The 56867-nt window shown below is 72.6% G+C and carries 50 protein-coding genes and 2 pseudogenes (2 of these 52 cut by a window edge); 39 read left to right on the top strand and 13 right to left on the bottom strand.

Features of this window, described 5'->3' with window-relative positions:
- On the bottom strand, positions 1-1171 hold the 5' portion of the coding sequence (locus tag AC1VM9_RS01990) for an MFS transporter (RefSeq protein WP_483120882.1). 362 nt of this gene lie to the left of the window's left edge; 1171 of the gene's 1533 nt are visible here — the first part of the coding sequence; its start codon is at positions 1169-1171; its stop codon lies beyond the left edge, outside the window.
- Positions 1172-1288: 117 nt separating this feature from the next.
- On the opposite strand from AC1VM9_RS01990, the gene AC1VM9_RS01985 reads away from it, so the two are divergent.
- Both AC1VM9_RS01985 and AC1VM9_RS01980 read left to right on the top strand, forming a co-directional pair.
- Positions 1289-2257 carry an alpha/beta hydrolase gene (locus tag AC1VM9_RS01985; RefSeq protein WP_483120880.1) on the top strand — a complete coding sequence of 323 codons (969 nt, stop codon included), beginning with the start codon at positions 1289-1291 and terminating at the stop codon, positions 2255-2257.
- Between the two features lie 664 nt (positions 2258-2921).
- On the top strand, positions 2922-4997 hold the full coding sequence (locus tag AC1VM9_RS01980) for a potassium transporter Kup (protein ID WP_483120879.1): 2076 nt from the start codon (positions 2922-2924) through the stop codon (positions 4995-4997).
- Between the two features lie 185 nt (positions 4998-5182).
- Here AC1VM9_RS01980 and AC1VM9_RS01975 read toward each other — a convergent pair whose 3' ends face one another.
- Both AC1VM9_RS01975 and AC1VM9_RS01970 read right to left on the bottom strand, forming a co-directional pair.
- Entirely contained in the window at positions 5183-5419 is a 237-nt protein-coding gene (locus tag AC1VM9_RS01975) for a hypothetical protein (RefSeq protein WP_483120877.1), read from the bottom strand.
- A 756-nt stretch (positions 5420-6175) separates the two neighbouring features.
- The gene (locus tag AC1VM9_RS01970; protein ID WP_483120875.1) at positions 6176-6538 is read right to left on the bottom strand and encodes an Asp23/Gls24 family envelope stress response protein; all 363 of its coding nucleotides are present in this window, start codon (positions 6536-6538) and stop codon (positions 6176-6178) included.
- Between the two features lie 383 nt (positions 6539-6921).
- Here AC1VM9_RS01970 and AC1VM9_RS01965 point away from each other — a divergent pair, with 383 nt between their 5' ends.
- The 3 genes from AC1VM9_RS01965 (at position 6922) to AC1VM9_RS01955 (ending at position 8573) form a co-directional block, all read left to right on the top strand.
- Positions 6922-7323 (top strand): DUF5994 family protein, encoded by a 402-nt coding sequence (locus AC1VM9_RS01965; protein ID WP_483123948.1) that lies wholly within the window; start codon positions 6922-6924, stop codon positions 7321-7323.
- A 189-nt stretch (positions 7324-7512) separates the two neighbouring features.
- Positions 7513-7779: a DUF5995 family protein gene (locus tag AC1VM9_RS01960; protein ID WP_483120873.1), complete on the top strand. Its 267-nt coding sequence runs from the start codon at positions 7513-7515 to the stop codon at positions 7777-7779.
- 197 nt (positions 7780-7976) lie between these two features.
- Positions 7977-8573 (top strand): site-specific integrase, encoded by a 597-nt coding sequence (locus tag AC1VM9_RS01955; RefSeq protein ID WP_483120871.1) that lies wholly within the window; start codon positions 7977-7979, stop codon positions 8571-8573.
- 27 nt (positions 8574-8600) lie between these two features.
- Here AC1VM9_RS01955 and AC1VM9_RS01950 read toward each other — a convergent pair whose 3' ends face one another.
- The gene (locus tag AC1VM9_RS01950) at positions 8601-9608 is read right to left on the bottom strand and encodes a 1,4-dihydroxy-2-naphthoyl-CoA synthase (protein ID WP_483120870.1); all 1008 of its coding nucleotides are present in this window, start codon (positions 9606-9608) and stop codon (positions 8601-8603) included.
- Between AC1VM9_RS01950 and AC1VM9_RS01945 the strand changes: the two genes are divergently transcribed.
- The 4 genes from AC1VM9_RS01945 (at position 9607) to AC1VM9_RS01930 (ending at position 12826) form a co-directional block, all read left to right on the top strand.
- Positions 9607-10197, top strand: a complete 591-nt coding sequence (locus AC1VM9_RS01945; RefSeq protein WP_481340806.1) for an NUDIX hydrolase — start codon at positions 9607-9609, stop codon at positions 10195-10197. The genes AC1VM9_RS01950 and AC1VM9_RS01945 overlap by 2 nt on opposite strands.
- A gap of 10 nt (positions 10198-10207) precedes the next feature.
- Positions 10208-11212 (top strand): o-succinylbenzoate synthase, encoded by a 1005-nt coding sequence (locus AC1VM9_RS01940; protein ID WP_481340805.1) that lies wholly within the window; start codon positions 10208-10210, stop codon positions 11210-11212.
- A 142-nt stretch (positions 11213-11354) separates the two neighbouring features.
- Entirely contained in the window at positions 11355-12455 is a 1101-nt protein-coding gene (locus AC1VM9_RS01935) for a WXG100 family type VII secretion target (RefSeq protein WP_483120869.1), read from the top strand.
- Entirely contained in the window at positions 12452-12826 is a 375-nt protein-coding gene (locus AC1VM9_RS01930; protein WP_481340803.1) for a DUF6188 family protein, read from the top strand. Before AC1VM9_RS01935 ends, AC1VM9_RS01930 begins: the two co-directional genes overlap by 4 nt.
- 30 nt (positions 12827-12856) lie before the next feature.
- Here the strand turns inward: AC1VM9_RS01930 and menD are convergent, their stop codons facing one another.
- On the bottom strand, positions 12857-14554 hold the full coding sequence (menD, locus tag AC1VM9_RS01925; protein ID WP_483120868.1) for a 2-succinyl-5-enolpyruvyl-6-hydroxy-3-cyclohexene-1-carboxylic-acid synthase: 1698 nt from the start codon (positions 14552-14554) through the stop codon (positions 12857-12859).
- Positions 14555-14571: 17 nt separating this feature from the next.
- Positions 14572-15867, bottom strand: a complete 1296-nt coding sequence (locus AC1VM9_RS01920) for an isochorismate synthase (RefSeq protein WP_483120866.1) — start codon at positions 15865-15867, stop codon at positions 14572-14574.
- Positions 15868-15954: 87 nt separating this feature from the next.
- On the opposite strand from AC1VM9_RS01920, the gene AC1VM9_RS01915 reads away from it, so the two are divergent.
- From AC1VM9_RS01915 to AC1VM9_RS01825, 19 genes and pseudogenes are all read left to right on the top strand, one after another.
- The gene (locus tag AC1VM9_RS01915; RefSeq protein WP_481340800.1) at positions 15955-16647 is read left to right on the top strand and encodes a demethylmenaquinone methyltransferase; all 693 of its coding nucleotides are present in this window, start codon (positions 15955-15957) and stop codon (positions 16645-16647) included.
- Positions 16648-16768: 121 nt separating this feature from the next.
- Positions 16769-18091: a geranylgeranyl reductase family protein gene (locus tag AC1VM9_RS01910; RefSeq protein WP_481340799.1), complete on the top strand. Its 1323-nt coding sequence runs from the start codon at positions 16769-16771 to the stop codon at positions 18089-18091.
- A 164-nt stretch (positions 18092-18255) separates the two neighbouring features.
- Positions 18256-18615 (top strand): NADH-quinone oxidoreductase subunit A, encoded by a 360-nt coding sequence (locus AC1VM9_RS01905; protein ID WP_481340798.1) that lies wholly within the window; start codon positions 18256-18258, stop codon positions 18613-18615.
- Positions 18616-18662: 47 nt separating this feature from the next.
- Positions 18663-19218: pseudogene (locus AC1VM9_RS01900) on the top strand (NuoB/complex I 20 kDa subunit family protein).
- Positions 19215-19991, top strand: a complete 777-nt coding sequence (locus AC1VM9_RS01895; protein ID WP_483120863.1) for an NADH-quinone oxidoreductase subunit C — start codon at positions 19215-19217, stop codon at positions 19989-19991. The pseudogene AC1VM9_RS01900 and the gene AC1VM9_RS01895 overlap by 4 nt, the downstream one beginning before the upstream one ends.
- Entirely contained in the window at positions 19991-21388 is a 1398-nt protein-coding gene (locus tag AC1VM9_RS01890; RefSeq protein ID WP_483120862.1) for an NADH-quinone oxidoreductase subunit D, read from the top strand. The genes AC1VM9_RS01895 and AC1VM9_RS01890 overlap by 1 nt, the downstream gene beginning before the upstream one ends.
- Positions 21385-22137: an NADH-quinone oxidoreductase subunit NuoE gene (nuoE, locus tag AC1VM9_RS01885; RefSeq protein WP_481340794.1), complete on the top strand. Its 753-nt coding sequence runs from the start codon at positions 21385-21387 to the stop codon at positions 22135-22137. The genes AC1VM9_RS01890 and nuoE overlap by 4 nt, the downstream gene beginning before the upstream one ends.
- Positions 22134-23480, top strand: coding sequence for an NADH-quinone oxidoreductase subunit NuoF (gene nuoF, locus AC1VM9_RS01880; protein WP_483120860.1), 1347 nt, complete (start codon positions 22134-22136; stop codon positions 23478-23480). Before nuoE ends, nuoF begins: the two co-directional genes overlap by 4 nt.
- Positions 23477-25987: an NADH-quinone oxidoreductase subunit G gene (locus AC1VM9_RS01875; RefSeq protein ID WP_483120858.1), complete on the top strand. Its 2511-nt coding sequence runs from the start codon at positions 23477-23479 to the stop codon at positions 25985-25987. The genes nuoF and AC1VM9_RS01875 overlap by 4 nt, the downstream gene beginning before the upstream one ends.
- Positions 25984-27390, top strand: coding sequence for an NADH-quinone oxidoreductase subunit NuoH (gene nuoH, locus AC1VM9_RS01870; RefSeq protein ID WP_483120856.1), 1407 nt, complete (start codon positions 25984-25986; stop codon positions 27388-27390). The genes AC1VM9_RS01875 and nuoH (AC1VM9_RS01870) overlap by 4 nt, the downstream gene beginning before the upstream one ends.
- Positions 27383-28201 (top strand): NADH-quinone oxidoreductase subunit NuoI, encoded by an 819-nt coding sequence (gene nuoI / locus AC1VM9_RS01865; protein WP_483120854.1) that lies wholly within the window; start codon positions 27383-27385, stop codon positions 28199-28201. The genes nuoH (AC1VM9_RS01870) and nuoI overlap by 8 nt, the downstream gene beginning before the upstream one ends.
- The gene (locus AC1VM9_RS01860; protein ID WP_481340789.1) at positions 28198-28986 is read left to right on the top strand and encodes an NADH-quinone oxidoreductase subunit J; all 789 of its coding nucleotides are present in this window, start codon (positions 28198-28200) and stop codon (positions 28984-28986) included. Before nuoI ends, AC1VM9_RS01860 begins: the two co-directional genes overlap by 4 nt.
- 5 nt (positions 28987-28991) lie before the next feature.
- Positions 28992-29282: an NADH-quinone oxidoreductase subunit NuoK gene (nuoK, locus tag AC1VM9_RS01855; protein ID WP_481340822.1), complete on the top strand. Its 291-nt coding sequence runs from the start codon at positions 28992-28994 to the stop codon at positions 29280-29282.
- Positions 29283-29297: 15 nt separating this feature from the next.
- Positions 29298-31280, top strand: coding sequence for an NADH-quinone oxidoreductase subunit L (gene nuoL, locus AC1VM9_RS01850; protein ID WP_483120852.1), 1983 nt, complete (start codon positions 29298-29300; stop codon positions 31278-31280).
- The gene (locus tag AC1VM9_RS01845) at positions 31280-32902 is read left to right on the top strand and encodes an NADH-quinone oxidoreductase subunit M (protein WP_483120850.1); all 1623 of its coding nucleotides are present in this window, start codon (positions 31280-31282) and stop codon (positions 32900-32902) included. Before nuoL ends, AC1VM9_RS01845 begins: the two co-directional genes overlap by 1 nt.
- Positions 32899-34512 (top strand): NADH-quinone oxidoreductase subunit NuoN, encoded by a 1614-nt coding sequence (gene nuoN, locus AC1VM9_RS01840; protein WP_481340786.1) that lies wholly within the window; start codon positions 32899-32901, stop codon positions 34510-34512. The genes AC1VM9_RS01845 and nuoN overlap by 4 nt, the downstream gene beginning before the upstream one ends.
- A gap of 77 nt (positions 34513-34589) precedes the next feature.
- Positions 34590-35543 carry a polyprenyl synthetase family protein gene (locus AC1VM9_RS01835; RefSeq protein WP_483123947.1) on the top strand — a complete coding sequence of 318 codons (954 nt, stop codon included), beginning with the start codon at positions 34590-34592 and terminating at the stop codon, positions 35541-35543.
- Positions 35544-35586: 43 nt separating this feature from the next.
- Positions 35587-36885, top strand: coding sequence for a type III PLP-dependent enzyme domain-containing protein (locus AC1VM9_RS01830; RefSeq protein WP_483120848.1), 1299 nt, complete (start codon positions 35587-35589; stop codon positions 36883-36885).
- Complete coding sequence (locus tag AC1VM9_RS01825; protein WP_483120846.1) at positions 36878-38209, top strand: D-arabinono-1,4-lactone oxidase; 1332 nt, start codon at positions 36878-36880, stop codon at positions 38207-38209. Before AC1VM9_RS01830 ends, AC1VM9_RS01825 begins: the two co-directional genes overlap by 8 nt.
- A 258-nt stretch (positions 38210-38467) precedes the next feature.
- Here AC1VM9_RS01825 and AC1VM9_RS01820 read toward each other — a convergent pair whose 3' ends face one another.
- The 5 genes from AC1VM9_RS01820 to AC1VM9_RS01800 form a co-directional block, all read right to left on the bottom strand.
- The gene (locus AC1VM9_RS01820; protein WP_483120844.1) at positions 38468-40078 is read right to left on the bottom strand and encodes an MFS transporter; all 1611 of its coding nucleotides are present in this window, start codon (positions 40076-40078) and stop codon (positions 38468-38470) included.
- Positions 40075-41484 (bottom strand): class II fumarate hydratase, encoded by a 1410-nt coding sequence (locus tag AC1VM9_RS01815; protein ID WP_483120842.1) that lies wholly within the window; start codon positions 41482-41484, stop codon positions 40075-40077. Before AC1VM9_RS01815 ends, AC1VM9_RS01820 begins: the two co-directional genes overlap by 4 nt.
- A gap of 52 nt (positions 41485-41536) precedes the next feature.
- The gene (gene rarD / locus AC1VM9_RS01810; RefSeq protein ID WP_483120840.1) at positions 41537-42607 is read right to left on the bottom strand and encodes an EamA family transporter RarD; all 1071 of its coding nucleotides are present in this window, start codon (positions 42605-42607) and stop codon (positions 41537-41539) included.
- A gap of 85 nt (positions 42608-42692) precedes the next feature.
- On the bottom strand, positions 42693-43769 hold the full coding sequence (locus AC1VM9_RS01805) for a 2-oxoacid:ferredoxin oxidoreductase subunit beta (RefSeq protein WP_483120838.1): 1077 nt from the start codon (positions 43767-43769) through the stop codon (positions 42693-42695).
- Positions 43766-45763, bottom strand: coding sequence for a 2-oxoacid:acceptor oxidoreductase subunit alpha (locus AC1VM9_RS01800; RefSeq protein ID WP_483120836.1), 1998 nt, complete (start codon positions 45761-45763; stop codon positions 43766-43768). The genes AC1VM9_RS01805 and AC1VM9_RS01800 overlap by 4 nt, the downstream gene beginning before the upstream one ends.
- A gap of 184 nt (positions 45764-45947) precedes the next feature.
- Between AC1VM9_RS01800 and AC1VM9_RS01795 the strand changes: the two genes are divergently transcribed.
- From AC1VM9_RS01795 to AC1VM9_RS01750, 10 genes and pseudogenes are all read left to right on the top strand, one after another.
- On the top strand, positions 45948-46307 hold the full coding sequence (locus tag AC1VM9_RS01795) for an NADH-quinone oxidoreductase subunit A (protein ID WP_481341866.1): 360 nt from the start codon (positions 45948-45950) through the stop codon (positions 46305-46307).
- Positions 46307-46921, top strand: a pseudogene (locus AC1VM9_RS01790) (NADH-quinone oxidoreductase subunit B); the annotation flags it as partial. The gene AC1VM9_RS01795 and the pseudogene AC1VM9_RS01790, both read left to right, overlap by 1 nt.
- Positions 46922-47067: 146 nt before the next feature.
- Positions 47068-47592 (top strand): NADH-quinone oxidoreductase subunit C, encoded by a 525-nt coding sequence (locus AC1VM9_RS01785; RefSeq protein WP_481341868.1) that lies wholly within the window; start codon positions 47068-47070, stop codon positions 47590-47592.
- Positions 47589-48554, top strand: coding sequence for an NADH-quinone oxidoreductase subunit NuoH (nuoH, locus tag AC1VM9_RS01780; protein WP_481341869.1), 966 nt, complete (start codon positions 47589-47591; stop codon positions 48552-48554). The genes AC1VM9_RS01785 and nuoH (AC1VM9_RS01780) overlap by 4 nt, the downstream gene beginning before the upstream one ends.
- Positions 48555-48587: 33 nt before the next feature.
- Positions 48588-49523: a NuoI/complex I 23 kDa subunit family protein gene (locus tag AC1VM9_RS01775; protein ID WP_483120834.1), complete on the top strand. Its 936-nt coding sequence runs from the start codon at positions 48588-48590 to the stop codon at positions 49521-49523.
- Positions 49520-50089, top strand: coding sequence for an NADH-quinone oxidoreductase subunit J family protein (locus AC1VM9_RS01770; RefSeq protein WP_483120833.1), 570 nt, complete (start codon positions 49520-49522; stop codon positions 50087-50089). Before AC1VM9_RS01775 ends, AC1VM9_RS01770 begins: the two co-directional genes overlap by 4 nt.
- Positions 50086-50544, top strand: coding sequence for an NADH-quinone oxidoreductase subunit NuoK (nuoK, locus tag AC1VM9_RS01765; RefSeq protein ID WP_483120832.1), 459 nt, complete (start codon positions 50086-50088; stop codon positions 50542-50544). Before AC1VM9_RS01770 ends, nuoK (AC1VM9_RS01765) begins: the two co-directional genes overlap by 4 nt.
- A complete protein-coding gene (locus AC1VM9_RS01760; protein WP_483120830.1) occupies positions 50541-52481 on the top strand; it encodes an NADH-quinone oxidoreductase subunit 5 family protein in 1941 nt (646 codons plus the stop codon). The genes nuoK (AC1VM9_RS01765) and AC1VM9_RS01760 overlap by 4 nt, the downstream gene beginning before the upstream one ends.
- Positions 52472-53977, top strand: coding sequence for a complex I subunit 4 family protein (locus tag AC1VM9_RS01755; RefSeq protein ID WP_483120828.1), 1506 nt, complete (start codon positions 52472-52474; stop codon positions 53975-53977). Before AC1VM9_RS01760 ends, AC1VM9_RS01755 begins: the two co-directional genes overlap by 10 nt.
- Positions 53974-55617 (top strand): NADH-quinone oxidoreductase subunit N, encoded by a 1644-nt coding sequence (locus AC1VM9_RS01750; RefSeq protein WP_483120826.1) that lies wholly within the window; start codon positions 53974-53976, stop codon positions 55615-55617. Before AC1VM9_RS01755 ends, AC1VM9_RS01750 begins: the two co-directional genes overlap by 4 nt.
- Here the strand turns inward: AC1VM9_RS01750 and AC1VM9_RS01745 are convergent.
- Positions 55577-56332, bottom strand: a complete 756-nt coding sequence (locus AC1VM9_RS01745; RefSeq protein WP_483120824.1) for a TetR/AcrR family transcriptional regulator C-terminal domain-containing protein — start codon at positions 56330-56332, stop codon at positions 55577-55579. The two genes, AC1VM9_RS01750 and AC1VM9_RS01745, sit on opposite strands and share 41 nt — an antisense overlap.
- A 58-nt stretch (positions 56333-56390) precedes the next feature.
- On the opposite strand from AC1VM9_RS01745, the gene AC1VM9_RS01740 reads away from it, so the two are divergent.
- Complete coding sequence (locus AC1VM9_RS01740; RefSeq protein ID WP_481341877.1) at positions 56391-56771, top strand: VOC family protein; 381 nt, start codon at positions 56391-56393, stop codon at positions 56769-56771.
- 31 nt (positions 56772-56802) lie between these two features.
- Here AC1VM9_RS01740 and AC1VM9_RS01735 read toward each other — a convergent pair whose 3' ends face one another.
- Positions 56803-56867, bottom strand: the end of a protein-coding gene (locus AC1VM9_RS01735; RefSeq protein WP_483120822.1) for a helix-turn-helix domain-containing protein. Its footprint extends 544 nt past the window's final position; only the last 65 of its 609 coding nucleotides appear in the window; its start codon lies beyond the right edge, outside the window; its stop codon occupies positions 56803-56805.

Raw genomic sequence — 56867 nt, 5'->3', positions numbered from 1 at the left:
CCGACAGCATGGCGACCCGCTCCGGACGCTGGTCGCGCACCCGGTCGCCGAGGGCGCTGCCCACGGCGTTGCCGACGCCGATGCCCGCGGCGAGGACACCGAGGACGACCTGGCCCGGCACGTCGCCGACCGGGTGCTCCTTCGTGAGGAACGCCATGAACATGATGAGGAAGCCGGTGAGCACCCTCGTGCCGCCCGTGGTCCACATCGCGTGCATGACCGGCCACGGGATGGCGCGCTTGCGCCGGAGGAAGCGCCCGAGGGGACCCGAGGCGTCGACGGTGACGACCCCGGGCGAGTGGTCCGCGGTACCGCCGATGCGGATCGGCACCGTGTCCTCCGGGTCGAGCTCGCCCTCGGCGGAGTCGACCCGGGCCGGCAGCCGGATGGCCTGCACGGTCCCCACGACGAACACGACGAACGCGAGCCGTAGGGCCCACGCCGGCCCGGCGAGCAGGCCGAGCCCCCCGAGCGCACCGCCCCCGACGGCGCCCGCCACACCGGCCATCGACACCCGTGAGTTCGCGCGGACCAGGGTGGTGCCCGCGGGGAGCAGGCGTGGCACGGCCGCCGCTCGCGTGATCGTGTAGGCGCGCGAGGCGACGAGGCAGCCGAGCGCGGCCGGGAAGAGCCAGGCGCTGCCCGACGTCACGGCGTCGGCGAGCACCCAGCACAGGAAGGCCCGCAGCGCGGTGGTCGTCCCGATGGCCCACCGGCGCCCGCGGCGGAACCGGTCGAGCAGCGGCCCGACGAGCGGCGCGACGAGCGCGAACGGGACCATCGTCACGAGGAGGAACATCGCGACCTGGCTGCGGGCCTGGGCGGTCTGCGGGTTGAAGAACAGGGTTCCGGCCAGGGCGAGGGTCATGACCGTGTCGCCCGCCGTGTGGCTCGCGTGCAGCTCGGTCAGGCGGGCGAGGCCCGACTCGCCGGCGCCGCCGGCGTGCGTGTACGCGCGGGCCTTCGCCGCGGCGGACCGGCCGGTGCGTGCGGTGAACCGGGCCGTGCCCGTCGCGGCGCGCCCGAGGCCCCGTCCGAGGCCCCGTCGGGCGCCCCGTCGGGCCTCCCGTCCGGCGCTCCCCCCGGCGGACCCGCTGCCGGGCGCGACGCGACGCGGACGGCCCCCGGCGTCCGGGACGCCGCCGACCGTCGGGTCGTCGTCGCGCTGCACCCCCTCATCCTGCCCTGTCGCTGCACGGCGGCCGATCGGGCGGGACCGAGGCGTCCACTCCGCGGACCGCGCCGCGCCGGAGCACCGTCGAGGCCCTCGCGTCGCTACCCTCGTGGCGTGGTCACGTCCGGGGAGGGGAACGGGGCGGCTGTCGGCCGGCGCCGGGGAGGCGTGCGGTTCCGCGTCCTCCTCGGTCTCGTCTGGCTCGCCGTGCCGCTCGTCCTCTTCCTCCTCGCCCGTGGCACGCTGCTCGCCGGCCACCCGGCCCACGTCATCGCCCTCGCGGCGGGCGGGCTCGTCGGCGTCGTGCTGCTCGTCCTGTCACGCGGACAGGACGAGGCCGCCACGTACCGGCGCCGGTGGGGCATCGTCGCGGGCCGTGTCGTCGGCACGCTGCTCACCGCGGCGCTGCTCGGCGGGCTCGTCTGGTTGCAGCCCTTCGCGGCCACCCCGGCCGGAGCCGCGGCCATGGCGGGCCAGCCGGACGTGCGGGTCGTCGACACCCCGTCCGGGATCGTGCTGTCCCCGCGCGACGCACGACCGACGCGCGCCCTCGTCTTCCAGCCCGGCGCGCGCATCGACCCGCGCGCCTACGTGCCCGTCCTGACCCAGGTGAGCCGCGCCGGCTACCTCGTCGTCGTCGTCAAGCAACCGTTCCAGATCGCGTTCCTCGCCACGGGGGCACCGGCCGACGTCATGGCGAGGCACCCGGAGGTGACCCGCTGGGCCGTCGGCGGGCACAGCGTCGGGGGTGTCGCCGCGGCCAACTACGCCGCGGCCGACGACGGACGTGTCCACGGACTCGTGCTGTGGGCGTCCTACCCGATGGGCTCGCTCGTCCGGCGCACCGATCTCGCCGTCGCCTCGGTGAGCGGCAGCCGTGACGGGTTCACGACGCCGGCGGACATCGCCGCGAGCCGCTCCCGGCTGCCCGCGTCGACCGTCTTCACCGTCGTCGACGGAGCCGTGCACTCGTCGTTCGGCGACTACGGCACCCAAGCCGGCGACGGCTCGGCGACGCTCGGTCGGGCCGAGGCGCAGCGCCAGGTCGTCGCGGCGACGGTCGCGCTCCTCGCCCGGATGTGACGGCGCGTCCGGCGGCTGCCGGCGCGGCAGGCCCGCGAGGCGCCGTCAGAGGTACCAGGGGAAGTCCGGGAGTAGGGCCGGTCAGTGACGGCAGTCGTTGGAAACGTTGGGTGACCTGCGGAGATGCGTTGGGAAGCGTTGAAGAGAGTCGGGAGGGGCTTGTCGTCTTGCGGACTTTCTGCGGACGGATTGGGAGGGCGGGCCCCTACAGCAGTCGACCACGCCAGCGGATGATCAACCCTCATGCACAGTGCCACCCGTGCGCTGAAGCCTTGGCTGGACGTAGCCATATGTCCGATCGAGCTGGACGGCACGGGCGTGCCGGGCAGCGGCGAGGGCGCGGTTGCGGTGCTTGCCGGTGACCAGAGGGATGACTGCGGGGACGTTCATGAGAATCATTCTCGCTCGCCCGGGCCGCAGGGAGGACGCGCCTTGCCGTATCGCTTTTCGAACACACGGGGGTGGGACTGGCTAACGGTCCTCCGACCCCGACGCGAAGGACAGCAGGAGGTAAGACAATGCGCCGACTGGCCCAGGCCCAGGGACTGTTCAACGTCGTCAGCGTTGGCCGGCGTGGCGGGCCGTCGGGCACCAGACTTCGGAGGTGTCATGGGGGGCCATCCTTCAGGAGGTCGTCCAAGGACGCGTCTCCGTACACTCAGGTGTGACCAGTTCGGCCTCCTCGCCCGCCTCCTCGTCGGACCCCGGTCCGGACGACGCTCCGGACCGCTCGTCTGGGGAGGCCGAGGACGGTCGCGGTGACGATCCAGCGCAGGACCGCAACCGCGACCGGGACCGCGCGGCCCGCACTTCCGGCGACAAGACCGGCCTGCCCCCGCAGTCCGGGCACAACGCTCCGATCCGGCCGGCCACCGCTGGACTGGTCCTCGGTGCCCTCGGGGTGGTGTTCGGCGACATCGGCACCAGCCCGCTGTATGCCCTGAAGACGGTCTTCTCCCTCGACCAGGGCGAGGTCAAGCCCACGCCCGGGGACGTCTACGGCGTGATCTCTCTGGTCTTCTGGTCAGTGACGCTCATCGTGTCGGTGAAGTACGTGCTCGTGGTCATGCGGGCCGACAACGACGGGGAGGGCGGGGTGATGGCGCTGGCAGCCCTGGCCCGCGGGCTGCTCAGCTCGACCTCCAAGCGGACCCGCGTGGTCATGGCCCTCGGTGTCCTCGGTGCGTCGCTGTTCTACGGCGACTCGGTGATCACCCCGGCGATCTCCGTGCTGGCGGCGGTCGAGGGCATCACCGTCACCGGCCCCGGGCTCGCCCCGTTCGTCGTTCCGACCGCGGCTACGATCCTCACGGTGCTCTTCGCGGGCCAGCGGTTCGGCACCGGGAAGGTCGGGTCGATGTTCGGCCCGGTCATGCTGGTGTGGTTCCTAGCGATCGCCGTGGCGGGTCTGGGTCACGTCGCCGGCCACCTTGCGATCATCACCGGGCTCTCGCCGACCTTCGCCGTCGGCTTCGTCGTCTCGCACCCGTTCATCGCCTTCGTCGCGCTCGGTGCGGTGGTGCTCTCGATCACCGGCGCGGAGGCGCTGTATGCCGACATGGGTCACTTCGGGCGGCCGGCGATCAGCCGGGCGTGGTTCTGGGTCGCCTTCCCCGCGCTGGTGCTCAACTACCTCGGCCAGGGGGCGCTGATCCTCCAGGACCCGAACGCGATCAGTAACCCGTTCTTCCTGCTCGTGCCGGGCTGGGCGACGATCCCGATGGTCATTCTGGCGACCGGGGCCACGGTCATCGCCTCGCAGGCCGTCATATCGGGCGCCTTCTCGATGTCGCGCCAGGCCGTGCAGCTCGGCTTCCTGCCTCCGCTCACCGTGAGGCAGACATCCGACGAGGAGCAGGGCCAGATCTACCTGCCGTTCGTCAACGCTGCGTTGTTCGTTGTCGTCCTCGTGCTCATGATCACCTTCGGCTCCTCGGCCAAGCTCGCCACCGCCTACGGCGTCTCGGTGACCGGGGCCCTGCTGATCGACACCCTGCTGCTCCTCAGCGTGGCCCGCATCCTCTTCGGCTGGTCGACGTGGAAGCTCGTGCTCGCCGGGGTGGCGTTCGGCGGCACCGAGGCGGCCTTCATCAGCGCCAACCTCACCAAGATCTTCAGCGGCGGCTGGCTCCCGCTGCTCATCGCCGCGGTGATGTTCACGGTGATGACGACATGGCAACGTGGCCGGCAGCTCATCATCCACAACCGCACCGAGGCGGAGGGCTCCCTGACGGAGTTCATCGAGCAGCTCTCCACCCAGCACCTCGTCCGGGTGCCGGGGGTCGCAGTGTTCCCGCATCCCTCGAGCGCGACGACTCCGCTGGCCCTGCGGGCCAACGTCGAGCACAACGGGGTGCTGCACGAGCACGTCGTCATTGTCTCGGCGCAGGCGCAGAACGTGCCGCACGTGCCGCTGGAGGACCAGATCACGGTCGACGACCTCGGCGATCCCGACGACGGCATCGTCTTCGTCAGCATCCGCTTCGGCTTCGCCGACAGCCCCAACCTGCCCAGGGGGCTGACCATGGCCGCCGGTCAGCACCCCGAGACGCACTACGACGCCGACACGGCGTCCTACTTCCTCTCCCGCGCCACCCTGCGCGCCGGCCACGAGCCGGGGATGCAGCGCTGGCGCAAGCGGCTGTTCATCGGCCTCGCCCACAACGCCGCCGACCCGTCGGTGCGCTTCCACCTGCCCCCCGACCGAACCGTCGTCATGGGCTCCCGCGTCAACCTCTGACCACCGGCGTCCCTACAACCCGAGAGCCTGACGATCCTCGGCCGTCCTGAACCACCGTGCGGAGCCCACACCAACGGTCGCTGCGTCTGGTCAGTCCGGCCTTGGCGTCGTTTTTCAGTCATGCCGCTCACTGGGACGCTGCGGTGTCCGCGAAGGACCCGAAGGACCCGAAGGACCTGCTCGGATCACATCATGAAAACACGGCGACGATGCTGTGCCAGACCGGTCAGCTCTCCGGCGCCATCCGCATCCCTCCACGGCGTCTTTGCGATCGCGCTCCAGGGCTTGGTGGACGATGCGGTAGGCCGTGCCGCGGCTCGCGCCAACTCGTCGGCGACTTCCTGGTAGGTCTTTCCCTCGGTCGCCAACTGGACGGCGCGGGCCTGCCGGGCGGCGGCGAGGGCCCGGTTGCGGTGCTCCATCTCAGTGCTGCCCTCGGCTCAGCGCCTGTGTGGCGAGGCTTGCCTTGTCCGGCGGCCACGGAGGCCCCGCTGCAGGCGGAGGTCGTCACGAAGCCCCGGCGGCATGGGCAGCCTGCGTCTGACAAGCTCGGCGGCAAGGCTCTCCATGGCATCGAGCAGCACGCCACGAGCCGCCACCAGCAGGGCAGGATCGACTCTTCCCGCCCGCAGGGCATGCACCTCTCCACGGGCGGCGCGGACGAGCAACAACAGTTCGCCCAATTGCGCTCGAGGTTGTGAGAGAGCCGGCGCCACGCCGGGCAGCACGGAATCCGATCCGTCGCCGCAGGATCCGCCAGCCCCGTCCGGGCTGTCCCGCGGCGCCGGAGCGTTCGAGGTCACCAGTGTTCGGCGGTCTTGCGCGCGGCGAGCAGGGTATCTGCCTCTCCCGCTGGGCTGAACTCGCACGACCCCTCGTGGCCGTGTCGCATGATGCAAGTCGCGCCGGTGGGCAGGTGCACCTGCGCGCAGGCACCGCTATCCGCTGCGTCCTGGTCGACCGAGGGGTTGTGGACCTCGGTCACATTGTGGGCGCTGGGGCCAGAGTAGGTGTTGGACGGTGCGTGAGGGTCCATCGAAGAATCCAGCTAACTCCCCTCGCAGGCGAGAGGGCATGTGCCCCGAAGTGAGGCTGGGCCCCACCCTACGCGGTCGTTGAACCAGTCGAGGACAGCCGCCGTTACGCCGTCGGCGGGTCGGGGCCGTCCGGGTGCGCCATCACTGGACTCGGTGCTCGCCGCCCTGGCCCTGCTGCTCGTCCTGGCTCTCGGTGTCACTCTCGAAGAACACGTCCTGAACGTCGATGTTGACCTCCGTCACCTCGAGGCCGGTCATCCGCTCGATCGCCGAGATCACGTTGCGACGGATGGCCCGTGCGAGGTCGGTCACGGCCACGCCGTAGTCGGCGACGAGCTGGACGTCGACGGCGGCCTGCCGCTCGCCCACCTCCACAGAGATGCCCTGCGATTGGCTGGCGTGGCCACCGGGCATCCGCTCACGGAAGGCCCCGACCGCCCGAGCCGTGGCGCCACCGAGGGCATCCCGCAGCCATGACGCGCGACAGCATGGGTCTCCCCACATCACCGGTTCCTCACGGTGGAGGAGCGTCGCCGTCGCGAGCACTTCCGCCGCCGGCACCGTCACTGGTTGCGTTTCGACGGGCGTGCTCGGCTGGGGTGATCTGCGCCCCGACGCCCTGCTGCGCGGCTCCGTCGCTACGCGGGCGGGGGCTGCCGGGCACCCACCGTGGGGCGGTGGGGAACGATCACGAGACTCGTCGTAGGTGAATGCCCCGGTCAGGCGTAGCCTGACGAGGAGACGTGAGAGCCCCGTCAGGGCTGTCGGCGTCGGCAGGCGACAGAGGACCCGACCCTTGCGCGGCGTCGGACTCACGGACGGGAAGTGACGAGCGAGCCGCGGTCTATCCCTCACACCACCGCTCCCGAGGAGCCGCTGTGAACGCCATGCCCCTGTCCCCGCCAGTCCTCTGCTCCGCACCCCAGCCGCCGGCGCTCACCAAGCCATTCGCCGAGCCGCTCCTTGAGCCGGCCTTAGAGCCGGTGACGAACCGCTCGCCAGGCTCAGCGACCGACGCCGTCGATCAGGAACCTCGGCTTGCTCTGTCACCGCGGCCCGGGGTGGAGGTCACCGACGGCGTTTGGTGGCCGCTAACGACCGATCTGCAGGTGGAGCTGCCACAGCTCGACGTGGCGGTGCACCACCTCACCGGCGCCCGGATCGCCCGGGTCGGCTACGAGCGCGACCTGTGGGGCCAGGCGCCACGGAAGGTGCGCACACCGCTGGGCATCACGCACATCGGGGGTTCGAGCACAGCCGATACCCCGACCACATCACCCTGTCGCTGAGCAACTATCAGCGACTGGTGCTCAGCGTCCTCCCACCTGACACCGACGTTGCTGTCGCCCGCGAACTGCTCGAGTCGGCCGGGGCGTAGGGGGCCGAGGGACGCGCTGCGACCGATGAGAGCGTGACGATGCCCGAGCGGGAGATCACGATCGGAGCGTGTCCTATCCCTTCGGTCAGTAGTCGGGGCGGTGGCTGGGCTGCCGTGCCGTGGCCGGGAAGCGGTGAGCGTGGAGGTGAACGCAGCGTGCCCATGGTCGCCTGGCCGCGGTGTCGGCCAGGTGCTGGATCAGATGGCGACGCTGCTGCACGCGACGTCGGCCGAGCCGCACGGGGACCGGATGTTCCTCGCCTCGTATGAGCGCACGACCCGCGCCGTCCACCGAGCCATCGACGGCGCGCTCTTCGAGGACCCGGCGTGGGTGCACGAGTGGGACGTGGTCTTCGCCGACCTGTAGCTGGACGCTGTGGCCGAACACTGGTCCACGGACCCGTCGCGTCGGGCCCCACGCCCGTGGCAAATGGCGTTCGAGGCACCGCCGCAGCGCGGCCAACCGTCGCCCACAAGGTGATCGCGGCGGACCCGTGCGAGGGTGTCGTGCTGCCCCGGTGCCGCAAGGCCGAGGCGGCTATACGGGTGCCTACCATCAACGACGTGGGGCGCCTGCTGGGCGCCGCCGATGAGTGCTTCAGGGCATACGTGGCACTGTGCGCGTTCGCCGGGCTGCGGATGGGTGAGGCGGCCGGCGTTCGGGTGGGCGACGTCGACTTCCTCCGGCGTCAACTCACGGTCTCCAGGCAGCTCCAGCGGCACGGGCGCGAGGTCGCGGTCCGGGCGCCGAAGTACGGGAGCGAGCGCGTGGTCTACCTGCCGGACGAGCTCGTGACGATGCTGGCCGAGCACGTCCCGCAGCACACCCCCGAGGGTGTGCCCGACCGGTGGGTGTTCACGGCCTACGGCAAGCCGCTGCACGACAACGGGGTGACGTTCCGGTGGCGTCAGACGCGCAAGGCGGCCGGCTGCCCGAGCGTCCGGTTGCACGACCTCCGACACTTCTACGCCTCAGGCCTGATCGCGGCCGGGTGCGACGTCGTCACGGTGCAGCGGGCGCTCGGACACGCGCCGGCCACGACCACGGTCGGGACGTACGCGCACCTGTGGCCATCGGCCGAGGATCGGACCCGGTCCGCGGCCTCCGGTCTCGCGGCCGCGGCCCTTGCGGACTCCGTGCGGACCGCCGCGGCCGACTAGGCCGCTGACCTGCGCGGACTTAGAAGTTCAGAAGTACCAGGGGAACGGCGACCAGTCGGGGTCGCGCTTCTCGAGGAACTGGTCGCGCCCCTCGACGGCCTCGTCGGTCATGTAGGCCAAGCGCGTCGCCTCACCGGCGAACACCTGCTGGCCCATGAGGCCGTCGTCGGTGAGGTTGAAGGCGAACTTCAGCATCCGCTGCGCCTGCGGGCTCTTGCCCATGATCTCGCCGGCGACCTGGAGCGCCTCGGCCTCGAGGGCGTCGTGGTCGGCCACGATGTTGACCGCGCCCATCCGCTGCATGTCCTCGGCCGAGTAGGTGCGTCCGAGGAAGAAGATCTCGCGGGCGAACTTCTGCCCGACCATCTTGGCCAGGTAGGCGCTGCCGTACCCGGCGTCGAAGCTACCCACGTCTGCATCGGTCTGCTTGAAGCGGGCGTGCTCGCGGCTGGCGATCGTCAGGTCGCACACGACGTGCAGTGAGTGCCCGCCACCGGCGGCCCAGCCGTTGACGACGGCGACGACGACCTTCGGCATGGTCCGGATGAGCCGCTGCACCTCGAGGATGTGCAGGCGCCCGCCCTGCGCCCTGACCCGGGCCTCGTCGACGGTGTCGGCCGTGTCGCCGGCGGCGTACTGGTAACCCGAGCGGCCGCGGACGCGCTGGTCGCCGCCGGAGCAGAAGGCCCGCTTGCCGTCCTTCGGGCTCGGACCGTTGCCGGTGATGAGCACGACGCCGACGTCTGGCGTCATGCGCGCGTGGTCGAGCACCCGGTAGAGCTCGTCGACGGTGTGCGGGCGGAACGCGTTGAGCACCTCCGGGCGGTCGAAGGCGATGCGGACGACACCGGACTGGGTCCGCGGGCGGCCCTCGACGTGCCGACGCCGGTGGTAGGTGACGTCGGTGAGCTCGAAGCCCGGCACGGCGTCCCACTCGGCGGGGTCGAAGGTCTCGGACACGCTCTCCGGGCTCGCGCTGCTCACGGGGCGACTGTAACGGGGCGGCCGCGGCCGGGTGGCTAGGGTCGGTCCCATGCCCATCCCCCCGTACGTGGCCCACCTGCGCACCATGATCGGCACCGAGCTGATGTGGCTGCCGGGCGTGACGGCCGTCGTCCTCCGTGACGTTCCGGGCGGGCACACCCCGCACACCGGGGACACCGGGGACACCGGGGACACCGGCGACACCGGGGACACCGGGCCCGACGGGGACGGCGGGCTGGCGCAGGAGGTGCTCCTCGTGCGCCGCTCCGACAACGGGGAGTGGACGCCGGTGACCGGCATCGTCGACCCCGGCGAGGACCCGCACGTCGCCGCCGTCCGCGAGGTGCTCGAGGAGGCGTCCGTCGTCGCCGAGGTCGAACGGCTCGTCTGGGTGTCCGCCACGGGCCTCGTGACGCACGTCAACGGCGACCTCGCGCAGTACCTCGACCACACCTTCCGCTGCCGCTGGGTCTCGGGCGACCCGCGCCCCGGCGACGACGAGTCGACCGACGCCGGCTGGTTCCCCGTCGACGCGCTGCCCCGGATGCGGCCGCTGCACCGCGAACGGATCGCCACCGCCCTCGAGAACCCACGAGACGTCCGGCTCGGCCGGCTCAACCGTGATGCCGGCCGCCGGTGAAGATGTGGCCATGACGCTCCTGCCCCCGGTCGACGCGCTCCTCGACGCCGCCCACGTCGTCGCGCTGCCGATGCGGGTTCGCTTCCGCGGCGTCGACGTCCGGGAGGCCGTCGTGTTCCGCGGCCCGCGCGGCTGGGGCGAGTTCGCCCCCTTCGCGGAGTACGGCGACGCGGAGTCGGCCCGCTGGCTCGCCGCCGGGGTGGAGGCCGCCCACGGGCAGTGGCCGGAGCCGGTCCGCGACGAGGTGCCGGTCAACGCCACCGTCCCGGCGGTCGGGCCGGACCGCGTCCCCGAGGTGCTCGCACGCTTCGACGGCTGCACGACCGCCAAGGTCAAGGTCGCCGAGCGCGGCCAGACCCTCGAGGACGACGTGGACCGCGTGGCCGCGGTGCGCGAGGCCATGGGCCCTGGGGCCCGGGTGCGCATCGACGCCAACGGGGGGTGGGACCTCGACGCCGCGGTCCGGGCCCTGACGCGCCTGGCGCCGTACGACCTCGAGTACGCCGAGCAACCCTGTGCGTCGGTCGAGGACCTCGCGCGGCTGCGGACCACGCTGGCGCGCAACCGGGTCCACGTGCCGGTTGCCGCCGACGAGTCGATCCGCAGGGCCGAGGACCCGCTTCGCGTCGCGCGCCTCGGCGCCGCCGACGTCGTCGTCGTCAAGGTCGCTCCGCTCGGTGGGGTGGCCCGAGCCCTGGAGATCGTGGCGGCCTGCGGACTGCCCGCGGTCGTCAGCTCGGCCCTGGACACCAGCGTCGGCATCGCGGCGGGGGTCGCCCTCGCCCGGGCGTTGCCGTCACTCGACCACGCGTGCGGGCTCGGGACCGTCGGGCTCTTCGCGCGCGACGTCGCGGCGGCACCGTTGCGGCCGCGCTCCGGGCTCCTCGACGGGTCACGACCGGCTCCCGACGCCGGCGCCCTCGCGGCGCTCGCCGTCACGCCGGAGCGCCGCGCGTGGTGGCTGGACCGCCTGCGCCGCTGCCACGCCCTCCTCTCGTCGGGGGTGTCGGCGTGATCGGCCTGTGCCCGACGCGGGGCCGACGGGGAGTGCTCCCCGTTGCGGGCCTCCCGCACCTCGTGGAGGATCGGCGGGTCGCGTCGCCGTCACGCTCCCGCGTGGCGGTGCCGACGAGGTCACGCGAGGTCAGGGGTCGGCGATGGTCATCTATGCCAAGGGGTCGGACCCCGAGGCGCTCGAACGCAGCAGCAGGACGCTGTCGGTGTACGCGCGCGAGTGCGAGCGTGCCCGCGGCGACGCGGCCGCTGCGGTCCGCGCGCTCGACGGCCACTGGGGCGGGGCCGACCTCGAGGCGCTCAAGGCCCGCTGGCCCGCCGCCGACGCCGGTCTGGCCCGGCTCGGCACGCACCTCGAGCAGCTGAGCAGCCGCCTGTCGGCGAACGCCCGCGCCCAGAGGGGCACGAGCACGTCGGGCGGTGGCGGCCTGCACACGGCGGCGGCACCCGGCGGTGCGGCACCCGGCGGTGCGGCACCCGGCGGTGCGGCACCCGGCGGGGCGTCGCCCGGACCCTCGGTCGGGCACACCGAACCGCGACCCCAGCGGCACTGGTGGGACGAGGTCGGCGACGCCGTCGGTGACGCCGGCGCGTGGACGTACAACCACACCGTCGTGCCGACCGTCAACGGCATGGCCGACGTCGGGCAGGCGATGGTGGAGCATCCCGAGGACGTGCTGTCGATGGCGCTCGGGGCGGGGGCCATCGTCCTGGGTGGCGGTGGCGAGATCGGCGGCGTGGCCCTCGACGCGACCGGCGTCGGAGCCGTGGCGGGTGTCCCCGTCAACATCGCGTCGGCCGGGCTCATCGCGACGGGCGTCGCGGCGATGGCCGCCGGCGGCGGCGACCTCGTCGACCACGCGTCCAAGAACGACAACCAGGTCCTCGGCGAGACGAAGGGCCCGAGCGCGAGCAGGCCGCAGCCGGGTGACCGCATCCCCGACGAGAACCGCCCGAGCACGGCCGGCGAGGGCTGGGAGGGGCGGGTCGCCGACAACGGCAAGGGCGAGGTGTGGCAGAAGCCCGAGAACGTCGACGCGCCGCCCGGTACCCCGAAGAACGCGAACTCGGTGCGGATCATGGACGGCACGGACCGGTACCCCGACGGCTACGTCCGGTTCTACAACGAGCACGGCCAGCCGGTGCGGCTCGACGGCAAGCCCGGGGCGAACAACAGTCCCGACACCCACATCCCGGTGCGCCCCGACGGCACCTACGACATTCCCGCAGGATGGAACCCGTGATCCCCAGCTTCGCCGGCAAGGTCGTCCACTCGATCCGGCTCGACTACGCCCTCATGATCTGGACGACGGACAACTGGGAACTCGACCTCAACGGGCCGGCGCACCTGCTGCGCGCCGACGGCCTGCACGACATCGACAGCGGCACCCCGCAGGAGCAGCTGCCCGCAGAGCTCGCCGACCTCGTGGGTGCCGAGATCACCGAGGTCCTCGTCGCCCGGGAGGGCCACCTCGCCGTGAACTTCGCGGACGCCCAGCTCAGCGTGCGGTCCTCGCCCGACTACGAGGCGTGGCAGATCACCGGCCCGGCGGGGGAGCGGCTCGTCTGCATGCCCGGTGGCGAGCTCGCGAGCTGGCCGGCGTCCACCTCCTGAGCGGCACCGGGGAGCGAGAGCCGGGCGGCGTCAGCCGCGGCGGGGCACGACGGTCTGCGCCAGCTCGCGCAGCCACCGGGCCTCCTCGCGGCGGGCGTCGCGACGCACGGGCACCTCGATCACGCGGATGCCGGCCGGACGCTCGGCGAGGGCGGCCTCGAGTCGCTCGAGCGTCGTGACCCCTTCGTGGGCGACGTGGTGCGCCGCGCACAGGGCCGCCAGGTCGGTGCCGTGCGGGGTGCCGAACACGCGCTCGAAGGCGTCGGCGTACCGAGGGTCGCCCTGCTCGAGGGTCGTGAAGATCGCGCCGCCGTCGTCGCTGAGGACGACGAGGGTGAGGTCGGGGCGCGGCTCCGACGGGCCGATGAGCAGCCCGTTGGCGTCGTGGAGGAACGTGAGGTCGCCGAGGTAGGCGATGGTGCGCGCCGCTCGCGGCCGCCCGAGCGCGACGCCGACGGCCGTCGAGACGACGCCGTCGATGCCGGCGAGGCCACGGTTGCCGACGACGAACCGGTGCTCGTGCGGCGGCCACGGCACGCCCATGACGTCGAGGTCGCGCACCGGGTTGGACGAGCCGACGACGAGCGTCGTGTCGGCCGCCACCGCCGCGGCGACCACCGACGCCACGTGCAGGGGCGAGATCGCCTGTGCCACAGGGCGGCCCGGCAGATGCGCGGAGTCACGCAGCCCGTCATCGATGGTCGCCCCGAGGGCAGCGTCGGCCGACGTCCACGCGTCGAACCAGGCCGGGTCGTCGCGGCCCTCGACGCGGGGGACGCCGTCGACGACGCGGGCGACGCGCCCGGGGTCGGTGGCCACGCCGTCGCGTCCGCGCACGGCGACGACCTCGAGCGAGGGGTCGCTGATCAGCCCGGTGACCGGCCGCGACAGGGTCGGGTGGCCCACGACGACGACCCGCTCGACGTCACGACGCAGTTCGGTCGTCAGGAGCAGACGCCCGCAGCGCAGGGCCTGCCGGCCGATGCGGGCCCCGCTCGTCGGCTCGGCGAGCATCGGCCAGTCGGCGGCCTCGGCCAGCAACCGTGCCGCCGGACCGGCGTCGTCACCGGCGACGACGACGGTGCGCGGCCCGAGCGGCAGGACCTCGCCGTCGGCGCGAACCCGGACCGAGGGCTCGGCGCCCGGCTCGTGCCCGGCGTCGGCAGGAGGGTCGGGGCGCTGCCACCACGTGGCGCGCTCGGCGCTCGGGGGGAGCAGGTCGCCGTCGAGCTGCACGTTGAGGTGGGCGGGGCCGGGGCCGGCGCACGACGCGGCGACGGCCGCGGAGAGGTCGGCGTCGGGCGTCGCGGACGTGAGGTCGTGGCACCGGGCGAAACCCCCGAAGAGACCGGCCTGCTGGGTCGTCTGGTTGGCGCCGGTGCCCCGGAGCCGGTCGGGCCGGTCGGCGCTGACGACGAGGAGCCGGCGCCCGGTGTGGTGGGCCTCCATGACAGCCGGCAGGAGGTTGCCGACCGCGGTGCCCGACGTCGTGACGACCGGCACGGGCCGGCGTGACCCCGTCGCGAGCCCGAGCGCGAGGAAGGCCGCCGACCGCTCGTCGACCCGCACGTGCAGCCGCAGGTCCCCGGCCGCGTCGGCGGCCTCGAGGGCGAGCGCGATGGGGGCGTTGCGCGAGCCCGGGGCGAGGACGACGTCGCGCACCCCGGCCCGCCACAGCTCCTGCAGGACGAGCAGGGCCAGCTGCGGGGCCGTGCGGTGGCGGTCCATGGTCGGCTGGTCGCCGCTCAGTCGTCCGCGAGCGCGTCGCGCATCGGGATGAGCTTGGCGATGGACTCGGCGACCTCGGACTCGGGGTCCGAGCCGGCGACGATGCCGCAGCCGGCGTAGAGCGTCAGCTGCGACGGGTCGCCGGGGGCGTAGGCACCGCTGCGCAGGGCGATGCCCCACGCGCCGTCGCCGTGCGCGTCCATCCAGCCGACCGGGCCCGCGTACCGGCCGCGGTCCATGTGCTCCAGCTCGCGGATCAGCTCGACGGCGCGCACCGTCGGCGTCCCGCCGACCGCCGCCGAGGGGTGCAGCGACGCCGCGAGCGTCAGGGCCGACGCGTCGTCGGCGCTCACGGCGGCGACGTCGGTCGCCAGGTGCATGACGTTGGGCAGGTGCAGCACGAACGGCGCCTCGGGCACGTTCATCGACGAGCAGTGCGGTGCGAGCGCGTCGGCGACGGAGCGCACGGCGTACTCGTGCTCCTCGAGGTCCTTGCTCGAGCGGGCGAGCGACGCGGCGAGGGCGAGGTCCTTGGCGTCGTCACCGGTGCGGCGGATGGTGCCGGCGAGCACCCGCGAGGTGATGAGCCCCTGGTCGCGGCGCACGAGCAGCTCGGGCGTGGCGCCGACGAGGCCGGAGACGGCGAACACCCAGGTGTTCTCGTAGCGGTCGGCGAGCCGGCGCAGGATCCAGCGTGGGTCGATCGGGCCCGCGGCGGTGGCGACGAGGTCGCGGGCGAGGACCACCTTGTCGACCTCGCCGTCGTTGATGAGCCGGACCGCCTCGGCCACCGAGTGCGCGTAGTCGGACGGCGAGACGGCGCCGTCGGCGAAGGCGATACCGGTCGGCGGCGCGGGCTCGGACGCGGGCTCGGGCGGCTCGACGGTGGGCAGCTGCGGACCGGTCGAGATGGTCGTCATCCACGTGCGGCCCTCGCGCCGCCCGACGATGGTCGAGGGCACGACGAGGCGGGCGGACTCGGCGGAGTCGTCGGCGAAGGGGAACGAGCCGAAGCACACGAGCCCGGAGCCGGGCCGCTCGACGTCGTCGCGCACCACGGCGTGCCCCGTCACCCGGCGCCACCACGCCTCGGCCTCGCGGAACCGGTCGGCGCCGCGCGCCTCGAACGACAGGGCGACGCCCCAGCCGACGAGGCCGTCGCCACGGCGCACCCACGAGACGAGCTCGTCGTGCGGCACGTCGGCCGGCAGGTGGTGCAGCAACGGGGTGTCCGAGGTGAGCGGCACCGAGCGCACGACGACGGTCGGGGCCGCGGCGGAGGAGGCCGCCTCGGCGGCCGGGAGCGTGGACATCGCCTCAAACTCTACGACCGCCGGACCCGTGCCCGGACCGCGCGGCCGCCGCTCCGCCCGACGGGACGAGGGTGCGAGGATGAGCGCATGACCCGTGCCCAGCTCGACAAGAAGCCGGTCGACGTCGCGTCGATGTTCGACACCGTCGCCGAGAAGTACGACGTGACCAACGACGTGCTCTCCCTCGGGCAGGACCGGCTCTGGCGCCGCGCGGTCGTCAGGGCGGTCGACGCGAAGCGGGGCGAGCGCGTCCTCGACATCGCCGCGGGCACCGGCACGTCGAGCGAGCCGTGGGCCGACCGGGAGATCGAGGTCGTGCCCGCGGACTTCTCGCTCGGCATGCTGCGGGTCGGCCGGCGGCGCCGCCCCGACATGGCCTTCACCGCTGCGGACGCGATGAGCCTGCCGTTCGCCGACGAGAGCTTCGACGTCGTGACGATGAGCTTCGGCCTGCGCAACGTCGCGGACGTCGACACCGCCCTCCGCGAGTTCCTCCGCGTCACGAAGCCGGGCGGGCGGCTGCTGGTCTGCGAGTTCAGCCAGCCGGTCAACAAGGCGTTCCGGACCGTCTACTCCAACTACCTCATGCGCGCCCTGCCGCCGGTGGCCCGCCGCACCTCGAGCAACCCCGACTCCTACGTGTACCTCGCCGAGTCGATCCGGGCCTGGCCGCCGCAGGGCGAGCTGGCCGCGGTCATCGAGCAGGCCGGCTGGACGGGCGTGCGCTGGACCAACCTCACCGGCGGCATCGTCGCGCTCCACCAGGCCACCAAGCGCTGACACCGCCTGCCCGGACCCGTCAGGTTAGGTATGCCTTATCTGACAAGCCGGAAACCTCGGGCATAGACTCCGCAGAGTTCGTGAAGATCTTCACAAGCAGGTCGGAAGCCCCGTGGTAGAGATGAGCAGCACCGGCTCGGCGACGAGCCCTGCAGCGCATGCCGGCGCCCTCTCGGACGCCAGCGCCGACGTCATCGTCGTCGGCGCCGGTCCGGGCGGATCGGCCACTGCCGCCTACCTGGCCGACCACGGCCTCGACGTCCTGCTCCTCGAGAAGTCCGCCTTCCCGCGCGACAAGATCTGCGGCGACGGGCTGACCCCGCGCGCCACCAAGGAGCTCGTCTCCCTCGGCATCGACACGAGCGGCTGGCAGCGCACCAAGGGCCTGCGCATCAAGGGCGGCGGTCACACGCTGCAGCTCGACTGGCCCGAGAACGACGCGTTCCCCTCCTACGGCATGGTCCGCACCCGGGCCCAGCTCGACGAGACCCTCGCCCGCCACGCGCAGTCGCGTGGCGCCAAGCTCGAGGAGCGCACCAGCGTCACCGCCCCGGTCCACGACGCGTCCGGGCGCGTCGTCGGCGTCACGGCCAAGAAGGTCGACGACCGTGGCCGCGCCACCGGCGAGAGCGTCACCTACCGGGCTCCGGTCGTCGTCGCGAGCGACGGCGTCTCCAGCCGCCTCGCCACGGCCGTCGGCCGCCCCAAGCGCGAGGACCGCGTCATGGGCGTGGCCGTCCGCGCGTACTACACGACCCCGAAGCGCGACGACTACCTCGAGAGCCACCTCGAGCTGTGGACGCGCGACGACGCGGGCAACCGCATCCTCATGCCCGGCTACGGCTGGCTCTTCCCGCTCGAGGACGGCCGCACCAACGTCGGCCTCGGCACGCTCGACACGACGGCCGCCTTCCAGCACACGGACTACAAGCACGTCATGCGCAGGTGGGTCGAGGACATCTCGCCCGAGTGGCAGCTCGAGCACGACGAGGCCGCCGGCCCGATCCGCGGGGCCGCCCTGCCGATGGGCTTCAACCGCAGCCCGCTCTACGCCGACGGTCTCCTGCTCGTCGGCGACGCCGGGGGCATGGTCAACCCGTTCAACGGCGAGGGCATCGACTACGCCCTGGAGGCCGCCCGCGTCGGCGCGGAGGTCATCGCCCAGGCGCACGCCCGCCCCGACGACGCGGGCCGCGAGCGCGTCCTCGCCAGCTACCCGAAGGTCATGAAGGACGAGCTCGGCGGCTACTTCACCCTCGGCCGCTGGTTCGCCCACGCCATCGGCAACCCCGAGGTGATGCGCCTCGCGACGCGCTACGGCCTGCCCCGCACGAAGCTCATGCCCTTCCTCCTCAAGATCATGGCCAACCTCGCCGACCCCCGCGGGCGCGGCGCGAGCGACCGGATCATCACCGCCCTCTCGCGACTGGCGCCGGACGCATGAGCCACCCCGCTGCCGGGCGCCTTGTGACGCCGAGCACAATCGATCCCGACGCCCCTAGGATGGGTGCGCCGCGCAACTGCCGTGACGCCCTCCTCGACGGACCACCCGTTCTGGCGCACCACCGCCCCGTCGACACGCACGACCGAAAGGCAAAGTGACCTCGGATGAACTCGTACGTCCCGATCCTGTTCATGCTGGGGCTCGGCTTCGCGTTCGCGGCCCTGTCGGTGTTCACGTCGCTCGTCGTGGGTCCGAAGCGCTACAACCGCGCCAAGCTCGAGGCGTACGAGTGCGGCATCCAGCCCACGCCCCATGCGGCCGGCGGGGGACGCGTGCCGATCAAGTACTACCTGACGGCGATGCTCTTCATCATCTTCGACATCGAGTCGATCTTCCTTTATCCGTTCGCGGTGGCCTTCAACAAGCTGGGCCTCTTCGCGCTGGTCGAGATGGTCCTGTTCGTCCTCACGGTGTTCGTCGCGTACGCGTACGTGTGGCGCCGCGGCGGCCTCGAGTGGGACTGACCGGACGGTCGGCGCACCGGGGACGACAGCAAGCTAAGGAGTAAGCAATGGGTCTGGAAGAGAAGCTGCCCGCAGGGTTCCTGCTCTCGACCGTCGAGGGCCTGGCCGGCTACATGCGCAAGGCCTCCATCTGGCCGGCGACGTTCGGCCTGGCCTGCTGCGCGATCGAGATGATGGCCGTCGGCACGCCCGACTACGACATCGCCCGCTTCGGCATGGAGCGCTTCTCGGCGACGCCGCGCCAGGCGGACCTGATGATCGTCGCCGGCCGGGTCAGCCAGAAGATGGCCCCGGTCGTGCGCCAGGTCTACGACCAGATGCCCAACCCCAAGTGGGTCATCTCGATGGGGGTCTGCGCCAGCTCGGGCGGCATGTTCAACAACTACGCGATCGTCCAGGGCGTCGACCACATCATCCCCGTCGACATCTACCTGCCGGGCTGTCCGCCGCGCCCGCAGATGCTCCTCAACGCGATCATCGAGCTGCACCACCAGATCGAGAAGCTCGCCGCTCGGCGTCAACCGCGAACACGCCGCCCGCGCCGCCGAGGAGGCCGCTCTCTCGGCCACCCCGACGCACCAGATGAAGGGGCTGCTCGCATGAGCGAGGACACGAGGGACGCCGTCCACGCCGACACGACCAAGGACCAGACCTCCGGCATCACGCCCGGCGAGGTCGAGCTGGCCCAGCCCGACGGCGCCAACCCCACCGGCCCGCGCGTCGTGGGCGTGCGCCAGGGCATGTTCGGCGCGACGATGGCCCAGGACACCACCGGCTACGGCGGCCTGCGTCGCCCGATCCTCGTGCCCGGCGCGTCGGAGCGGCCCTACGGCGGCTACTTCGACGAGGTCGCCGACAACCTCGAGCGCGGCCTCGTCGGTGGCTCGGCCTCCTACGCAGAGGCCGTCGACCGCGTCGTCGTCGACCGCGGCGAGATGACCATCCACGTGCGCCGCGAGCACCTGCTCGCCGTGGCCCGCGTGCTGCGCGACGACGCGTCGCTGCGCTTCGAGGTCTGCACCGGCGTGTCCGGCGTGCACTACCCCGAACGCACCGGCGAGGAGCTGCACGCGGTCTACCACCTCCTGTCGATCACCCACGGCGGCAGGCGCGTCCGCGTCGAGGTCTCGTGCCCCGACGACGACCGGCACATCCCGTCCGTCGTCTCGGTGTACCCGGCCAACGACTGGCACGAGCGCGAGACGTGGGACATGTTCGGGATCGAGTTCGACGGCCACCCGGCCCTGACCCGCATCCTCATGCCCGACGACTGGCCGGGCCACCCGCAGCGCAAGGACTACCCCCTCGGCGGCGTCCCCGTCGAGTACAAGGGCGCCACCGTCCCGCCGCCGGACCAGCGGAGGTCGTACAACTGATGAGCACGCACACCGAGTTCACCCAGACCGAGGTGCCCGACGAGGGTGCCAACGACGTCTACGCGACGTCGGTCGCCGACGAGGAGGCCGCCTCCGGCGCCCACGTCTTCAACGCCGCGGGCGGTGACTGGAACGACCTCGTCGACGAGGCCACCTCGCTCGGCGAGGAGCGCATCGTCGTCAACATGGGTCCCCAGCACCCGTCGACGCACGGCGTGCTGCGCCTCATCCTCGAGATCGACGGCGAGACGGTGACCGAGGCCCGCGCGGGCATCGGCTACCTGCACACCGGCATCGAGAAGAACATGGAGTACCGCAACTGGGTGCAGGGCGTGACGTTCTGCACGCGGATGGACTACCTGACGCCGATGTTCCAGGAGGCCGCGTACTGCCTCGCCATCGAGAAGCTGCTCGGCATCACCGACCAGATCCCCGAGCGGGCCAACGTCATCCGCGTCCTCATGATGGAGCTGACGCGCGTCAACTCGCACATGGTCTGCCTCGGCACCGGTGGCATGGAGATGGGCGCGACCACCGTCATGACCGTCGCGTTCCGCGAGCGCGAGCGGGTCCTTCGCATCTTCGAGATGGTCACCGGGCTGCGGATGAACAACGCCTACATCCGTCCGGGCGGCGTCGCCCAGGACCTCCCGCCGGGCGCCATCGACGCGCTGCGCGAGATGGTGCCGCAGGTCCGCCGGGGCCTCGGCGAGCTCGAGGCGCTCCTCAACGAGAACCCGATCCTCAAGGGCCGCACCGTCGACGTCGGCGTCCTCGACCTCGCCGGCTGCATGGCCCTCGGGATCACCGGTCCGGTGCTGCGCTCGACGGGCCTGCCGCACGACCTGCGCAAGCTCGACCCCTACTGCGGCTACGAGACGTACGACTTCGACGTCATCACCCGCACGAGCCAGGACGCCTACGGGCGCCTGCGCATCCGCATCGACGAGATGTACGAGTCGCTCAAGATCGTCGAGCAGTGCATCGACCGGCTCCAGGCGGACGAGGGCGCCGACAACGCGGTCATGGTCGAGGACCGCAAGATCGCGTGGCCGGCGCAGCTCGCGCTCGGCAGCGACGGCCTCGGCAACAGCCTCGACCACATCCGCGAGATCATGGGCACCTCGATGGAGTCCCTGATCCACCACTTCAAGCTCGTCACCGAGGGCTTCCGCGTCCCGCCGGGTCAGGTGTACGTCGCCATCGAGTCGCCCAAGGGCGAGCTCGGCTGCCACCTCGTGTCCGACGGTGGCACGCGCCCGTACCGCGCGCACTTCCGCGACCCGAGCTTCAACAACCTGCAGGCCGTGGCCGCCATGTGCGAGGGCAGCCAGATCGCCGACGTCATCGTCGCGGTGGCCTCGATCGACCCCGTCATGGGAGGTGTGGACCGTTGAGCGGTCACGACGCGTCAGGCCACCTGCACGTCAGCCCGGAGTCCAAGGCGCCGTACGACGACGAGACGCTCGCCCGGCTGCGCGCCGACGCGGCCGAGGTGATCGCGCGCTACCCGCAGAAGCGCTCGGCCCTGCTGCCGCTGCTGCACCTCGTGCAGTCGGTCGACGGCTATGTCACGGGTCGCGGCGTCACCTTCTGCGCCGAGGTCCTCGACCTCACCGAGGCCGAGGTCAGCGGTGTCGCGACGTTCTACACCCAGTACAAGCGCCACCCCAACGGTGAGTACACGGTCGGCGTCTGCACCAACACGCTGTGCGCGATCATGGGCGGCGACCTCATCTTCGACCGCCTGTCCGAGCACCTCGGCGTCGGCCACGACGAGACCACCGAGGACGGCAAGATCACCCTCGAGCGCGTCGAGTGCAACGCGGCCTGCGACTACGCACCGGTCGTCATGGCCAACTGGGAGTTCTTCGACAACCAGACGCCCGAGAGCACCATCGGCCTCGTCGAGGACCTGCGCGCCGGCAAGGAGGTCGCCCCGACCCGCGGCGCCGCCAAGGTGTGCACCTTCAAGGAGGTCTCGCGCGTGCTCGCCGGCTTCCACGACGGACGCGGCGACGAGGGCGTGGGCGCCGGGCCGGCCTCGCTGCTCGGCCTGAGGATCGCCAACGAACGTGGCTGGGTGGCCCCGGGTGCCGGCGGCGCGAACGGCTCGCAGCCCGACGGGAAGGACGGATCGAAGTGACCGACACGCTGACCCCGATCCTCACGAAGTTCTGGGACGACCCGCAGTCCTGGACCCTCGCGACCTACGAGCGTCACGACGGCTACAAGGCGCTGCGCAAGGCGCTCGACATGCAGCCGCAGGCGATCATCGACGCCGTCAAGGACTCCAGCATCCGCGGCCGCGGCGGCGCCGGCTTCCCGACCGGCATGAAGTGGTCGTTCATGAGCCCGCCCGACGGCGGCCCGCGCTACCTCGTCGTCAACGCCGACGAGTCCGAGCCGGGCACGTGCAAGGACGTGCCGCTCATGATGGCCAACCCGCACTCGCTCATCGAGGGCGTCATCATCTCCTCGTACGCCATCGGCTGCGAGCACGCGTTCATCTACCTGCGCGGCGAGGTCGTGCACGTCTACCGCCGCCTGCTTCGCGCGGTCGAGGAGGCCCGCGCCGCGGGCTATCTCGGCGACGACGTGGGCGGCAAGGGCGTCACGGTCGACATCACGGTGCACGCCGGCGCCGGCGCGTACATCTGCGGCGAGGAGACCGCGCTGCTCGACTCGCTCGAGGGCCGCCGCGGCCAGCCGCGCCTCAAGCCGCCGTTCCCGGGTGCCGCGGGCCTCTACGCGCGCCCCACGTCGGTCAACAACGTCGAGTCCATCGCCTCGGTCCCGGGGATCATCCTCGAGGGCCCCGACTGGTTCAAGGGCATGGGCACCGAGAAGTCCACGGGCTTCGGCATCTTCAGCCTCTCGGGCCACGTGACCAACCCCGGCCAGTTCGAGGCGCCGCTCGGCATCACCATGCGTGAGCTCATCGACCTCGCCGGCGGCATGCGCGAGGGCCGCCGGCTGAAGTTCTGGACGCCGGGCGGCAGCTCGACGCCGATCTTCACCGAGGAGCACCTCGACGTGCCGCTCGACTTCGACTCGGTCGCCGCGGCCGGCTCGATGCTCGGCACCCGCGCGCTGCAGGTCTTCGACGAGACCGTGTCGGTCGTGCGGGCCGTGGCCCGCTGGACCGACTTCTACGCCCACGAGTCGTGCGGCAAGTGCACCCCGTGCCGCGAGGGCACGTGGTGGCTGCGCCAGATCATGAACCGCATCGAGAACGGCCAGGGCACCCAGGACGACATCGACAAGCTCGTCGACATCTGCGACAACATCCTCGGCCGCAGCTTCTGCGCCCTCGGTGACGCCGCGACGAGCCCGATCACCTCTGCCGTCAAGTACTTCCGCGAGGAGTTCGAGGCCGGCATGCACACGCCCGCGCACGAGCTGTTCCCGCCGGAGCGGTCGGTGCTCTTCGCGGTCCAGACCTCACCGACCCAGTCCAAGGAGTCCAGCGGGATGGTGTCCGCATGACCGCCACGACCGAGAGCAAGGCGCCGGTGGCGCCCGACCTCGTCAACGTCACCATCGACGGCGTCCCGGTGAGCGTGCCCAAGGGCACCCTCGTCATCCGCGCCGCCGAGCAGGTCGGCATCGAGATCCCGCGCTTCTGCGACCACCCGCTGCTCGACCCCGTCGGGGCGTGCCGCCAGTGCCTCGTCGACGTCGCGATGCCCGACCGTGAGGGCAATGTCCGCCCGATGCCGAAGCCGCAGGCCTCGTGCACGATGACGGTGTCCGAGGGCATGGTCGTCAACACGCAGCACACGTCGCCGGTCGCCGACAAGGCGCAGCAGGGCGTCATGGAGCTGCTGCTCATCAACCACCCGCTCGACTGCCCGGTCTGCGACAAGGGCGGCGAGTGCCCCCTGCAGAACCAGGCCATGAGCGCGGGCCGTCCGGTGTCGCGCTTCGAGGACGTCAAGCGCACCTACCCCAAGCCGGTCAACATCTCCTCGCAGGTCCTGCTCGACCGCGAGCGCTGCGTGCTCTGCGCCCGGTGCACCCGCTTCTCCGACCAGATCGCCGGTGACCCGTTCATCGCCCTCGTCGAGCGCGGCGCGCTCCAGCAGATCGGCATCTACGAGGAGCAGCCCTTCGAGAGCTACTTCTCGGGCAACACCGTGCAGATCTGCCCGGTCGGTGCGCTGACCGGGGCGGCCTACCGCTTCCGCAGCCGGCCCTTCGACCTCGTGTCGACCCCGTCGGTGTGCGAGCACTGCGCGTCCGGCTGCGCCATCCGCACCGACCACCGTCGCGGCGTCGTGCTGCGCCGGATGGCCCTCGACGACCCGGCGGTCAACGAGGAGTGGAACTGCGACAAGGGCCGTTGGGCCTTCACGTACGCGACGCTGCCCGACCGCCTCGAGTACCCGATGGTCCGCAACGCCGACGGCGAGCTCACCGTCGTGGGCTGGCCCGAGGCCCTCGCAGCCGCCGCGGCCGGCCTGGCCGGCAAGCGCGCCGGCGTCATCACCGGCGGGCGAGTCTCGGCCGAGGACGCCTACGCCTACGGCAAGTTCGCGCGGATCGTGCTCGGGACCAACGACGTCGACTTCCGCTCGCGTCCGCACTCGGCCGAGGAGGTCGCCTTCCTGTCCGAGCACGTGGCGGCCACCGGGCCGGAAGGTGGCGCCGTCACCTACGCCGACCTCGAGAAGGCGCCGGCGGTCCTGCTCGTCGGGTTCGAGCCCGAGGACGAGTCGCCGATCGTCTTCCTGCGGCTGCGCAAGGCGTTCCGCCACAACGGGACCCGCCTCTTCGCCATCGCGTCGCACGCCACGCGCGGCCTGACCAAGCTCGGCGGCACGCTGCTGCCGACCGTCCCCGGCGACGAGGCCCTGGCGCTGGCCGACCTCGGCTCGACCGAGCTGGGTGCCCAGGCCCGCGAGGCCCTGGCCGGTGGGGGCATCGTCCTCGTCGGTGAGCGCCTCGCCACCGCGCGCGGCGCCCTCCGGGCCGCCGCCGACCTCGCCGCGACGACCGGTGCACGCCTCGCGTGGGTGCCGCGCCGGGCGGGGGAGCGCGGTGCGCTCGAGGCGGGCGCGCTCGGTGCCCTGCTGCCCGGCGGGCGTCCGGTCAACGACGCGGCCGCACGCGCCGAGGTCGCCCGCGCCTGGGACGTCGACACGCTGCCCGACGCCGCGCCCCGTGACACCGCGGGCATCCTCGCGGCCGCCGCAGCCGGCGCCATCGACGCGCTCGTCGTCGGCGGCGTCGACCCCGCCGACCTGCCCGGCGACCTCCAGGCCGACGCGGCCGCCGCGCTCGAGCAGGCGTTCGTCGTCTCCCTCGAGCTGCGAGAGTCCGCCGTCACGGCCGTCGCCGACGTCGTCCTGCCGGTGGCGCCGCAGGCCGAGAAGCCCGGGTCGTACGTCAACTGGGAGGGCCGGGTCCGTCCCTTCGAGGAGGCCCTCGCCTCCAACGCGGTCAGCGACCACCGCGCCCTCGACATGCTGGCGAGCGAGATGGGCTTCTTCCTCGAGACCCGCACCCAGGCCGAGATCCACGCGCAGTTCGAGGAGCTCGGCCCCTGGGGCGGTGCTCGCGGCACCGTCGCGCCGGCCGGCCACCGGACCGCCGGGGACGCCTCGGGCGGCGGCGACTTCGTCCTGTCCACGTGGGCCACGCTCCTCGACGCGGGCCGGATGCAGGACGGTGAGCCGTTCCTCGCCGGCACCGCCCCGAAGCCGGTCGCCCGGCTCTCGGTCGCCTCGGCCGCCGCCGTCGGCGTCGCCGACGGCGACCCGGTCACCGTGTCCGGCCCGGCCGGCAGCGTCACGCTGCCCGCCGTCGTCGTCGAGGACATGGTCGACGGCGTCGTGTGGCTGCCGGCCAGCTCGCGCCACTCCGGCACCTCGACCGGCACCTCGACCGGCACCTCGACCGGCACCTCGACCGGCAGGGGCAGCTCCGTGCACACCGGCCTCGGTACCGACGCCGGGGGCCGCGTCTCCGTCACGAAGGGTGGTGCCGCATGAGCCTCAGCCTCGCGGCAGCAGGGGTGGCCACGCTCACCCCGATGACCGAGAACCCGTCCGCCGACTTCAGTGACACCCCCCTGTGGGTCTCGCTCATCAAGGCCGTCGGCATCTTCGTCTACCTGCTGGTGTCGACGCTGCTCGTCATCTGGTTCGAGCGTCGCGTCATCGGCCGGATGCAGCAGCGGCCCGGGCCCAACCGCAACGGCCCCTTCGGCCTGCTGCAGACCCTCGCCGACGGCATGAAGTCGATGCTCAAGGAAGACATCACGCCGGCCAACGCCGAGAAGATCATCTACACGCTGGCCCCGCTCATCGCGGCGACGATGGCGTTCGTGTCGTTCGCGATCATCCCGGTCGGCGGCACGGTGTCGATGTTCGGCCACCGGACGCCGCTGCAGGTCACCGACGTGCCCGTGGCGGTCCTGCTCGTGCTGGCCGTCGCATCGGTCGGCGTGTACGGCATCATCCTGGCCGGCTGGTCCTCGGGCTCGACCTACCCGCTGCTCGGTGGCCTGCGCTCGACGGCCCAGGTCATCAGCTACGAGATCGCCATGGGGCTCTCGCTCGTCGCGATCTTCCTCTACAGCGGCTCGATGTCCACCTCGTCGATCGTGTCGGCCCAGAGCTCGCCGTGGTACATCCTGCCGGCGTTCTTCTCGTTCGCCGTCTACGTCATCACGATGGTCGGCGAGACCAACCGCCTGCCCTTCGACCTCGCCGAGGGCGAGGGCGAGCTCACCGGGGGCTTCCACACCGAGTACTCCTCGATGCGCTTCGCGATGTTCTTCCTCGGTGAGTACGTCAACATGTTCACCGTCTCGGCGCTCGCCACGACGCTGTTCCTCGGCGGCTGGCAGGCCCCGCCGTTCATCGCGATGATCGGTGACGGCGCCCTCAACGGCGGCTGGTGGGGCCTGCTCTGGTTCACCATCAAGCTCTGGCTGTTCATGTTCCTGTTCGTCTGGCTGCGCGGCTCGCTGCCCCGGGTCAGGTACGACCAGTTCATGCGCTTCGGCTGGAAGTTCCTCATCCCGATCACGCTCGCGTGGGTCATGGCCGTCGCCTTCATCCGCGGCGCGCAGCTGAACTTCCTCGGCGACAGCAAGCTGACGATCGCCGGCCGCGAGCTGTCGGTCGCGACGGTCGTCATCGTCAGCGTCGTCGCCGTCATCGCGCTCGCCGCGGCCTGGATCTGGGACGACAAGCGCGCCGCCCGCCTCGCCGCCGAGGAGCAGCGCCCGCCGGAGGAGGTCGACCCGTTCGCCGGTGGCTACCCCGTCCCGCCGCTGCCGGGCCAGCGCCTCGTCGAGCCGGGCCACCGCCTGGGCTCCGAGCCGGTGCTGTCCACGGCGAGCAGCACGACCACCTCGACTCCCGCCAAGGAGGAGACCCATGGCTGACGACACCGTCGGCAAGGACGTCGCCGGGCCCGCGCAGGGCTCCGGCGCCGTCGGCAGGCCTGCCCGAGACCAGGACCGCACCGGCTCCGGTGACGATCGCGAGAAGGGGTTCCTCTCCGAGCTCTTCGCCCCGGTCGCCGGCTTCGGGGTGTCGTTCTCGACGATGTTCCGCAAGGTCGCCACCGAGGAGTACCCGGAGAAGCCGCGCCCGACGGCGCCGCGCTTCCACGGCCGCCACCAGCTCAACCGGCACCCCGACGGCCTCGAGAAGTGCGTGGGCTGCGAGCTGTGCGCCTGGGCCTGCCCGGCCGACGCGATCCTCGTCGAGGGCGCGGACAACGACGACACGCCCGGTGGCGCCGGACGTTTCAGCCCCGGCGAGCGCTACGGCCGCGTCTACCAGATCAACTACCTGCGCTGCATCTTCTGCGGCCTGTGCATCGAGGCCTGCCCCACCCGGGCCCTGACGATGACGAACTTCTACGAGCTGGCCGACAACGACCGCGGCAAGCTGATCTTCACCAAGGACCAGCTCCTCGCGCCCCTCCAGGGCGGCATGCTCCCGCCGCCGTTCCCCATGGCCGACGGCATGGAGGAGCGCGACTACTACCTCGGCAAGGTCACCGGGCCGACCGACGCGCAGCGCGAGTACGTCGACGCTCGCGACGCCGCGGCGGACACCGACGACCTCGACCTCCCGGAGTACGCCGAGGCGCCGGGCAACGTCGCCGCCGCCGGCCCCGGACAGCACGACCTCGTCCACGCGGTCAACCCGACCGCGGCCGACACCCGGGAAGGGGCCAACCCGTGACCTCCACCGCCGAAGCCGTCGGCTTCTGGCTGCTCGCCCCGCTCGCGGTCGTCGCGGCACTGGGCCTGCTCTTCGCCAGGAAGGCCGTGCACGCCGCGCTCGGCATGGCGCTCGTCATGTGCGTCCTCGGCGTCTTCTACATCATGCAGAAGGCCGACTTCCTCGGGATCGTGCAGATCTTCGTCTACACCGGCGCCGTCATGATGCTCTTCCTGTTCGTGCTCATGCTCGTCGGCGTCGACTCCTCCGACTCGATCGTCGAGACGATCAGGGGCCAGAAGTGGGCGGCGTTCCTGCTCGTCATCGGCCTGGCCGGGGTCCTCTTCTTCTCGATCGGCGCCGCGACCCTCGACCAGCCGACGGTGCAGACCGGCATGGACAAGCTCGAGTCGACCAACGCCGAGACGGGCAACATCACGGCGCTCGCCGAGCTGATCTTCGGCCAGTACGTCTGGGTCTTCGAGGTCACGTCCGCGCTGCTCATCACGGCTGCCCTCGGCGCCATGGTCCTCGCGCACCGCGAGCGGCTGGTGCCGCGCCGGACGCAGGCCGAGTGGGCCGCCAAGCGCGTCCGCGACAACACGCACGTCGCGGGCCTGCCGGCCCCCGGCGTCTACGCCCGCCACAACGCCGTCGACACCCCTGCCCTCCTGCCGGACGGCACGCCGAGCGACCTGTCCGTCTCGCGCGTCCTCGTCGCCCGCGACCAGGTCGCGACGACCGAGGGGCTCCGCGACGTCGAGCGGTACCTGGAGCACGAGATCGAGGAGGGGCAGACCAAGTGAGCCCGATGCACTACGTCTACCTGGCGGTGCTGCTCTTCGCCATCGGTGCAGCCACGGTGCTGACGCGCCGCAACGCGATCATCGTGTTCATGGGCGTCGAGCTCATGCTCAACGCGACGAACCTGGCCCTCGTCACCTTCTCGCGCATGCACGGCGCCCTCGACGGTCAGGTCATGGCCCTGTTCGTCATGGTCGTCGCCGCCGCGGAGGTCGTCGTCGGCCTGGCCATCATCATGGCGATCTTCCGTGCCCGCCGGTCGGCCTCGGTCGACGACGCCAACCTGCTGAAGCTGTAAGGAGCGCCGGACCGAATGGGAACTCTCGTCCAGACGCTGACGGGCCACTCGAGCTCGTTGGGCACGTACGCGGGCCTCGCCGCCCACGAGGGGGAGGCGCACGCCGCCACCGGCATCACGTCGGCCGCCTGGCTGCTCGTCGCGCTGCCGATGCTCGGCGCGGCGCTGCTCCTGCTCGGCGGACGCCGCACCGACAAGGTCGGACCGGTCCTCGCGACCGTCCTGTCCTGGGGCTCCTTCGTCGTCGGGGCCCTCGTGTTCTTCGCGATGCTCGGCCGCGGCACGGAGGACCGGGCACAGTCGGTGAACCTGTTCGACTGGGTGGCCGCCGGCTCGTTCCACGTGAACGCCGGCCTGCTCGTCGACCAGCTGTCCATGGTCTTCGTCCTGCTCATCACGTTCGTCGGCTCGCTCATCCACGTGTACTCGATCGGCTACATGGAGCACGACCCCGACAAGCGTCGCTTCTTCGCCTACCTCAACCTCTTCGTCGCGGCGATGCTCCTGCTCGTCCTGTCGAACAGCTACCTGCTGCTCTACGTCGGCTGGGAGGGCGTCGGCCTCGCGTCCTACCTGCTCATCGGGTTCTGGAACCACAACCCCGCCTACGCCACCGCGGCCAACAAGGCGTTCGTCGCCAACCGCGTCGGCGACTTCGGCCTGTCCATCGCCATCATGCTGATGTTCTTCCACTTCGGCGCCGTCGACTTCACGACGGTTCTCGGGGCGGCGGGCAGCAACGCGAACGAGGGCTTCATGACGGCGATGGGCCTCATGCTCCTGCTCGGCGCGTGCGGCAAGTCGGCGCAGTTCCCGCTCCAGAGCTGGCTCGGTGACGCGATGGCCGGTCCGACGCCGGTCTCCGCGCTCATCCACGCGGCGACGATGGTCACCGCCGGCGTCTACCTCGTCGTGCGCTCGGCCCCGATCTTCGAGGCCGCCCCGACGGCCCAGCTCGTCGTCGTCATCGTCGGCGCGATCACGCTCCTGTTCGGGGCGGTCGTCGGCTGCGCGAAGGACGACATCAAGAAGGCCCTCGCGGCCTCGACGATGAGCCAGATCGGCTACATGATGCTGGCCGCCGGCCTCGGCCCGGTCGGCTACGCGTTCGCCATCTTCCACCTGCTGACGCACGGCTTCTTCAAGGCCGGAATGTTCCTCGGCGCCGGCTCGGTCATGCACGGCATGAACGACCAGGTCGACATGCGCCGGTTCGGCGGGCTCTCGGGCGCCATGAAGATCACGTGGGCCACGTTCGCGCTCGGCTGGCTCGCGATCCTCGGGGTGCCCCCGTTCTCGGGCTACTGGTCCAAGGACAAGATCATCGAGGCCGCGTTCATCGGCGAGGGCTGGCGGCCGTGGGTCTTCGGCCTCGCCGCGCTCGTCGGCGCCGGCATCACCGCCTTCTACATGTCGCGCCTGTTCTTCATGACCTTCCACGGCAAGAAGCGGTGGACCGACGACGTGCACCCGCACGAGTCGGGCCTGCTCATGACGGTCCCGATGATGGTGCTGGCGGTCGGCTCGGCGTTCCTCGGTCTGGCCCTCGGCGTGACCGGCGGCATCACGAGCTGGCTCGAGCCGGTCACCGGCGCCGAGCCCGAGAACGCCCACCCGGTGCTGCCGCCGCTGGTGCTCGTCGTCCTCACCCTCGTGCTCATCGCCGCCGGTCTGGCGCTCGCCTGGCTGCGCTACTGGCGTGAGGACGTCCCCGTCACGGCGCCGGCCGGCAGCCTGCTGACGCAGGCGGCCCGCCAGGACCTCTACCAGGACCAGGTCAACGAGGCGCTGCTCATGCGTCCCGGCCTGCACCTGACGCGCTCGCTCGTCTTCGCGGACGGCAAGGGCGTCGACGGTGCGGCCGGTGGCCTCGCCGCGCTCGTCGGCGGGACCAGCGCCCGCCTGCGCAAGCTGCAGAACGGCTTCGCGCGCTCCTATGCCCTGACGATGCTCGCGGGCGTCGTCGCCATCCTCGGTGCACTGTGGGTGATCTCCTGATGACGACCGTCACGACCAGCCTGTCCGACATCCCGTGGCTGACGATCCTCGTGGTCGTGCCGCTCGTCGGCGCGCTCCTCGTCGCGTTCCTGCCCGGTAGCGCCGAGACCGCCAAGCGCATCGCGCTCGGCACCTCGGTGCTCACGCTCGTGCTCGGCATCGTCGCCGCGCTGCGGTTCGACCGGGGCAGCTCGGCGCAGTTCCAGCTCGGTGAGCAGCACGCGTGGATCCCGCAGTTCGGCGTCAGCTACGCCCTCGGCGTGGACGGCATCGCCCTCGTGCTCATCCTCATGGCGCTCGTCCTCACGCCGGTGTGCATCCTCGCCGCGTGGCACGACGTGCCCGAGGAGGTCGGCCCGCGAGGCGCCCAGCGCGTCAAGACCTACTTCGCGCTGCTGCTCGTGCTCGAGACGTTCATGGTCGGGGTCTTCGCCGCCACCGACGTGTTCCTCTTCTACGTCTTCTTCGAGGCGATGCTCATCCCGGTCTACTTCCTCATCGGGCGCTTCGGCGGCCCGCGCCGGCAGTACGCCGCGATGAAGTTCCTCCTCTTCTCGCTGGCCGGTGGTCTCGTCATGCTCGTGGCCGTCATCGGCCTCGGCATCCAGGGCCCGGGCGGCGCCGAGGGCTTCCTCGTCGAGCGCCTCACGGGCCTGCACATGGACCCGACCACCGAGCGACTGCTCTTCGTCGGCTTCTTCCTCGCCTTCGCGGTCAAGGCCCCGATGGTCCCCGTGCACACCTGGCTGCCCGACGCCGCCACCGAGTCGACACCCGCCACGGCGACGCTGCTCGTCGGTGTCCTCGACAAGGTCGGCACCTTCGGGATGATCCGGTTCTGCCTCCAGCTGTTCCCCGACGCGAGCCGCTGGGCCACCCCGGTCGTCGTGGTCCTCGCGGTGGTCTCGATCATCTACGGCGCGCTGCTCGCGATCGGCCAGACCGACGTCATGCGGCTCATCTCCTACACGTCGGTCAGCCACTTCGGCTTCATCGTGCTCGGCATCTTCGCCTTCACGTCGACCGGCCACGCGGGCTCGAACCTGTACATGGTCAACCACGGGTTCTCGACGGCGGCGCTGTTCCTCTTCGCCGCGATGCTCGTGCGGCGCCGGGGCAGCAAGCGCATCCCCGACTTCGGCGGGTGGCAGCGGGTCACGCCGGGCCTCGCGGGCATCTTCCTCGTCGCGAGCCTGTCGGGTCTCGCGCTGCCGGGCCTGGCCAGCTTCGTCTCGGAGTTCCTCGTCCTCGTCGGCAGCTTCCCGACGCAGCCGGTCGCCGCGGTCCTCGGCACGACCGGCATCATCCTGGCCGCCCTCTACATGCTGCTCATGTACAAGAAGGTCATGACCGGGCCGAAGCCCGAGGGTGTCGTCGGTGAGCGGGAGCACTCGCGCCTCGACGAGAACGGCCGTCGCGGCCTGTCGCTCGTGCGCGACCTGACGACCCGCGAGAAGGTCGTCGCCTTCCCGATCCTCGCGGCGTTCCTCGTGCTCGGGTTCTACCCCAACCTCGCGCTCAACGTCATCAACCCGGCCGTCGACAAGACGCTGACGGTCGTCAAGACCGCCGACCCGTCCCTCAACCCGGCCGGCACGCTGGCCGAAGGGAGCTCGAAGTGACCGCCGCCGCCCCGCTGGCGCTGACCACGCTTCCCGCCGCGTTCCAGCAGTCGCAGGTCGACTACCTGGCCGTCCTGCCGATGCTCATCGTCTTCGGCACGGCGATCGTCGGGGTGCTCGTCGAGGCGTTCGCGCCGCGCTCGAGCCGCCACGTCGTCCAGGTGTCGCTCGCGGTCGCCGGGCTCGTCGCCGCGGCCGTCGCGGTCGTCGCCGCGGCCGGCCACCAGGGCCTGACGTTCGGACTCGTCGACGGCGCGACCTCCCACCAGCTGTTCGCCCTCGCGGTCGACGGCCCGGCGCTGTTCATGCAGGGTGCCATCGTCCTCATGGGCATCCTCGGCGTGCTGACGATGGCCGAGCGCCTCGGCGGCGTCGGCCCGGAGGCGTTCACGCCGAGCGGTGCGTCGACGCCGGGCTCGTCGTACGAGACCGCGGCCGTCCGCGTCGGCGCGCTCACCTCGGAGGTCTTCCCCCTGACGATGTTCGCCATCGGCGGCATGATGCTGTTCCCGACCACGAACGACCTCATCGGGATGTTCGTCGCCCTCGAGGTGCTCTCGCTGCCGCTGTACATCCTCTCGGGCCTGGCCCGCCGGCGCCGCCTGCTGTCCCAGGAAGCCTCGCTGAAGTACTTCCTCCTCGGCGCGTTCAGCTCCGCGTTCTTCCTCTTCGGCACCGCGCTGCTCTACGGCTACTCCGGCTCGGTCTACTTCGGTGACCTCTCCCGGGCCGTGTCGACGGGTCCGCTGGAGATGAACGGCCTGCTCCTGCCGGGCGCGTTCCTCGTCTTCGTCGGCCTCCTGTTCAAGGTTGGTGCGGTTCCGTTCCACGCCTGGACGCCCGACGTCTACCAGGGTGCCCCGACGCCGGTCACCGGCTTCATGGCCGCGGCCACGAAGGCCGCCGCCTTCGGCGCGATCCTGCGCCTGGCCTATGTCGGCCTCGACACCGCTCGCTGGGAGTGGCAGAACGCCATCGTCATCGTGGCCCTCCTGACCATGGTCGTCGGGGCCGTGCTGTCGGTGACGCAGACCGACATGAAGCGGCTGCTCGCCTACTCCTCGATCGCGCACGCCGGCTTCATCCTCGTCGGCGTCCTCGCCTTCGACCGCGCCGGTGTCGGCTCGGTGCTCTTCTACCTCGTCGCCTACGGCTTCTCGACGATCGCGGCCTTCGCCATCGTCTCGCTCGTGCGCCAGAACGGCACCGAGGCCACCCACCTGTCGCAGTGGGCCGGCATCGGGCGTCGCCACCCGGTCGCCGGTGCCGCCTTCGCGTTCCTCATGCTCGCCTTCGCCGGCATCCCGCTGACGAGCGGCTTCGTGTCGAAGTTCGGTGTCTTCGCGGCCGCCATCGCGACGGGCGGTGCCACCGGCACGGTCCTCGCCGTCGTCGGCGTGCTGTGCAGCGCGATCACCGTGTTCGTCTACGCGCGCGTCATCGTCCTCATGTTCTTCAGCGACGCGCCGGACGACTCGGTGGAGGTCATGACGCCGTCGATGCCGACGACGTTCTCCATCGCGGTCGGCACGCTCGTGACCCTCGCCCTCGGCGTGCTGCCGTCGGCCCTGCTCGACCTGGCCGACCGCGCGTCGCAGTTCGTGCGGTGAGCGGGAGCCGATGACGACGCACGCCACGCCGCCGGTCCTCGGGATCCCGGGGGCCACGCCGGAAGCTCGCGAGTGACCTGCGCGACGGGCTCGAGCGGGTCGACGCCCTCCTGCGCGAGGTCGTCGACCACGACGACCCGTTCATCGCGCGCGCGTCGGGGCACCTGCTCGAGGCGGGCGGCAAGCGGTTCCGGCCGCTGCTGACGCTGCTCGCCGCCGAGCTCGGTGAGGGCATCAACGACGACGTCGTCCGGGCCGCGGCCGGTGTCGAGCTGACCCATCTCGCCTCGCTGTACCACGACGACGTCATGGACGAGGGCCGGATGCGCCGCGGGGTCGTCTCGGCCAACGTCGCGTACGGCAACTCGACGGCGATCCTCGTGGGCGACCTGCTCTTCGGCAAGGCCTCCGAGCTCGTCGCGGGGCTCGGGGCCGAGGCGGTCCTCATCCAGGCGCAGACGTTCGTGCGACTGTGCGCGGGGCAGATCCGCGACGACCAGGCCTGCCCGGCCGGTGTGGACCCCGTCGACTACTACCTCGGCGTCCTGGCCGACAAGACCGGCGTGCTCATCGCGACGGCCGGGCGCTACGGCGTCATGTTCAGCGGCGGCTCGGCCGAGACGGCCGAGACGATGCGCCTGTACGGCGAGAAGGTCGGCATCGCCTTCCAGCTCGCGGACGACCTCATCGACATCGAGTCGCAGGTGGGGGAGTCCGGCAAGACGCCGGGTACCGACCTGCGCGAGGGCGTCGACACGCTCGCGGTCCTGCGGGCCCGGGCCCTGGCCGACCCGTCGCGACCCGAGGACGCCCGGCTGCTCGAGCTGCTCGATGCCGACCTGTCCGACGACGACGCCGGTGTCGCGGAGGCGCTGGCCCTGCTGCGCGCCCACCCCGGCCTCGCCCAGGCCCGCGCGGAGACCGTCGCGGTGGCCCGGGACGCCCAGCGTCTGCTCGACCCCCTGCCGGACAGCGACGCCAAGGCGGCGCTGCAGGCCCTGGCCCTGTCGGTCGTCGAGCGCGCGGGGTGACGTCCGGCGCCGGTCGTGAGGTGACGCTCGGTAGGGTGCGCGCATGAGCGGCCACCCCTCCCTGCCCGACGCGTCGGCCTCCGAGCGGGCCGCGGCGCCGCCTCCGCACGAGGCTGCCGGGGCTGCCACGTCGCCCCCGGGCCGGGCCGCCGCGCCGCGGTCGGGCGGGCGACGGACCCGCCTCACGGCGTCCCGGCTGTCGGCTGCCACCGCCGGCCTGTCCTACCCGCTCGCCGTCGTCGACGTCGACGCGTTCGACGCCAACGCGTCGGTGCTCGTCGCCCTCGCGGGCGGCCTTCCCGTCCGCGTCGCCACCAAGTCGCTGCGGTGCCGGCCGCTCATCGAGCGGGCGCTGGAGCGCGACGGTTTCGCCGGCCTCATGTGCTACGCCGCGCGCGAGGCGGTCTGGTGGGCGCGGTCGGGGCAGCACGACGTGCTGGTGGCCTACCCGAGCGTCGACGTGGAGGCCCTCACCGAGATCGCGGGCGACCCGGACCTGCGAGCGGCCGTCACGGTCATGGTCGACAGCGTCGAGCACGTGGACTTCCTGGCCCGCCAGGTGCCCGGCCACGGGGGCCTGCGCGTGGCCGTGGACGTCGACGCGTCGCTGCGCGTCGGGCCGGCCCACCTCGGCGTGCGCCGGTCGCCGCTGCGGACGGCCGGCGACGTCGAGGTCGTCGTGCGCCGGGCCCTCGAGCAGGGCCTCGTCGTCGTCGGTCTCATGTTCTACGACGCTCAGATCGCGGGGCTGCCGGACTCCTCGCCTGCGGTGCGCCGGATGAAGCGCCTGTCCGACCGCGAGCTGCGCACCCGCCGCGGCGAGGTGGTCGCGGCCACCCGGGCCCTCACGGACCTCGAGTTCGTCAACGGCGGCGGCACCGGCAGCCTGCACCTGACGGGCCGCGACGCGGCGCTCACCGAGCTCGCCGCCGGGTCCGGCCTCTACGCGCCGACGCTCTTCGACGCCTACGACGCCCTCGACCTGACCCCGGCGGCGTTCTTCGGCACCGCGGTCGTGCGGCGGCCAACCGACGGCGTCGTCACGGGATTCGCCGGGGGCTACGTCGCCTCGGGCCCGCCCGGCTGGTCGCGGGTCCCCGAGCTGCTCGAGGAGCAGGGCCTGCGGCTCGAGCGTCGGGAGGGCACCGGGGAGGTGCAGACACCGTTGCGCGGGCCGGGAGCCGATGCGCTCGGCCTCGGTGACCGGGTGTGGTTCCGGCACGCGAAGGCGGGCGAGCTGGCCGAGCGGTTCACCGAGTTCGTGCTGGTCAGCAGTGCCCGCGGCGACGAGGTCGTCGGACGGGCCGCGACCTACCGTGGGGAAGGGCAGTGCTTTGGCTGACAACGCGCCGCGCGTCGTGCGCAGCGTCGACTGGTCGAACTGGTCGGGCACCGAGTCGACCCGGCTGGCCCGGGTCGCGACGCCGCGCAGCGAGGCCGAGGTCGCCGACGAGCTGCTCCGCGCCGCGGACCGCGGGTTGCGGGTCAAGGTGATAGGCGCCGGGCACTCGTTCTCCGGTGTCGCGGTGACCGACGGCGTCCAGCTGCGCCTCGGGGCGCTGTCCGGCATCACGTCGATCGACGCGACGCGCGGCGAGGCGACGGTGCGCGCCGGCACGCCGCTGCACGTCCTCAACGACGAGCTCGCTGCGTTCGGGTACGCGATGCCGAACCTCGGCGACATCGACCGGCAGAGCATCGCCGGCGCCACGGGTACCGGCACGCACGGCACCGGGCTTCGTCTGCAGGGGCTCTCGGCGGGCATCCGCGCCCTGCGCCTCGTGCTCGCCGACGGCTCGGTCGTCGACTGCTCGGCGACCCGTGAGCCCGACCTGTTCCAGGCGTCCCGCCTCGGGCTCGGTGCGCTCGGGATCGTCACCGAGATCACGCTGGCGGTCGTGCCCGCGTTCCTGCTGCACGCCGTCGAGAGGCCGGAGCCGTTGTCGGACGTGCTCGCCCACCTCGACGTCGTCGCCGAGACGAACGACCACTTCGAGTTCTACTGGTTCCCGCACACCGACCGCACCCTCACGAAGCGCAACAACCGCGTGCCCGAGGGGACGACGCCCAAGCCGCTCCCAGCGTGGCGGGAGCGGCTCGACGACGACCTGCTGAGCAACCGGTTCTTCGAGGTGACCAACCGCGTCGCCACCCGGCTGCCGCGCACGACGCGGGGCATCAACGCCGTCGCGTCGCGGGCGCTGTCGCAACGGCAGTACACCGACTGGTCGCACCGCGTGTTCGTCACCGCTCGCGACGTGCGGTTCATGGAGTCGGAGTGGGCCTTCCCGCGGGCAGCGCTCGGGGAGGTGCTCCTCGAGCTGCGCGAGTGGGTCGACACCCACGACGAGCACATCTCCTTCCCCGTCGAGTGCCGGCTGGCCGCCGCCGACGACGTCTGGTTGTCGACGGCCTACGAGCGAGAGAGCTGCTACGTCGCGATCCACCGGTACCACCGGCAGGAGCGCGGCGCCTACTTCGACGCCTTCGAGGCCATCGCGACCAACCACGGCGGCCGCCCGCACTGGGGCAAGATGCACACCCGCGATGCCGAGTACCTGCGCGAGCAGTACCCGCGGTTCGACGACTTCCTCGCTGTCCGCGACCGGGTCGACCCGAAGCGCCGGTTCGCCAACGCCTACCTGGAGCGGGTTCTCGGCACCTGACGGAGCACCACCTCCGGACACCCGCTGCACCCCGGTCGCTACGTCAGTGCTCAGTCTGAGTGAGCAGTGACGTAGCGCGGGGAGGGGGTGTCTCCGGGGCGGTGGGGGGTCGGTGTGTATACGTCAGTGCTCAGTCTGAGTGAGCAGTGACGTAGCGCGGGGAGGGGGTGTCTCCGGGGCGGTGGGGGGTCGGTGTGTATACGTCAGTGCTCAGTCTGAGTGAGCAGTGACGTAGCGCCCGGGGTCGAACGGGGTGGCCTAGTGGACGCGGGCCACCCCGGCGTCGTCCGCGCGCTCGGTGCTGGTGCCGGGGCAGCCCTGCGTGCCCGAGCACGACCAACCGGCTGGGGCGAGGTGCGCCGCGCGCGCCGTGTGCGTCGTCGCGGGTCCCGCCGTCACCGGCTCCGCCGCCTTCTCCGGCGTCTCCACCCGCGTCACGGGCGACGCGGGTTCGGCCGCGTCCGCCAGCCCTGTGTCGTCGGCGATGAGCAACCACGAGACGGCGCCACCGGCCACGAGCAGCACCGCACACACGAGCATCGCGGAGTGGTAGCCGGAGGAGAACACCTCGGGTCGTGCGTAGTCCGCACCCGCGAGCCCGACGGCCGCGGGCAGCGCCGCGACCGCGAGGAGGCTGCCGGCGCGCGCCACGGCGTTGTTGACGCCGCTCGCGACGCCGGCGAACCGGTCCGGGGCGGCGGCGAGCACCGTCGCCGTGAGCGGCGCGACGAGCAGCACCAGCCCGACGCCGAAGACGGTGACGCCGGGAAGCACCCCGGTCCAGTAGGACGAGGACGCGTCGACGCCGGCGAGCAGCAGCGTGCCGACCCCGCACAGGACGGGACCGACGGTCATCGGCAGCCGCGGACCGATGCGCGCCGCCAGCTCACCGCCGCGCGCCGCGAACAGCAACATGAGGACCGTGATGGGCAGCGAGGCCGTGCCCGCCGGCAGCGGCCCCCACCCGAGCACCGTCTGCAGCTGCAGGGTGAGGAAGAAGAAGACCGCGCCCAGCGCCGCGTAGACGAGCAGCGTCATGCCGTTGGCCGCGCTGAACTGCCGCGACGCGAACAGCGACGGAGGCACCATCGGGTGGCGGGTGCGCCGCTCGACGACGACGAAGGCGGTCGCCAGCGCGAGACCTACGGCGGCGACCCCTGCCGTGCCGCCGGCACCGAGGGAGTCGTGCTCGATGAGCGCGTAGGTCGTGACGCCGAGGGCGAGCGTCGCGAGAAGCGCCCCGGTGACGTCGAAGGTGTGGTCGGCCTCGGCGTCCCGGGTCTCGGGGACGGCAGCGAGGGCGATCCACACGGTCAGGACGCCGAGCGGCACGTTGAGCAGGAACGCCCACCGCCAGCTCGCATACTCGACGAGCCATCCGCCGACGAACGGGCCGACGGCCGCGGCGATGCCACCCAGCCCGGACCACGCGCCGATGGCCTTCGCGCGGTCGTCGTGCCGGAACGTCGACTGGATCATCGCCAGGCTGCCCGGGGTGAGCAGGGCGCCACCGACGCCCTGGAGGACCCGCGCCGCGATGAGCTGGCCGGGGGACTGGGCCAGGCCGCAGGCCGCGGAGGCCAGCGTGAACCACACGACTCCGACGACGAAGACGCGACGGCGGCCGTAACGGTCACCGAGGGAGCCACCGAGCAGGATCAGGGACGCGAGCGCCAGCAGGTAGCCGTTCGAGATCCATTGCAGCGCAGCGAGGTCGGCGGACAGGTCGTGCCCGATGCGCACGAGTGCGACGTTGACGACCGTGCCGTCGAGCATGGCCATGCCCGACCCGAGGACCGCCGCGGTGACGACGAGCCGTCCCGTCCGGGTCCCGAGCGTCAGGCCGCCTGCCGGAGCGTCGGTGGTCACGACCGGCTCGGCGGACGGGTCATCGCCAGCACGTCGAGGGCGTCGTCGAGCTGCTCCTCGGTCAGCTTTCCGTCCGCGACATGACCCTGGTCGATGACGACGTCGCGGATCGTCCGCCGCTCGCGCACCGCCTGCTTGACCACGGCCGCCGCAGCCTCGTAGCCGATGTACCGGTTGAGCGGCGTGACGACTGACGGCGAGCCCTCGGCCAGCGCGCGGGCGTGCTCCACCTCGGCCGTGATGCCCTCGACGCAGCGGTCGGCGAGCAGCCGCGCGGTCGAGGCGAGCAGGGTCAGCGACTCGAGGACGTTCTTGGCCAGGACCGGCAGCATGACGTTGAGCTCGAAGTTGCCGGCCGCGCCCGCGGTGGTCACGGTGACGTCGTTGCCGATGACCTGCGCGCACACCATGAGGGTCGCCTCGGGCACGACGGGATTGACCTTGCCCGGCATGATGCTGGACCCGGGCTGCAGGTCGGGCAGGTGGATCTCCCCGAGGCCGGTTCGGGGGCCGGAGGACATCCACCGCAGGTCGTTGCAGATCTTCGTCAGGCCCACGGCCACGACCTTGAGGGCACCCGACAGCTCGACGACGGCGTCCTGGGTCGACTGGGCCTCGAAGTGGTTCTCGGCCTCGCGGAACTCGATCCCGATGTCGGCCGACACCCGCTCGATGACCGCCGCGGCGAAACCCGGCGCGGCGTTGATGCCGGTCCCGGCGGCGGTGCCACCCAGGGGCAGCTCCGCGGTCGCGCGGGCCGCGTGCCGGACGCGTTCGGCGCCGAGCTCGACCTGCCGGCGGTACCCGCCGAACTCCTGGCCGAGGGTCACGGGGACGGCGTCCATGAGGTGCGTGCGTCCGGGCTTGACGACGTCGGCGAACTCGGCCTCCTTGTCGCCGAGCGCCGTGGCGAGGTGCTCGAGGGCCGGGACCAGGTCGGTCAGGGCGGCCTCGGTGGCGGCGATCCGCAGGGCGCTGGGGAAGGTGTCGTTGCTCGACTGGCCGGCGTTGACGTGGTCGTTGGGATGCACGCCGAGTCCCGAGGACAGGTGGGCCAGGCGCGCGACGACCTCGTTGACGTTCATGTTCGTCGAGGTGCCCGAACCGGTCTGGAAGACGTCGACCGGGAACTGGTCGTCGTGCTCGCCCCGGGCGACCTCGTCGGCGGCAGCTGCGACGGCCCGGGCCATCGGTGCCTCGAGGACGCCGAGGTCCGCGTTGACCCGCGCCGCCGCGGCCTTGAGCCGGGCGAGGGCGTGCACGACGCCCGACGGGACCGGTTGGCCGCTCACCGGGAAGTTCTCGACGGCCCGGGCCGTCTGGGCACCCCACAGGGCATCGGCGGGCACCTGGACCTCGCCCATCGAGTCGTGCTCGGTCCGGTACGCCTGGCTCGCGTCAGTCATGCCCCCCATCATGCGCGCCCGGCCCGGGCCGTGGCGCGGCAACGGGGTCGGGTCAGCGGGGGCAGTCGTCGGCCGGCACCGGACGCGGCTCGCGAGCCTGCCCCCGACCGCCGGCGTCCGTCGCCTCCGTGGCCTGCACGGCCTCGGGAGCCTCCCTACCGTCCCCGGCCCGGGTGGCCCGGGTGGCCCGGGTGGCGCGTCGCGTGGCCCGGACGCTGAGCAGGGAGTCGGTCGTCAGGAGCAGCAGGGCCACCCAGACGATGCCGAAGCCCACCCACCGCTCGGCCGGCAGGTGCTCGCCGAGCAGGAGCACCGCACAGAGCAGCTGCATGACCGGGGTGATGAACTGGATGAGGCCGATCGTCACGAGGGGGACGCGCCGGGCCGCGGCGGCGAAGCACAGCAGCGGAACTGCCGTGACGACACCGGACAGCACGAGCAGGGTCGTGTGGACGGCACCGTGGTGGCCGAACGCGAGGCCGCCGTGGCCCGCGACGAGCCCGAGCGTCACCGCGGCGATGGGCGCGAGCACGACCGTCTCGACGGTGAGCCCGTGCAGGGCCTCCAGGCTCGCCCCGAGCTTCTTCTTCGTCAGCCCGTAGAGGGAGAACGAGCCGGCCAGGGCCAAGGCGACCCACGGCACGTGTCCGCCCGCGACACCGAGGAACACGGCGGCCGCGACGCCGATGCCGACGGCCGCCCACTGGAGCGCCCGCAGCCGCTCCCGGAGCACGACCACACCGAGCGCGACCGTGACGAGCGGGTTGAGGAAGTAGCCGAGGGCCGCCTCGCTCGTGTTGCCGGCCACGACGGCGGCCACGTACACGACCCAGTTGACGGCGATGAGCACCGCGGCCACCGCGAGCCCGACGAGCAGCCGGGGCCGACGCAGCAGCGGAGCGACCCAGCCGACGTCGCGGCGGGCGAGCAGGACGAGCGCGCAGACCAGCAGGGTCCACAGGATGCGGTGGGCGAGGATCTCCCAGGCGCCTGCGGGGCGCAGCGCGTCGAAGTAGAGCGGGAACAGTCCCCAGAGGCCGTACGCCGCGAACCCGAGGACGGTGCCCCGGCCGGTCTCGCCCTCGGGAGAGCCGAGCGCGAGCCCACCTGCGCGGGCCGCCACGGGCCGTCGCGCAGAAAGACCCCCAGACGGAAGCCCGGACGGGCGCGACCTCACGGCCGGCCCGGCGAGGCGGCGTGCAGCGACCTCACGCGGTCGTGGGCTCGCCCACGGGCCACGTGTCGCGGCCGGCGAGGAGGGTGTCGATGTCGGCGTCGGTGACCGGCGTCGTGCGGGCCGAGGCGACCTGCTCGCGCAGCCGGTCGTCGTAGGTCGGGCGCGAGACGTTGCGGAAGACTCCCATCGGCACGTGGCCGAGGTCGGGGGAGTCGAGGCGCGAAAGGGCGAAGGCACCCGACGGGTCGGTGGCTCCGGCGTCGTGGACGACGACCCGCGCGGGGTCCGCCTCGGCGCGCGGCACGACCGACAGCGAGCCGCGGTCGTCGCGCACGACGACGCTCTCGGCGGTGCCGACCTCCTGCCCGTCGACGAGGTGCAGGATGCGAGCCGCGGCCTCGGTGCGGTCCTTGAGGACGTCGAAGACGCCGTCGTTGAAGATCGGGCAGTTCTGGTAGATCTCGACGAACGCCGACCCGCGGTGCTCGGCCGCCGCGCGCAGCACCGCCGTCAGGTGCTGGCGGTCGGAGTCCATGGTTCGGGCGACGAAGCTCGCCTCGGCGCCGAGCGCGAGCGACACCGGGTTGAACGGGGTGTCGAGCGAGCCGAGCGGCGTCGACTTGGTCACCTGGCCGACCTGCGACGTCGGCGAGTACTGGCCCTTCGTCAGCCCGTAGATCTCGTTGTTGAACAGCAGGATCTTGAGGTTGACGTTGCGGCGCAGCGCGTGGATGAGATGGTTGCCACCGATCGACAGGGCGTCGCCGTCACCGGTGACGACCCATACCGAGAGGTCCTCGCGCGTGGCGGCCAGGCCCGTGGCGATGGCGGGGGCGCGGCCGTGGATCGAGTGCATGCCGTACGTGTCGAGGTAGTACGGGAAGCGCGAGCTGCACCCGATGCCGGAGACGAAGACGATGTTCTCGCGGCGCAGCCCGAGCTCGGGCAGGAAGCCCTGCACGGCGGCGAGGATCGCGTAGTCGCCGCACCCCGGGCACCAGCGCACCTCCTGGTCGGAGGTGAAGTCCTTCTTCGTCAGGGCCTCGCCCTCGCCGAGGCGCGGGACGCCGGCGGTGCCGAGGGCGGGCATGCCGAGGTCGATGCTCACTTCGCGGTCTCCTTCACGCGTGCGTCGGTGCCGTGGGCCGTGCCGTTCCCGTGGGCGTCAGGGGTGGCGGCGCCCACGGCACCGGCCGCACCGGCACCGGCGGGGTCGCCCGCGCCGGCGGCGGGGCGCGTCGACGCGGAGGCCGCGGCCACGACGTCGGCCAGCTCGCGGGCCTGGAACGGCAGGCCCCGCACCGACGTGTGCGACTCGACGTCGACGAGGTACTTCGCGCGCAGCAGCAGGGCCAGCTGGCCGAGGTTCATCTCGGGGACGATGACGCGGTCGTAGCCGCGCAGCACCTCGCCGGTGTTGGCGGGGAACGGGTTGAGGTGACGCAGGTGGGCCTGGGCGACCCGGGCGCCCCGCGCACGGGCCTCGCGCACGCCGGCGGCGATCGGGCCGTACGTCGAGCCCCAGCCGAGGACGAGGACGTCCGCGTCGCCGGACGGGTCGTCGACCTCGAGCGGCGCGACGGTGTCGGCGATCCCGTCGATCTTGGCCTGGCGCAGGCGCGTCATGTGGTCGTGGTTGTCGGGGTCGTAGGAGATGTTGCCCGTGACGTCGGCCTTCTCGATGCCGCCCACGCGGTGCTCGAGGCCCGGCGTGCCCGGCACGGCCCACGGCCGCGCGAGCGTCTCGGGGTCGCGCAGGTACGGATGGAAGACCGGGGCGCCCGCGGCGTCGGTGGCGTTGGGCTCGGTGGCGTGCTCGACGGTGAGGTCGGGCAGCTCCGCCGTCCGCGGCAGGCGCCACGGCTCGGACCCGTTGGCGAGGTAGCCGTCGGACAGCACGATGACGGGGGTGCGGTAGGTCGTGGCGATGCGGACGGCCTCGAGGGCGACGTCGAAGCAGTCCGCGGGCGTGGCAGGCGCGACGACGGCCACCGGGGACTCGCCGTTGCGCCCGAACATCGCCTGGAGCAGGTCGGCCTGCTCGGTCTTGGTCGGCAGGCCGGTCGAGGGCCCACCGCGCTGGATGTCGCAGATGACGAGCGGCAGCTCGAGCGAGACCGCGAGGCCGATGGTCTCGGCCTTGAGCGCCAGGCCCGGGCCGGAGGTCGTCGTGACGCCGAGCGCGCCACCGAAGCTCGCCCCGAGCGCCGCGCCGACGCCGGCGATCTCGTCCTCGGCCTGCATCGTCGCGACGCCGTAGCGCTTGAGACCGGCGAGGGTGTGCAGGATGTCGGAGGCGGGCGTGATCGGGTAGGAGCCGAGGAAGAGCGGCAGGCCGGCGCGGTGGGCTGCCGCGACGAGACCGAGCGACAGCGCGACGTTGCCGGTGACGTTGCGGTACGTGCCGGCGCGCATCCGGGCCGGGGCGACCTCGTAGGCGACGGCGAAGTCCTCGGTCGTCTCGCCGTAGTTGAACCCGGCGTGCAGCGCGGCGAGGTTGGCCTCGAGGATCTCCGGCTTGTCGGCGAACTTACCCTTGAGGAACGCCTCGGTGCCGTCCATCGGCCGCGTGTAGAGCCAGGACAGCAGACCGAGGGCGAACATGTTCTTGGCCCGCTCCTTCTCCTTGCGGGTCAGGTCGGTGAAGGACGCGAGCGCCTCGACCGTGATCGAGGTCAGGGCCACCGGGTGCACGTGCCACGAGGCGAGGGAGCCGTCCTCGAGCGGGTTCTGCGTGTAGCCGACCTTCGACAGGTTGCGCTTCGAGAACTCGTCGGTGTTGACGATGAGGGTGGCGCCGCGCGGCAGGTCGCGCAGGTTGGCCTTGAGCGCCGCGGGGTTCATCGCCACGAGGACGTCGGGCGCGTCGCCCGGTGTCAGGACGGTGTGGTCGGCGAAGTGCAGCTGGAAGCTGGACACGCCGGGCAGCGTGCCCTGGGGTGCGCGGATCTCGGCGGGGAAGTTCGGCAACGTCGACAGGTCGTTGCCGAGCAGCGCGGTCTGTGACGTGAAGCGGTCACCGGTCAGCTGCATGCCGTCGCCGGAGTCCCCGGCGAACCGTATGACCACGCGGTCGAGCTGCTGGACCTTCTTGGTGCTCATGCTCTGCGACGTCCTCGAACTTCCTACGATCCACGGCCCGGGGCAGCGCGCGGCGGGCTTCTTCCATGCTATGTCGCACACGGGCGCAGTTTGTGCAGGTGCCAGAACGTGGACCCGCCCAATCGGACCGAGGCGCGCACCCGCACCGTGCCGCTCGACTGCCGGCATGGATAGGCTGGCCGACATGTCCGGGTACGTGGCCGTCGCAGCGGTGCTCGCCGCCGGCGTCGTCCTCGTGACCGCCGCGATGCTGGCCCGCCGGCTCCTCGCCCCGCGCGCCCCGCTGGCGGCCAAGCTGACGACGTACGAGTCCGGCGTCGACCCGGTCGGCGAGGGCTGGGCCCAGACCAAGGTGCGCTACTTCGTCTTCAGCTTCCTCTACGTCGTCTTCGCCGTCGACGCCATCTACCTGTTCCCGTGGGCGCTCGTGCTGCGGGACGCGTCGATCGGCCGGGCGAGCCTCGTCGAGATGGGCGTCTTCATCGGCGTCATCGTCCTCGGTCTCGCGCACGCCGCCCGCCGCGGCCTCCTGAGGTGGGTGTGATGGCGGCCCGCGAGCCGGGAGGTCCCGTGGACCTGCCGATGCCGACCGTCCCGTCGGCGCAGGCCCCGGTGCAGATGGGCGTGCTGGGCGCGTACGCGCCGCGTCCGGTCAAGGTCGTCCTCAACTGGGGCCGGCGCTACTCCCTGTGGGTCTTCAACTTCGGGCTGGCCTGCTGCGCCATCGAGTTCATCGCTGCGTCGATGGGACGGCACGACTTCATCCGGCTCGGCGTCATCCCCTTCGCGCCCGGTCCGCGGCAGGCCGACCTCATGGTCGTGTCCGGCACCGTCACCGACAAGATGGCCCCGGCCATCCGCCGCCTCTACGACCAGATGCCCGAGCCGAAGTACGTCATCTCCTTCGGTGCCTGCTCCAACTCGGGCGGCCCGTACTGGGACTCCTACTCGGTCACCAAGGGCGTCGACCAGGTGGTGCCCGTCGACGTCTACGTGCCGGGGTGCCCACCGCGCCCGGAGGCCCTGCTGCACGGCATCATCCGCCTCCAGGAGCAGATCGCCGACGAGCGCCTCTCGGCCCAGCGCATCCGCGGCCGGTACGCCGGCAACCGCGTCGCCAGCGCCGGTGACGTCCGCCGACCGCTGCTGTCGCGCCCGCGTCGCCGGGGGCCCGGCGCATCCGGTCGCGGCCCGTCCGGCGCCGGCGCACCCGCCACCCCCCGCACGTCCGGCACGTCCGGCACGTCCGGCACGTCCGGCACGTCCGGTACGTCCGGTACCGGTGGGACGACGGGGGCCGGCCGATGATCACCGCCGACCCGCGCGACGTCCCGGTCGACGACTGGGCCGGCGCGGTCCTCGAGCTGCGCGAGCAGGGCTACCGGTACTTCGACTGGCTGACCGCCGTCGACGAGACCGACCGCGACGACGCACCCGGCTTCGACGTCGTGTGCCACCTGCTCGACCCGTCGAGGCCCGGCGCGGCCACCGGCGTCCTCGTGCGCACCCGCGCGCCCGAGGGACGTGCCGTCCCCTCGCTGACACCGGTCTTCGCGGGCGCCGCGTGGCACGAGCGCGAGACCCACGAGATGTTCGGCATCGACTTCGACGGCTTCGACGACGGCACCGGGCTCGGGCTGCGCCCGCTCCTGCTGCCCGAGGGCTTCGAGGGCACGCCGCTGCGCAAGTCGTTCGTGCTGGCGGCCCGCGCGTCCAAGCCGTGGCCGGGTGCCAAGGAGCCGGGGGAGGGCCACGACAGCGCCCGCGCCCCCGGTCGCCGCCGCGTGCAGGCACCGGGCGTGCCCGGACCCGAGTGGGGTCCGCGATGACGCTCGCCCCCTGGCTCGAGGTCGTGCTGCGTGCCGTCGCCGTGCTCGTCGCCTTCCTCGTGCTGCCGCTCCTCGTCGGCCAGACCGAGCACAAGGTCATGGCACACATGCAGGGCCGGCTCGGGCCGATGTACGCCGGCGGGTTCCACGGCTGGGCCCAGCTGGTCGCCGACGGCGTCAAGTTCGTCCAGAAGGAGGACGTCACGCCGGCGCGGGCCGACCGGTGGGTGTTCCGCCTCGCGCCGTTCGTCGCGCTCGTGCCCTATCTCGTCGCGCTGGCCGTCGTACCGCTGTCGCCGGACGTCGTCGGGGCCGACGTCGAGGCCAGCGTCGTGCTCGTCCTCGCGGCCGTCGGCGTCGGCGTCGTCGGCACGCTCATGGCCGGCTGGGCCTCGGCCAACAAGTACTCGCTGCTCGGCGCGATGCGTGCGGCCGCGCAGCTCGTCTCCTACGAGCTGCCGCTCGTGCTGTCGGTCGCGTCGGTCGCGCTCGCGGCCGGCACACTCTCGGTCGTCGGCATCGCCGAGGCGTGGTCGCCGTGGTGGCTGCTCTGGCAGCTGCCGGGCATGGTCGTCTTCCTCGTCGCCGCGCTCGCCGAGCTGCAGCGCCCGCCGTTCGACATGCCGGTCGCCGACTCCGAGATCGTCTTCGGGGCCTTCACCGAGTACACCGGCCTGCGGTTCGCCTTCTTCCTGCTCGCCGAGTACGCCGGCATCGTCGTCTTCTCGCTGCTGTTCGCCGTGCTGTTCCTCGGCGGCTGGGCCGGCCCGCTCGAGGGGCCTCTCGGCTGGCTGTGGACCCTGCTCAAGGGCTTCCTCGTCGCCGTCGTCGTCATCTGGCTGCGGGTCTCGTGGCCGCGGATGCGGGAGGACCAGCTGCAGCGGCTGGCCTGGGTGTGGCTCGTGCCGCTGTCACTGCTCCAGCTGGCGCTGACCGCCGTCGGCGTGGTGATGGTCCGATGAGGGCCCCGACCCGACCCGAGGGGGTGACCCGCCGTGGGTGACGGCATCGTCCCCGGCCTCGTCAGGGGCCTCGCGCAGACGGCCCGCACGATGACCCGCCGCAGTCACACGGTGGAGTATCCCGACGTCGCGCCGGCGCTGCCCCCGCGCTCGCGGGGCGTCATCGCGCTGACCGAGGAGAACTGCACCTCGTGCATGCTCTGCGCGCGCGAGTGCCCCGACTGGTGCATCTACATCGACTCCCACAAGGAGGAGGTCCCGCCGACGACGCCCGGTGGCAGGGCCCGGCAGCGCAACGTCCTCGACCGGTTCGCCATCGACTTCTCGCTGTGCATGTACTGCGGCATCTGCATCGAGGCCTGCCCGTTCGACGCGCTGCACTGGAGCCCCGAGTTCGAGTACGCCGAGCTCGACATCCGCGACCTGCTCCACGAGAAGGACCGCCTCGGCGCGTGGATGGCCACGGTCCCGCCTCCGCCCGCGCTCGACCCCGGCAGCGCCGAGCCCGCCGAGGTCGCGGCGTCCTCGCGCCCGGCCCGCGGGGCGCGCGGCGCGGGAGCCGCCGGCGCCGCCGGCGCCGCGGGTCCCGGCGATCGCGCCGGCGCTGCGCGCGCAGGCGCGGCGACGCGTCCGACGCGGGTCCGGCCCGCGCGCGACACCACGCCCGGGACCGACGCGCCGGGCACCGTCGCGCCGACCCGTCGGATGCCGGCCGTCGGCACCGCCGGGAGCGCCGGTAGCGCCGGCAGCGCCGGCAGCGCCGGGAGCGCCGGCAGCGCCGGGAGCGCCGGCAGCGCCGGCATCGACGACGCCGTGGACGCCGCGGCGACCGCGTCCCGCAGCGGCGACGAGACGCAGGTGCTGCCGACCTCCTCGACGCCCGAGACGCCATCGGGCGCGGGCGACGAGACGCAGGTGCTGCCGACGTCCTCGACGCCGGAGGCCCCCGACGAGGAGGGCCGCGCGTGACGACCCGCGACATCGTGTTCGCCGCCGTCGGCGCGATCACGGGCCTCACGGCGCTGCTCGCCGTCACGACGCGTCACGTGGTGCACGCGGCCCTGTGGCTGCTGGTGTCGCTCGGCTCGCTCGCCGGGTGCTACCTCGTGCTCGGCCAGGAGCTCGTCGGGCTCGTGCAGCTGCTCGTCTACGTGGGCGCGGTCGTCGTCCTCGTGCTCTTCGCGCTCATGCTGACCCGGGCGCCGATCGGTCCGCACGCCGAGATCGACACCCCGGCCTGGCAGCGCGTGGTCGGCGCCCTCCTCGGGGCGGCCACGGCGGTCCTGCTCGGGGCGCTGCTCCTGCCGCTCTTCTCCGGGGCCACCGCCTCGCTCGACGACGCGCCCTCGGCGACCCCGCGCATCGCCCAGGCCGTGTTCGGCACGTGGGTGTGGCCGTTCGAGCTGCTGTCGGTGCTGCTGCTCGTGGCACTCGTCGGAGCCTTCGCGGTGTCGCGCCTCGTGCTCGAGCGCGGACGCGTCGACGCGGTCGCCGCCGAGCGCGCGCGTCGCCCGGGGTCGGGGGCCGTCTCGTGATCCACCTCGAGCTGCCCGTCCTCCTCGTCGCCCTGCTCGCGGGCGCCGGCGTTTTCGGCATCCTCGCCCGGCGCAACGCCGTGCTCGTGCTCATCGGCGTCGAGCTCGTCCTCAACGCGGCGAACCTCCTTCTCGTGACGGCTGGTTCGCGTTCGGGGTCCCCCCTCGCGGCAGGCGCCGTGCTGACGCTCTTCGTCATCACCATCGCGGCGGCCGAGGTCGTCGTCGCGCTCGCCATCGTGCTCGTGCTCTTCCGCACGACGGGCCACGTCGACCTGACGCACGTGCCCGACCTCGACGACGGACCGGAGCCCGACGACCTGGAGGACGGCGCCGACGAGCCGTACGCATCGGCCGGGACCGGCGCGCGCGGCGCCTCCGATGCGCGCGGCGCCTCCGATGCGCACGGCCTGGCCGGCGAGCCCGCTGCGGCGGGGCCGGAGGTGCGGTCATGAGCTGGGTCGTGCGGATGATCGTCGTCGTCCCGGCGCTCGCCGCCCTGGCCGGTCTGCTCGTGCACCGGCAGCGTCGGGTGTCGGGCGGCGTCGCGGTCGGCGCGTCGACCCTCGTCGCGGTCCTCGCGCTGCTCCAGTGGGTCGCCCCGACGCGCACCGCCGACATCGGCACCTTCGGTGCGCTGCCCCTCGGTGACCTCGCCGCGCCCCTGCACCTGCTGTCCGACCGGGTCTCGGGCCTCGTGTCCTTCGTCGTGGCGCTCGTCGTCCTCGGCATCCAGGTGTTCACGGTCTGGTACCTCGGCGACGACCCGCGCTACGGGCGCTTCGCCGCGTCGGTGTCGTTGTTCGCCGCCGGGATGCTCCTCGTCGTCCAGGCCTCCGACCTCGTCCTGATGCTCGTCGGCTGGGAGGTCATGGGCTGGTGCTCGTGGCTGCTCATCGGCCACGACAGCGAGCGGCCGGCGGCCCGGCGCGCCGCCTACAAGGCGTTCCTCGTGACGCGGGTCGCCGACATCGGCATGGTCGTGGGGATCGTCGCCCTCTCGGTCCGGGCCCGCAGCACCGACCTGCTCGCCGTGATCTCCGCGACCGGCCACACCACCGCGCTGACCGTCGGCCTCGTCGGCGTGGCCGTCGGGGTCGCCGGCAAGTCCGGCCTCGTCCCGTTCCACGACTGGCTGCCCGACGCCATGGAGGGCCCGACACCGGCCTCGGCCCTCATCCACGCCGCGACGATGGTCGCGGCCGGCACGTACGTCATCGCAAGGCTCTTCTCCCTCTACGCCGGACACGAGGGCGCGCGGACCCTGCTCGCGGTCCTCGCGGCGGTGACGATGGTCTACGCCGCCCTGCTCGCCCTCGTGCAGACCGACCTCAAGCGGATGCTCGCCTACTCGACCCTCAGCCAGGTCGCCATCATGCTCTCGGCGCTGGCCGCCGCACCGCACGACCTCGGTCCCGGGGCCGGCCTGTCGCACCTGATCGGACACGCGTTCTTCAAGGCGCTGCTCTTCCTCGCGGCCGGGTGGCTGGCGGTGCTGGCCGGTGCCACGGCCCTCGTCACGCTCCGCGGTCGGCTGCGCGGCACCGGCGCGCTGCGGTGGTCGACCGGCATCGGCCTCGCCGCGCTCGCCGGGGTGCCGCCCCTCGTCGGCTTCGTCAGCAAGGACACCGTCATCGACGCCGCACTCGAGGGGGAGGGTGTCGGCGCGACGATCGTCGTCGTCGCCCTCTTCGTCACTGTCGTGCTCACCGCCGCGTACTGCACCCGCGCCTGGCTGCTGCTCGACACCCCGGTGGCCGGTGCCGTCGCCGGACCGGCACCCGTCCCCGAGACCGTCGAGGCCGCCCACCCCGCTGCGACGCCCGACGCCGTGGTCGCCGAGGAGGACGTCGCCGTCGTCACGACCGCCGACAGCGCGGACGACGCGGAGGTCGAGCGGGTCCACGCCCACGGGCACAGGGCGATCACCCTGCCCGCTGCCATCGTCGTGTCGGCGCTCGCAGCGCTGACCGTCCTCGGCGCCCTCCTGCTCACCGGGATGCGTGGTGGCGTCCACATCGGTCTGCTCAGTGCCCTGCTGTCGGTCCTCCTCGTCGTCGGGGCGGCCTTCGCGGTGTGGTCGCTGAGCGACCGGGGTCGCGTCGACGTCGCCGACCACGTCCCGGCGCCCCTGCGCGTGAACGCGGTTCGCGGCTTCGGCGTCGACACGGCCTACGTCGCCTTCGGCCGGATGGTCACGGCGGCCGCACGTCTCGTCGTGGCCCTCGACCGCGACGTCGTCGACGCCTACCCGCGTGCCACCGCCGTCGTCGTCCGTGGCGTCGGGCGCCTCGGTGACCGCGCCCACCGGGGCGTGCCGTCGGGTGCCCTCGTCGCCGTGCTCGTCGGTGCCGTCTCGGTGGCCGTCCTGGGGGTGGCCGCGTGGCGCTGACGCTGATGCTGCTCGTGCCGCTGCTCGCGGCCATCGCCCTCGTCGCGATCCCGGGCGAGTCGCGAGCCGAACGGGGCATCGCCCTCGGCGCCTCGGTCGTCACCGCGGTCCTCGCCGTGGTCGTCGTCGCCACCCGCGCCGAGGTCGACGCGCCGTGGATCCGGTCCCTCGGTGTGCGATGGCACTTCGGCGTCGACGGCGTCTCGGCGGCGCTCGTGCTGCTGACCGCCCTGCTGACGGTGGGCCTCGTCGCGCACGCGCTCTCGGGTCCGATCCCCAAGGGAGGCAGCGGCTCGACGTTCCTCGGGTGCATCCTCCTCGTCGAGACCGGCGCGCTCGGCACGTTCCTGGCCCGCGACGCCATCCTCTTCTTCATCGCCTTCGAGGTCGTCCTCGTGCCGATGTGGGTGCTCATCCGTCGGTTCGGCGACGACCACGTGCCCGACGAGGCCCGGGCCGACGCGGCCGGCCGGTTCGTGCTGTTCACCGTCCTCGGCTCGACGCTGATGCTGATCGGCATCCTCCTGCTCGTGCACCACCAGGGCACGTCCGACCTCGCGGTCCTCGCCGCCCGGCACGGCGCCGGGCTGGCCCGGCCGCTCGAGGTCGCCGTGGCCGCCGTCCTCCTCGTCGGGCTCGGCATCAAGGTGCCGCTCTGGCCGCTGCACACGTGGCTCCCGTCGGCGCACACCATCGCGCCCACCGCAGGGTCGGTGCTGCTCGCCGCCGTCCTGCTCAAGATGGGGACCTACGGCATCGTGCGCCTCGTCGTCGCCACCGTGCCGGCCGGCGTCGCCGCGCTCGCGCCCGTGCTCGCCCTCCTCGGCGTCGTCGGCATCCTCTGGGGAGGCCTCGCCTGCCTCGTCGAACGCGACCTCAAGCGGCTCATCGCCTACAGCTCGGTGGCGCACATGGGCTTCGTCGCCCTCGCCCTCGCCTCCGGCAGCGAGACCGGGTTGCAGGCCGCCCTCTTCGGCAACATCGCGCACGGCGTCGTCTCGGCGCTGCTGTTCGTCGTCGTCGGCGAGCTCAAGGAGCGCTGGGGCTCCGCCGACCTGCGGGTGGCCCGGGCGGCCCTGCGCGACAACGCTCCTCGCCTCGGTGGCGCCCTCGTCCTCGGTCTCGCCGGGGCGCTCGGGCTGCCCGGGCTCATCAGCTTCTGGGGCGAGTTCCTCGCGCTGTACGCGACGTGGTCACCCGCCGACGGCCGGCCGGTCGCCCTGCTCCGGGTCTGCGTCGTGCTCGGCGCCGTCGGCCTGGCGCTCGCGGCCGCCTACTCGTTGCGGGTGGCCCGCATCGTCTGGGCCGGTGAGGGCAGCGACGCGGCGACCGGTTCTGCGGCGGTCGCCGTCGCCGACGCCCAGGGCATCCGGTGGGCCGTCATGGTGACGCTCGTCGTGGTCATCGTCGTGCTCGGTGTCGCGCCGCACCTGCTCCTGTCGCTGTCCGCCGCCGCGGCCGGCGGGCTGCTCACCGGTACGGGGGTGGCGCCGTGAAGGGGCTGAGCCTCGACCTCGCCGTCCTCCTGCCGGCGCTCGTCCCGCTGGGCTGCGCGCTGCTCGTGCTCGTCGCCGACCTGGTCGTGCCGACGCTGCGGCGGCTGCCGTGGGGCGTGGCGGCGCTCGCGTCCGTGGGGACGGCCCTGGCGACGGTGCCCGGCCTCGCGAGCGGCGACACCCGGACCACCCTGTGCCTGGCGCCGCCGTCCGGCTCGGCGCTGCCCACGGTCGAGGGACTGCCTGCGTCGTGCTTCTGGGAGGCCGACGCCCTGACCGGCGCGCTCCAGATCGCGGCGGGGGCCGCCGCCCTCCTCTGCGTCCTGCTGGCGTGGCCGCGGCGCGGCCGGAGGCCCGGGTCGTCCGCGCCGTCCCGGTCGTCCGCGCCCGAGCCGGCCTCCGAACCGGTGCAAGTCGTGCTCCTGCTCGCCGCCCTGGCCGCCACGGTCGTCGTGGCGGCCAGCCGCGACGTCGGCACGTGGCTGGTCGCCCTCGAGCTCGCGACCCTGCCGGTCGTCGTCCTCGTCGCGCTGTCCGGGCGGCGCTCGGCCGTCGCCGGGGCGACCCAGCTGCTCGTCACGTCGCTCGTGTCATTCGCCCTGCTCACCCTCGGTGTCGCGCTCTGGTATGCGGCCACCGGCAGCCCCTTCCTGACCCCCGACGCCGCGCTGTCCACGGGCGGCGCGTTCCAGACCGCCCCGGGCTCCCCGACGTCGGTGGTCTTCCCCTCGGTGTCGGCCGGGGTCGTCTCCCTGGCGACCGTTCTCGTGCTGGCCGGGGTGGGCTTCAAGCTCTCGCTCGTGCCGTTCCACGCGTGGACCCCCACCGCCTACGCCGGCGCACCGCTGCCGATCGCGACGTTCCTGGCGACCGTGTCGAAGATCGCCGCGCTCGCCGCCCTGCTCGTCGTCCTGCGGGCGGTCTCGGTGCTCGGCACGCCCGCTCTGTCGTCGATCGCCCTGCTCGCCGCGCTGAGCATGACCGTCGGCAACGTCCTGGCGCTGCGGCAGGACGACGTCGTGCGCCTCCTGGCCTGGTCGACGGTCGCCCAGGCGGGCTGGGTGATCCTGCCGCTCGTGAGCATCTCGGCCCTCGGGGTCGGGGCGAGCGCGACCTACCTGCTCACCTACGTCGCCGCGACGCTCGTCGCCTTCGCGGTCGTGGCCGTGACCGTCCGCGAGCGGCCCGCCGACGGCCGTGTCCTCGCCGGGTACGAAGGCCTGTGGCGCCGCAGCCCGTGGCGTGCCGGGGCGCTCGCCCTCGCGCTCACGTCGCTGGCGGGACTGCCACCGGGCGTCATCGGCCTCGTCGGCAAGGTCGTGGCCCTGCGACCGGTCGTCGCCGAGGGATGGGTGTGGCTCGCCGCCATCGCGGCGGCCAACGCTGTGCTCGGCGTGGCCGTGTACCTGCGCTGGCTGCGACCGGTCGTGTCCTCTCCGGACACGTCGGGAGCGCTGGCGGCGGCGGAGGCGTCGGGCGCCTCGGACGGGCCGGGTGCCTCGAGTGCCTCGGGCGCGCCGGGCTCGGCGTCGGGGCCTCGCCGTGGCGGCGGGGTGGCCGTGGCCGGGCTGGTTCTCGCGGCGGCCGTGCTCGTCGTCGTCAGCGTCCAGCCGGACGTCCTGCTGCGCCTGCTCGGCTGACCCGGGCCTCGACGCCGTCGAGGATGACCTGGAGTCCGAAGTGGTGGGCCCGCACCGCGTCGCGGGCCGCGCCCTGCTCGGTGCCGGCGGCGGTGCCGACCCGCGAGGCGAGCGGGTAGCGACCGGCGACGTCGAGCTCGGCCAGTCGGGACCCCTCCCGCTCCCACCACTGCTCGGGTGACTCCCGGGCCCGCTCCAGACCGGCCTGTCGAAGCGCGCGAGCACTGGCCCGGACGTGGTCGAGGACGAGCGTGAGGACGGCGTCACGGGTGACGTCGTCGAGCGGCAGCGCCGCGACGGCACCGAGCTCGCGCTCGTACTTGCCGAGCGTGCCCGGACCCAGCACCTCACGCTCGCTCTCCCACTCCGCCAGCCATGGATGCTGCTCGAGCAGGGTGAGGTTCTCGGCGGCCACCTGCTCCAGCCGCTCGCGCCACGGTCCCTCGCTGGGTCGCGCGGCCATGGTGCGCCGGCACTCGTCGACCATGAGGGCGAGGAGCTCCTCACGGGTCGCCACGTGCGTGTAGAGGGACATGACCGACACTCCCACCTCCTTGGCGACCTCGCGCAGTCCGAAGCCGAGGGTGCCGACCCGGTCGGCCACCGCGATCCCGGCGCCCACGATCTCGTCGACCGACGCGCGGGGGCGTCGACCGGGACCGGGCCTCGTCGGTTCGCGCTCCCGCCGCCACAGCAGGTCGACCAGGGTCGGCATGCGCCCTCCTCAAATTTATGTACACTGTACGCATATTGTCACGACGGAAGGGGCCGCCATGCATCTGCTCGACTCTGCCATCTCGCTCAACGTTCCCGACCCGGAGGCGTCGGCCGCGTTCCTGCAGGAGCACCTCGGCTTCGACGTGGCGATGGCCGACGACGGCTTCGTCTCGTTGCGCCATCCCGACGGCGGGCCGAACGTCGTCCTGCTGCGCACGGGGCTTGAATCGTTCAAGCCGGTAGACCGCGCGGGTTCCGCGGGCGAAGGACTGCTGCTCGCGTTCGTCGTCGAGTCCGTCGACGTCGAGTTCGAGCGGATGGTGGCGGCGGGCGTACCGGTCGTCACGGCGCCCGAGACCGAGCCCTGGGGCGAGCGGTACTGCCAGGTCGCCGACCCCAACGGTCTGACGATCCAGCTCGTCGAGTGGGTGTCCTGAGGCGCCGGGGATCCCGGCAGCGCCAGGTGCCTCATGATCGGTGGCGCACGGGGCGCCGCCGGTCGGGCTCGCACTGGCACGCGCAGTCGGGTAGGC

This window comes from Monashia sp. HAY1-11D (assembly GCF_056868035.1).
This window is presented reverse-complemented; position numbering and strand designations above follow the sequence as displayed.

Bases quoted from the DNA above. Each gene is read 5' to 3' on its own strand.
- AC1VM9_RS01975 (WP_483120877.1), bottom strand. From the start codon at position 5,419: ATGGAGCACCGCAACCGGGCCCTCGCCGCCGCCCGGCAGGCCCGCGCC.
- AC1VM9_RS01970 (WP_483120875.1), bottom strand. From the start codon at position 6,538: ATGTGGGGAGACCCATGCTGTCGCGCGTCATGGCTGCGGGATGCCCTC.
- AC1VM9_RS01965 (WP_483123948.1), top strand. From the start codon at position 6,922: ATGCCCCTGTCCCCGCCAGTCCTCTGCTCCGCACCCCAGCCGCCGGCG.
- AC1VM9_RS01945 (WP_481340806.1), top strand. From the start codon at position 9,607: ATGCCCATCCCCCCGTACGTGGCCCACCTGCGCACCATGATCGGCACC.
- AC1VM9_RS01950 (WP_483120870.1), bottom strand. From the start codon at position 9,608: ATGGGACCGACCCTAGCCACCCGGCCGCGGCCGCCCCGTTACAGTCGC.
- AC1VM9_RS01940 (WP_481340805.1), top strand. From the start codon at position 10,208: ATGACGCTCCTGCCCCCGGTCGACGCGCTCCTCGACGCCGCCCACGTC.
- AC1VM9_RS01935 (WP_483120869.1), top strand. From the start codon at position 11,355: ATGGTCATCTATGCCAAGGGGTCGGACCCCGAGGCGCTCGAACGCAGC.
- menD (WP_483120868.1), bottom strand. From the start codon at position 14,554: ATGGACCGCCACCGCACGGCCCCGCAGCTGGCCCTGCTCGTCCTGCAG.
- AC1VM9_RS01920 (WP_483120866.1), bottom strand. From the start codon at position 15,867: ATGTCCACGCTCCCGGCCGCCGAGGCGGCCTCCTCCGCCGCGGCCCCG.
- AC1VM9_RS01915 (WP_481340800.1), top strand. From the start codon at position 15,955: ATGACCCGTGCCCAGCTCGACAAGAAGCCGGTCGACGTCGCGTCGATG.
- AC1VM9_RS01910 (WP_481340799.1), top strand. From the start codon at position 16,769: ATGAGCAGCACCGGCTCGGCGACGAGCCCTGCAGCGCATGCCGGCGCC.
- AC1VM9_RS01905 (WP_481340798.1), top strand. From the start codon at position 18,256: ATGAACTCGTACGTCCCGATCCTGTTCATGCTGGGGCTCGGCTTCGCG.
- AC1VM9_RS01895 (WP_483120863.1), top strand. From the start codon at position 19,215: ATGAGCGAGGACACGAGGGACGCCGTCCACGCCGACACGACCAAGGAC.
- AC1VM9_RS01890 (WP_483120862.1), top strand. From the start codon at position 19,991: ATGAGCACGCACACCGAGTTCACCCAGACCGAGGTGCCCGACGAGGGT.
- AC1VM9_RS01875 (WP_483120858.1), top strand. From the start codon at position 23,477: ATGACCGCCACGACCGAGAGCAAGGCGCCGGTGGCGCCCGACCTCGTC.
- nuoH (WP_483120856.1), top strand. From the start codon at position 25,984: ATGAGCCTCAGCCTCGCGGCAGCAGGGGTGGCCACGCTCACCCCGATG.
- nuoI (WP_483120854.1), top strand. From the start codon at position 27,383: ATGGCTGACGACACCGTCGGCAAGGACGTCGCCGGGCCCGCGCAGGGC.
- nuoK (WP_481340822.1), top strand. From the start codon at position 28,992: ATGCACTACGTCTACCTGGCGGTGCTGCTCTTCGCCATCGGTGCAGCC.
- nuoL (WP_483120852.1), top strand. From the start codon at position 29,298: ATGGGAACTCTCGTCCAGACGCTGACGGGCCACTCGAGCTCGTTGGGC.
- AC1VM9_RS01845 (WP_483120850.1), top strand. From the start codon at position 31,280: ATGACGACCGTCACGACCAGCCTGTCCGACATCCCGTGGCTGACGATC.
- AC1VM9_RS01830 (WP_483120848.1), top strand. From the start codon at position 35,587: ATGAGCGGCCACCCCTCCCTGCCCGACGCGTCGGCCTCCGAGCGGGCC.
- AC1VM9_RS01815 (WP_483120842.1), bottom strand. From the start codon at position 41,484: ATGACTGACGCGAGCCAGGCGTACCGGACCGAGCACGACTCGATGGGC.
- AC1VM9_RS01800 (WP_483120836.1), bottom strand. From the start codon at position 45,763: ATGAGCACCAAGAAGGTCCAGCAGCTCGACCGCGTGGTCATACGGTTC.
- AC1VM9_RS01795 (WP_481341866.1), top strand. From the start codon at position 45,948: ATGTCCGGGTACGTGGCCGTCGCAGCGGTGCTCGCCGCCGGCGTCGTC.
- AC1VM9_RS01785 (WP_481341868.1), top strand. From the start codon at position 47,068: ATGATCACCGCCGACCCGCGCGACGTCCCGGTCGACGACTGGGCCGGC.
- nuoH (WP_481341869.1), top strand. From the start codon at position 47,589: ATGACGCTCGCCCCCTGGCTCGAGGTCGTGCTGCGTGCCGTCGCCGTG.
- AC1VM9_RS01760 (WP_483120830.1), top strand. From the start codon at position 50,541: ATGAGCTGGGTCGTGCGGATGATCGTCGTCGTCCCGGCGCTCGCCGCC.
- AC1VM9_RS01745 (WP_483120824.1), bottom strand. From the start codon at position 56,332: ATGCCGACCCTGGTCGACCTGCTGTGGCGGCGGGAGCGCGAACCGACG.
- AC1VM9_RS01740 (WP_481341877.1), top strand. From the start codon at position 56,391: ATGCATCTGCTCGACTCTGCCATCTCGCTCAACGTTCCCGACCCGGAG.